We start from the raw sequence: 57,671 nt of genomic DNA, 5'->3' as shown, positions 1-57,671 counted from the left end.
GATTCGGGCGAGTCGCGGTCTTGACTCCCTGACCCTCCCTGATTCCTTCAGCAGTGCCCACCGGTAACCACAAACCAGTCCACACCGGGCAGTTTTTGCCGGGCCCCGACCCTCTCGGTTTTTTCGGACAGTTAAGCTTAGTTCCGGTTGGGAACGATTAACTTCCTAATGAAGTGTTAATCTGTATTTCCTTACCTGACTGTGGCAGCAAGAGTCTTTTTCCGTAAAAAAGGGAGGGCCCAACAGCCCTCCCGCGAATATACCACACCCAAAAATAAGGTTGCTTACTCAGACAACCATTGCATGACCCTTAAATACATCGGGTCTTCTCAAATTCCTTCGAACTAATTCTACGTCAGCTTCATCTTGCGGCAAGCATTGCCTCGCACAAATGCTCGGCAGAAATGGCAGGCTTGCGCCCGTGAACGAGGCAATCTGCCTGTTTGGGGAACAAAGCGGCATTGCCTGAGCACTCGGGCTCCCGCATTTTTTAGCGGTCTCCCGGGCGCCCTGAATGTGTCTCTTGTCCGCCGCCCAAACAGCCCAAATCCGTTCGCCCGTCACGAAAGACACACGGCCATGCCGACAAATCGCATAAATTCAATGACTTGGATTCTATCCTTGGGATTTGCCACCGCATTCCTGGCGTTCGCCTGCCTCGTTCACGGTGAGGGAGTGATTGCCGGGCAGTCCAGGTTGATGGTGTTCGGCACGCACAGTGCCCTGATTTTCAGCATGTTCGCCGCGATTTTTGCGCTTTTGTCCCTTTCCTTTTCCCTGAATTCCGAAATCGGGCGCTCCCTCACGCTTTTCACGGCAGCCGTGAGCGCTGTCCTGCTGGCAAGCGCCTTCCTGATCCAGCAGGGAGGACTTCCCGTGGACACATCAGGCTCTCTCGCCCTTGCCGCCGCCTTCTTGATGGTTCTGCGCGCCTATGGCGTTGCCATCCTGCCGCCTCGCGGCGACCACAGCGGCCTGCGTGAGGCCACTTACTCACTCCTGCTTGCCGTTGCCGGTGCATCGCTCTGGTGGGGTCTTGCAGGCCCGATGCATGCGCCCGCCATCCTTGCGGCAACCCTCCTTCTGTCCTGGCCGCATCTGATCGACGGCATCAATGCCTTCGCCGACAAGGTTTTCCACCAGGCCGCCCTCAATGCCGGCACCCGCGTTCTTGAACCTGGCGCCTTCAGCAAGATCGCGCGCGCACGCGACATTCTGATCGACAAGATGGCGGTCATGTCCGGACCGGATCTGATCGTCACCAACGTCATGGCTTTCAACAATGAACCGCGGACCCTGCTTGCGGTTGCCGCCTCTGCAGAGGCGCAAAGCAGTCACCCGGTGGCACAGGCCCTGCGCCAGCTTGCCGAGCAATGGCACGTGGCCTTGAAACACCCGGACCGCTTCGAACCGGCCCCAGGCCTCGGTGTCGTCGCTCTCCTGGGAGGGCAGACCGTCGTGATCGGCACCACCGACCTCCTGAAGCGGCTCAAGATCGACAGTTTCACCGCAGATGCCATTGCCCGGTCCCTGGAAGCCGACGGCAAGACCGCTCTTCGCGTCGCGGTCGGCGGGCGCGTCGTCGGTGTTCTGGGGCTGGAAGGCACATTGAGACAGGACGCCGGCGTCGCAGGCATGGCCTTGCGCCGGGAGGGCCTCATCCCCTGGCTGTTCAGCGGCGACAGCCCGAAAACCCGCGAGGCCCTAGCCGGCTTGCTTGGCCTGGAACATCTCGATGACCCCGAGCCCGGTGAAACCGCGCAACAGGCTGCGGCCCGGATCTTTCCCGGGGGCGCCCCGCTGATCCTGTCGCTCTCGGAGGACAGGTTGTCGCTCGAACTGCGCGAGGGCCAGGAAGCCGGATCAAGCGACCGCGACCGGCCCGCCCCGATTGCAGTCAGCGACACGGACGATATCGGCGCCTTCCCGGCCCTGAAGGCTCTTGCCATGCGCCGCACGCTCCTGGCCGTGCATGCCCGCCGCCTTCTGACCGGTCTCTGGCTTTTAGCAGGACTGTGCGGCGGTGCTGCCCTGGTGCCCCTTTTTGCAGCTCCCATGCTGTTTGCGGTCTGCCTGGCGATCCTGTGGGCCTTTGCCCGCTTTTCCGTTGCCGATACCTTGAAGTCGATCGACTAGGGGTTTCGCAGGCTTGCAGGACCGGTGGCAATCTCACATGGTGGAACCAATCCCGCTTTACAGTGCCCCGACGCTGGTGTTTATCGGCCCTCAAGAGGTCTGTACGCGATGAGGGACGAGGCGCGATGAGCGACACGAAAACACCAAAACTGCGGTCCGCCGCCTGGTTCAACAACCCGGACAATCCAGGCATGACGGCACTTTATATCGAGCGTTACCTCAATTTCGGCATTACACGGGAAGAGCTGCAATCGGGCAAACCGATCATCGGAATTGCCCAGACCGGTTCCGATCTGTCGCCCTGCAACCGCCATCACCTGGAACTGGCAAAACGCGTGCGCGAGGGCATCCGGGACGCCGGCGGCATTGCCTTCGAGTTTCCGGTTCACCCCATTCAGGAAACCGGCAAACGGCCGACCGCAACCCTCGACCGGAACCTGGCCTATCTTGGCCTTGTCGAACTGCTCTACGGCTATCCAATCGACGGCGTGGTGCTGACAATCGGCTGTGACAAGACCACCCCTGCCTGCCTGATGGCCGCGGCAACCGTCAATATTCCGGCGATCGCCCTGTCCGTCGGGCCGATGCTGAACGGCTGGCACAAGGGCGAACGCACCGGTTCGGGCACAATTGTCTGGAAGGCCCGGCAGATGCTGGCCGCGGGCGAAATCGACTATGAAGGCTTCATGGATCTGGTGGCCTCCTCCGCCCCGTCCGTCGGCTACTGCAACACCATGGGCACCGCAACGACCATGAATTCGCTGGCCGAGGCGCTTGGCATGCAGCTCCCCGGCTCCGCAGCCATTCCGGCGCCCTACCGCGAGCGGGGCGCCATTTCCTATGAGACCGGCAAGCGCATCGTCGACATGGTGCATGAGGACATGAAGCCGTCCGATATCATGACCCGCGAAGCCTTCGAGAACGCCATTGTCGTCAATTCTGCAATCGGCGGCTCAACCAACGCACCGATCCATCTCAATGGCATTGCCCGCCATCTGGGCGTTGACCTGACCAATGACGACTGGCAGGCCATCGGTCTGGACGTGCCGCTTTTGGTGAATCTGCAGCCCGCCGGTGATTATCTTGGCGAAGACTATTTTCATGCCGGTGGCGTACCCGCCGTCATTGCCGAACTGATGCGCCACGGAAAGCTGCCACATCCAGGCGCAGTCACCGCCAATGGCAGATCGATGGCCGAGAATTGCCAAGGCATCACCACGGACTTGCCGGACGTGATCAAGCCGTTTGACGCGCCCATGAAGGAAAGGGCCGGGTTCCTGAACCTGAAGGGCAATCTCTTTGACAGCGCGATCATGAAGACCAGCGTGATCTCCGAGGAATTCCGGGATCGCTATCTCTCCAATCCGGACGACCCGAACGCCTTTGAAGGCCGGGCGATCGTGTTTGAGGGTCCGGAAGACTACCATCACCGGATCGATGATCCGGAGCTGGCCATCGACGAGAGGTGCCTGCTGTTCATCCGCGGCACCGGGCCGATCGGCTATCCGGGCGGTGCGGAAGTGGTGAACATGCAACCGCCGGCCGAACTGATCAAGCGCGGCATCACGGCCCTGCCCTGTATCGGCGACGGCCGCCAGTCGGGAACCTCCGGCTCACCCTCCATCCTGAACGCGTCGCCGGAAGCTGCCGCAATGGGCGGACTGGCGCTGCTGCAAACCGGAGACCGCGTGCGCATCGACCTCAACAAGGGGACAGCCAATATCCTGATCCCTGACGAGGAACTGGCACAGCGCCGCAAGGATCTCGAAGCCGCCGGCGGTTTCAGGATTGTCGACAGCCAGACCCCATGGCAGGAAATCCAGCGCTCGATGATCGGTCAGTTCGACAAGGGCATGGTGCTTGAACCGGCCGTCAAATATCAGGACGTTGCTCACAAGGGCCTGCCGCGGGACAATCACTGATCCTCGACGTGCTTGCGCCTTAACCGGATTGTCAGTGCCGCGAATGCGAAGACTAGGATGAATTTCAGGAGCCCACTCCGAATTCATACTTGACGATTACGTAAACGGCATGCTTCAAGAGGGCAACGAGCGTTCAGGCTCACATCAAATGGGAGAAGACCAAATGTCCTTGGAACAGCTGACAGACGGCGTGCGCGGCAAAGTGGCCGATGGTGGCATCGAAGAAAGCGTCAAGTTCGACCTCGGTGAAACCGGTATCATTTACCTGCAGGGCTCCACTGTTTCCAATGAGGACAGCGACGCCGACTGCACGATCAAGATGTCCGCCGACGATCTCGGCGACCTGCTGTCCGGCGACCTCAACCCGACCGCAGCCTTCATGGGCGGCAAGATGCAGGTGGAAGGTGACATGAGCGTTGCCATGAAACTGGGTAGCATCGTCTAACCCTAAAAGGAAAATCGAATTCGGTCTTGCAGCAAGACCTTGCCTGCTGGTCCTCTAAGGGACCGGCTTTTTTCTAAAAGGGGGTGAACAAGCCCCCTTCAATCCCTGACAAGCCGATCAAGCAATCGTTTCGAATTTTCCTTGGCAGTTTTGTCAATGAAACGGTTTTTCAAAGTTTAGGCCGCACTCTCTCGGCAACTGAGTCTTGTAGAGAGTAGTGATCTTGGTCAGTCAAAACAGTGATCGCGCCGCCAAAGCTGTGCCGGAAGCCGATGTGGCGGAGCAGGACCGCTTTGCCGACAACAAGACCTACCCTCCTCAAGAAGAAACCGGTTATTCGCCATTTGAAGAGGCCGAAAGCCCGTATGACGATGATGGTCCGGAGGTTGGCCCCGGGCGGCGCGCGACGGACCTGCCGGTATCGGCGCCGGCAAAGTCACTGCAACACATGGCGGTCGTCGGGCTTGTCATCGGTCTTGTAGCCGGCTTCTTCCTGGTATCGACCGACGGCATCAATCGGTATTTCGGACTGGGATTGGCGTTTTTTGCAGGTGGTCTCGCCGTCTGGCGGCTCTTCGCCGACGACATGCATCGTGCCATTCAGGCAGTGCAACTGAAGGACGACAAGATCAGGCGCCTGATGGCCCGCTGCGAGGAACTGGAAGACCGCGCCTGGGAACTTGGTGAATCCGACGAACGTCACGCCAGCATCCTCGCGACCCTGGGCGATGTGGTCATCCGCCGGGACCAGGACGGGCTCGTTACCTATGTCAATTCGGCGGCCACAGATGTCTTTGGTGCTGAGCATCACCTTCAGCCGGGCGAACCGATGACCTTGCCGCTGGCTGCCAGCGGGTCGGGAGCGCAGAACGACAAGGTGCCGGAAGCAAACGGACCGAGCGGCATGGGTTTTCAGGACCTCCATCTTGAAACGGCACAAGGCCATCGCTGGTTCTCCCGGATCGACATTCCGGTTCGTGACACGACGACGGATCGCCAACTGGTGCAGACGGTTTTGCGCGACGTCACCGAACGCCGTCTGATCGAAGAGGAATTGCTCGCCGCCCGCCATTCGGCAGAGAGTTCCAACGAGGCAAAGTCCCGGTTCCTGGCCACGGTCAGCCACGAGATCCGGACCCCGCTCAATGGCGTTCTCGGCATGGCAGCGCTATTGCGCGACACCAGGCTCACCAAGGAGCAAAGCGCCTATATCGAGGCGCTGGAGACCTCCGGGGAAACGCTCCTGCTCCTGATTGACGAAGTGCTCGATTTCTCCAAGGTGGAAGCCGGCAAGCTGGACATTCAGGCCTCACCGGTCCGCGTTGGTGCGCTGGTGGAAAGCGTCGTCGAACTGCTGGCCCCCAAGGCACATGCCAAGAAGCTGGAAATCGGCGCCATGCTCGACCCCAGCCTGCCGGAACAGGTCACGCTTGACGCCACCCGTGTCCGCCAGATCCTGTTCAACCTGATCGGCAACGGGGTCAAGTTCACCGACGAAGGCGGCGTTGCAATCGAACTGTCCGGCCGCCCGGCACCGGACGGCGGCAGCTATCTCGATATTGATGTGCGCGACACGGGCATCGGCTTTGACCAGGAAGAAGCCGAACGGCTGTTCCAGGAATTCGAACAGGTGGATCACGGCCCGGCGCGCAAGTTCGGCGGCACGGGTCTCGGCCTGGCAATCGCGCAACGGCTTGCGGGTCTGATGGGCGGCGAGATCTCCGCCAGCCCGTCCGGCGAGGGCGGCGCCCTCTTTCGCGTTTCCCTGCCAATCCCCGAGGCCCTGTCGGAGAACCAGGACCCGCGTCTCGACAAGGTTGCCGGCCGAAAGGTCATCTTTGTCAGCAACAGTCAGATCGAATGCCCGCTGCTGGCGGAACGTCTGCGGCGTCACCAGGCGGATGTCGCCGTGCTGGCACCCGGGAACCCGGAACTTGACGCCCGCCTTGCCACCGCAGACCTCCTGATCGTCGACAACGCCGCCCTGTCCGACAGCGGCGGCTGGCTGGCGACGGTACGGCTGACAGGGTGCCAGGCACCTGCCATCGTCATGATTGCACCACCGGAGCGGGAGCGCCTGGAACACCTGCGCGAAGCCGGCTATGCCGCCTACCTGATCCGCCCGGTTCGCATCGAGACGCTGGCCCAGATCCTGGCGGGTCTTCTCGACGATGCGGGCGAGGACCATGCGTGGGATGTGAGCGCCGAGCCGGTCAGCAACGGCTTTCTGTCCAGCCGGCACAAGATGCCTGCCCGCCCCTTGCGCCTCCTGGTCGCCGAAGACAACGATATCAACCGTCTCCTGAGCGAAGCGATGCTGCGCAAGCTCGGACATGTCCCCGTCATGGTTGTCGACGGCGAAAAGGCCGTGGAAGAGGCTTCCAACGGTTCCTACGATGCCATTCTCATGGACCTGCACATGCCGGGCCTGGATGGCTTCCAGGCCATCCGCCAGATCAGGAGCGACGAAGCGGCGAGTGGCCGGCAACCCGTTCCGGTGCTGATCGTCACTGCAGACGTGATGAAAGATGCCCGCGACAAGGCCGCGGAAGTTGGCGCTGCCGGCTACCTCACCAAGCCACTTTCCGTTGAAGCGATCTCGGACGCCCTCTCTGAAATCGGCCGACAATAACAGCGATTTCTACCTGTGATTTAGATACTCACCAGAAAACACGCTTTGCGATGATCGTAAAAATTCACAAAGCGCGCGGACTGGAGTATCCTGTGGCCAGATAAACTCGGAAACAAACCGGGTGTCATCCAGTTGTCGGAATTGTATGTTCTACGGCAGGGTCAAAGCACAGTTACCTTCGAACGGGTTCTTGTTCCGGCGAAGGTAAAACTGTCGGTGAAACAGCCTTTAACCTGTGAAACCGGCAGCGTGGCCAAAAGGAATACAAGAGGGTGGAATGTCCATAATGCGGCAAGGGTTGTTTTCTCCGCGAAAACTGGTTCGCAAATTCACACCGTCGATGCGTCCGCGCACGGCCATGGCAACCGCGACACGCTCCGATCCTTCTCTCCGTCTGCCGGTCAAGACAGGTGAAACACTCGGCCGCATCGGCTCCCTGGAAGTCCGCATGGCGCGCAACTTCAAGGAAGTCAAAAAGGCGCAACGCCTGCGTTACGAAGTCTTTTACGAGGAAATGTCGGCCATTGCCGATGCTCATACGCTGGCAACCCGCCGCGATGCCGACCCGTTCGACGCCTATTGCGATCATCTCCTGGTCGTCGATCATGCCTCTCTGAAACGCAACAAGCTCGGGCGGCTCAAACCGGAAATTGTCGGCACCTATCGCATTTTGCGACAGGAAATTGCCAATCAGCACGGCGGCTTCTACACCGCTGCCGAATATGACATCCAGTCGCTGATCGACGCCAATCCGGGCAAGCGCTTCATGGAGCTCGGCCGGTCCTGCGTGCTCAAACCCTATCGCAACAAGAAAACCGTCGAACTGCTCTGGCATGGCATCTGGTCCTATGTGCTGCGGCACAAGATCGACGTCATGCTCGGCTGCGCCTCCATTGAAGGCACCAATCCGGATGCGCTTGCCGGCCAGCTGTCCTTCCTGCACCACAACGCAAGAGCGCCCGAAGAGTGGCGCGTGCGCGCGGTCGATGACCGGTACGTTGAGATGAACCGGCTGACTGCCGAGGAGCTCAACGCCAAGGAAGCGCTGCGTGCCCTGCCGCCGCTGGTCAAGGGCTATCTGCGCCTCGGCGCATTCATCGGCGACGGGGCCGTGGTCGATCAGCAGTTCGGCACCACGGATGTCCTGATCATCATGCCGGTCTCCGAACTCAACACACGATACGTCAACTATTACGGCGCCGACGCCAGCCGCTACTCCAGTTAGCCGGATTGACGCGGGCCCGTCGCGGCACAGCCCCCCCGGACAAACGCCGGTCCGGGGTCGGTGTCGTCGCCTCTTGCCCGCGACGCCCTGACATCAAGACCCGGTGTCTCATCGATCCCAGATTTTCGCTGTGTTACATCCGGAAGAACAATCAATCGAATTGCCGGAATCACCACGTGCGAAAAGCCGTCGCTTTTCCCGCAAAGTCCCAAAGCCTTAACGCCCCCTTAAATTGCCGCAATCTAGGATCATCACCGGGGAAACCGGTGTTTGGCCGGCATCAATAAGGGATAGGGATCAATGGCGCCTCGGGCGAAACGCCAGCCGCGTATTGAACCGACATTTGGAGAGAGCGAAAGCAGCCTGCTGAACCTGCGACTGAGCCCGCAGGATCGCGCCGCCGCGCCCTCCGGCAAGTCCACAACCAAATCCAAATCCAGGAAAACCGCCTCCTCGGGAACGCGCAAGAAGGCACCGGCCAAGAAAAGCACAGCCACACGCCGCAAGACCAAGAGCTCGGGCGGCGGCAAGGCCAGAGGCGGCCGCTCCGGCGCCAAAAGGCGCTCCACCAAGCGCAAGAACCGGTTCCAGGCGCCGACATTCTTCGGGCGCCTGCTGAAGCGCGGCCTCTACTGGAGCATGGTGCTCGGCATCTGGGGCACGATCGCGGTGGTCTGCGTGATCGGCTATTACGCGGCCTTCCTGCCGCCAACATCCGAATGGCAGGTGCCGGCCCGGCCACCCAACGTCAAAATCGTTGCCGGCAACGGCGCGCTGATCGCCAATCGCGGCGATACGGGCGGAGAGGCTGTCCGCCTCGAACAATTGCCGCCCTATCTGCCCAACGCGGTGATTGCCATCGAGGATCGCCGGTTCCGCTCGCATTTCGGTGTCGACCCGATCGGCCTGGCCCGCGCGATGTTCACCAACCTGACGTCCGGACGGCTGCAGCAGGGCGGGTCGACCCTGACCCAGCAGCTGGCCAAGAACCTCTTCCTGGAACCGGACCGCACCATCAAGCGCAAGATCCAGGAACTGGTGCTCGCCTTCTGGCTGGAGGCCGAATATTCCAAGGACGAGATCCTCGAGATGTATCTCAACCGGGTCTATCTCGGTTCGGGTGCCTACGGGGTCGATGCCGCAGCCCGGCGCTATTTCGGCAAATCCGCGCGTCTGATGACCATCCCCGAGGCCGCGACGATCGCAGGTCTCCTGAAAGCGCCGTCCCGCTATTCCCCCGCGCGCAACCCGCACCTTGCCGAAGACCGCGCCCAGCTGGTGCTCGCGGCAATGAACGAAGAAGGCTACATCAGCGACGATGAGGCCAAGAACGCACTCGCAGCGCCCGCAAAGGTGGTGCGCCGCTACACAACGGCCAGCGAAAATTATGCCGCGGACTGGGTCATGGATGTGCTGCCGCATTTTGTCGGCTCGATCGAGAAGGACATCATTGTCGACACGACCATCGATCCGAAGATGCAGCAGGCTGCGGAGCGGGCCTTGCGCAGTGCCTTGAAGGACAACAGGCAGACCTTCGGCGTCACCCAGGGTGCGATCGTCACGCTTGATACGGCCGGTGCCGTCAAGGCCCTTGTCGGTGGTGCCGACTATTCCAAGAGCCAGTTCAACCGTGCGGTTTATGCCAAACGTCAACCCGGTTCGTCCTTCAAGCCGTTTGTCTATCTGGCAGCGCTTGAGAACGGCCTCAGCCCGCAGAGCGTGCGGCAGGACCGGCCGGTCAAATACGGCAACTGGTCGCCGAAGAACTACACCAAGGAACATTATGGCCCCGTCACGCTGACGCGGGCGCTGAGCCTGTCACTGAACACGGTTGCAGCACAGCTTGCTCATGAAGTTGGCGCCGGCACTGTGGCGAACACCGCGAAACGGCTCGGCATCAGCTCGGAAATGAAACGGAACCTGTCGCTGTCGCTTGGCACGTCGGAGGTGACGCCAATCGAGATAGCCGGCGCTTACGTGCCGCTCTCCAATGGCGGATATGGCGTCCTGCCGCACATCATCCGCAGGATCCGGACCGTGGATGGCAAAACGCTCTATTCCCGGTCGGGCGACGGCCGCGGCCGGGTGGTGGAGCGGCGCCATGTGGGTGAGATGAACCTGATGATGTCCGAAACGCTGATGACCGGGACCGGTCGCAAGGCGCGGCTGGAAAGCGGCCGGCCCGCCGGTGGCAAGACCGGTACCAGCCAGGATTTCCGCGACGCCTGGTTCATCGGCTACACCGGCAACCTGACCACCGCCGTCTGGTTCGGCAATGACGACAATTCCCCGACAAAGAAGGCAACAGGTGGCGGATTGCCTGCCGAAGTCTGGAAAAACGTCATGGATGCTGCCCACGAAGGTTTGCCGGTGGCGGACCTTCCCGGGGTCCCGAACCTGCCTGCGACAGTGGCGGCGCCGCGCAAACCCGTGCCAACCCAGAGTGTCGGCTCCGGAAGCGAGCCGCTGCCCCCGGCCCCGATCGGCGGAAGCGACTCCACCGGCGAACGCCGTGGTCCGCTCAATCTGCTCCGAAACATCTTCGGCGGCGGATAGGTCTGGCGCACCAGGGTCCTGTCACACAACGACCTGATACCATGGGCATCGACTTCGTTTCAGTCCAACTGGCTCGAACGAACGGTTTGTCATGCGTCCGGAGAGGCGGCCTCTCTAAGCCTCAACACTGGTGACTGTAGGTGAAGACCAGCGTATCCGTCGTGAACCGGCCTGTCGGGCGGCAACGGTTGTAGACCTCGCGTGTGCCGGTGACGGTCACCTGCAACTGGTCACCGCGCACCGGGCCTTCGACATAGTATTCCAGTGGTGATCCCGGGCAGTATTTGGAGAAAACCCGCGCCGTGCCGGAGTACCAGTTGCCGTTCTTCACACCATTGAACAGCAGCGTTCCGGAGCGCACGCCGGCATTGCGCAGGACGCTGCGGGGCCGCTCGTATGAAAGCCAGCGCTGATTGCCCTGGGCCTGAAGGCGCATCAGCGACCCGTTGTGGTTCCAGCAACTGTCGGCCATGGCTGTGCTGGCCGGCAGCACGCTCAGGCCGGCGCTAAAAAATAGGCCGGCGGCGGCCGCCGATAGTCGTTTCAATAAACTCATCAAGCCCTCCCAACTCACGTTGGGAAAGCCAATCACATTTCCAGATTTATGCAATTGCAAATTCGGACAGGATCAGACGGTAAACGCAGCTCACGCCTTATCCAAAGCCATGCAGACGCTGGCCATTCTCCTTCAGCCAGATCCGCGCACGCGGTGTTTGCGGCGCCAGGTCTTCGCACAGGCGCCAGAACCGCGCGGAATGATTCATTTCCCGAAGATGGGCCACTTCATGGGCCGCGACATAATCAAGAATGTCCGGCGGGGCCAGGATCAGACGCCAGGAAAAGGACAACCGGCCGTTTGAGGCACAGGACCCCCAGCGGCTTCTGGTGTCGCGGATGCTGATCCCGGTGATTTTCCCGCCAATGGTCTGTGCGTGCTGCGTGGCCTGCCGGGTAATGTCGGTGCGCGCCTCTTCCTTCAGCCAGGCCGTCACCTTGCGCGGAATGTGATCGTCCGCACCGGGAACCTGCAGGGACGGGAACCCGTCTTCGGTTGCGCCGACTGTGACGAGACCGCGTAGTTTGCCGGTCGGCACGATGACATGGTCCTCGCCGCGGAGCGGCACGATATCGCCGGGAGAAAAGGCGACATGGTCAGGCCGGTCCTGGAGCCGTTCCAACAGCCAGTCGATGTGCTGACGCGCGAAATGTTCAGCGCGTGCCAGGTTACCGCCCCTGGGGACCGTCAGCACGGGGCCGGACCTGTCCGGGGGCAGACGCAGCAGATACCGCTGCGCACGCGGATTGGCCTTGAGACGGATGCGCACGGCACTGTCGCCGGCATCAATCTCGATGTGGTCCGGAAGGGAAGATCTGCGGGCGCGCGAAAACATCAAATGGCGAGTTCCAGGGGCATCTGTCCAAGCGAATCAGTTGCTCCAGTTTACTGACTTTACCAGGCGGGAGCGCGGCCAAATTTCAGGCTGAGGTCCTGTTGGAAACGCTCGCCAGGCGAACGTGAGGTCAACTCAGAATGACGAAAGCGGCGCTTTTCAGGGCGCCGCTCTCGGTCAGGCCGTCCAGGGACGGGTCTGGGAGGAGATTTACAGCGGAGCAGGGTCGCTGCTGCTGCTCCGGCCCCGGTTGGCCATGAAGCGGTCGAACTCTTCCTGGTCGCGTGCACGGCGCAGCTCCCGCAGGAAATCGTCGAAATCGGCACGCATGGTGTCGAGCTTGGCACGCTCTTCTTCCAGGCGCTTCAGTTCACGCTCACGATAATCGTCGAAAGCGACATTGCCCGTGCGCGCATAACCGGTCGTATTTGACATCTGATCGAATGCTCCCTTCAGCGGGCTGCCCCGCCATTGATCACGCGCGTCGCGCGCCATGCTTTCAAAACGGTCGCCCCACAAAATATAGGCAAGCATGGCGAGGCCCAGTGGCCAGAAGGCCACGAAACCCAGCACCATCAGGCCGATAGTGACAGGCGTCCAGGCAGGTTTAATCATGCAACTTTTGGTCGTCGTCATCGTCCTATCCATTTAAGACATCCACGTTTTCCAAGTGGGGATTGGCGGGCCTTCCTTCAAGGATTCGTGATGGAGATCACAGTGAAACGGATGCAAAAAACCCGGCGACACAGGTTGTTCGCCGGGTCTATTCCATTGTTTTCTATGACAAATGAAGCTTCGATCAGTCGAACGGCCCATCAATCACATGTTGTGCGGAATAATTGGCCAGGAGCTTTTCCCGATGCCATTCAGCGGCCATGGGCGCGTTGGCATATTCATGAAAGCAGGGCGTGCCGAGTGTGAAATGCAACAGCTTGGCATCCGGGTTCGGACCGAGTTCGTCCGGCAGCCAGTTCCATTCGATCGGCAATTCGCCGATCAAGTCGTCTTCCAGCCAGGTGAAACGATGCAGCTGCGCCCCGGTGCCGTTCATGACAAAATCGGGCGTCACCACCTTGTTGGCGGGATGGGCACAGTTCCACAGAACAACGCTCGACCAGTTCTTGCGCGGATAGTTCTCGTTCTTGGAACCGAGATACTTGGTGGTCTGCCGGGTCTTGTAGTCGTGGTGGACGCACATGACCGCCTTGCTTTCGTCGCGCAGCGCAAACAGCTTGGCAATGTCGTCCCGGACGATCATGTCGCCGTCCATGAAAAGCGCCCAGCCGTTGTAATTCATCAGGTGCGGGATCAGAAACCGGGTGTAGATGAAGTGGTTGGACCCGTCTGTGTGGGTCTCGTTATAGGTTTTCAGATTGTGCAGCGACAGTGGCGTGATCGCCAGAACGTCGCTCGACTGCCGTGTCAGGCTGTTGGCGCAGACGTGATAGGCAACCGCTTCGCGCGGATCGAAACCGATGAAAATATTGAGCACTACAGAAACCTCCGGCGTCTCTTACTGACCGGACCTTGTATTGCTCCAAATGCGGCAGATCAATAGCAGTGGCCGGAAGGCTCGCAAAAAACCGGACTATTTGAGGCAAGTTATGGGTGCTTCCCTCGAAGCACCCACGATCCATGTGTGCAGATCAGTCGTTCAGCTGACCGTTTCGGACAGTTCGCGAGCCTGCTTGATCCAGTTGTCGCGCGCGATCCGACCGCGGAAATCGAGTTTGCCATCCAGGGCCTCGATCTGGTCTGCGGTCAGGCCGGCAATCTGCCAGTAATGGAAAATCCCGGCCTCGTTGAGTGCGGATTCAAGCTTCGGCCCGACACCGCTGATGGCCTTCAGATCGTCCGCCGCACCGTCCGGTTTTGCCAGAAGGATGCTCTCGAGCGGACTGCCTGCCTTTGCCGCGGGCTTTTCCGGTTTCACCACTGGAGCCGCCGGAGCCGTCTTCCTGGCTTGCGGCTTGGAAACAGGCTTGTTTTTCTGCAGGTCAGGGCGGTTCGAACGGATGAAGTCCATCACACGCGGCGCGATCTCGGACCGCCAGCGCGAGCCGTTGAAAACGCCGTAGTGGCCGACATTCGGTTGCTCGTAATGCGCCTTCATGTCGTCCGGCAGATTGACGCACAGATCATGCGCTGCCCGGGTCTGGCCCCGGCCGGTGATGTCGTCCTTCTCACCTTCCACGGTGAGCAGAGCGGTGCGGGTGATCTTGCTGCAATCGACCAGCCGGCCGTTATGCATCATGGTGCCGTTCGGCAGGGCATGGTCGATGAACACCGTTTCGACGGTCTGCAGATAAAACTCCGCGGTCAGGTCCATGACGGCGAGATATTCGTCATAGAACTCGCGGTGTTTCTCCGCGCTGTCGCCGTCCCCTTCCACCAGATGCTGGAAGAACTCCCGGTGTGCCGTCACATGCCGGTCAAGGTTCATGCTCATGAAGCCCGACAACTGCAGGAAGCCCGGATAAACGTCGCGCATGAAACCGGCATGCGGGAACGGCACCTTCATGATGACGTTCTTGCGGAACCAGTCGATGCCCTTCGAAACGGCAAGATCGTTCACGGCGGTCGGCGCGACCCGCGTGTCAATCGGGCCGCCCATCAGCGTCATGCTGGCCGGGATATAGGGATCGTCGCGATCTTCCATGACGGCAACCGCTGCCAGAACCGGAACGGACGGCTGGCAGACGCCGAGCACATGGGTGTCCGGCCCCAGGAAATGCAGGATCGAGATGATATAATCGATGTAATCGTCGAGATCGAACTTGCCGTCCTGGATCGGTACCATGCGCGCATCGATCCAGTCGGTGATGTAAACATCCGCGTTCGGCATCAGCGCTTCAACGGTGCCGCGCAGCAAGGTCGCATAGTGACCGGACATCGGCGAAACGATCAGGATTTTCGGATCGTTGCGGTGCGAAGTGACGCCGCGCTCAAACCGGATCAGGTCGCAGAACGGCCGGTTCCAGACACAGGTTTCGCGCACCGGCACCCGAACGCCGCTGACCGTGGTTTCCTTCAGGCCGAATTCCGGCTTGCCATACCTGCGGGTGGTCCGTTCCAGAACCTCACAGCTTGCGGCGATGGAACGGCCATAGCTGGTATGAGTCAACGGGTTGAGCGGATTCTGGAAGTAAAGCCGGGTCATGTCTGCCATCGCCCGGAACGGCGCCATGGCAGCGTGATTGAGCTCATAAAGGTGATAGAACGGCAAAGGCGCATCTCCTTTGTTGAACAAGCTGCTGCCAGCCCCCTCGGCAAATTTTGTGAACATTTTTTTGCAGCTCGTTTGTTATTGCACCATCTATTGCATCGCAGCAGGATAGCTAGGCCTGTTGCGGGCCGCAATACTGCTATTTGTTATGTGAAACAGTGCCAAACCACTCGAAATCACACAGAAAGACAGTTTGACAGCAAATCACTGTGCGCCGCACAAGTGCAGATAAGACATTTAAATCAATTTGGTAGCTTTATTTATTGCAGCAAAAGGTGCTGCATCAGGCGGCCAGATCCGCCACGACTGCGTCGAGCACAAAAAAACCGTCCCGCGTCGCCCGAACCCGATTTTCCCCGATCTTTTCCACCATGCCATGCTCCAGAAGCGCTTCCAGGCGGCGTGGATCGATGGATCGGTGGGAAAAACGCTCGTACCGTTTCAGGTCGATGCCCTCGGTGAGCCGCAGGCCCATGAGCAGAAACTCGTCGCCCTGCTCCTCCTCGGTCAGGCCGACATTCTCGATCATGGCGTGCCCATGGCTTTCCACGTTCTTCAGCCAGGTTTCCGGGTGCCGCTCCGTCGCCGTGGCGAGCCGGTTGACGCCGACCGTCAGCCGTCCATGGGCACCGGGGCCGACACCGACATAGTCACCATAGCGCCAATAAACGAGATTATGGCGGCACTCCGCGCCCGGCCGGGCATGGTTGGAAACTTCATAGGCCGGCAGACCCGCGTCGGCCGTGACCTCCTGGGTGAGCTCGTAAAAGGTCGCGCCAAGCTCCTGGTCCGGCATCTTCAGCTTGCCGGCATGATAGAGCGTATAGAACGGCGTGCCTTCCTCGATGGTCAGCTGATAGAGCGACAGGTGATCGGCCGCGAGCGCGATGGCTTCGTTCAATTCGTCGGCCCAGCCTGCAGGCGTCTGACCTGGGCGGGCGTAGATCAGGTCAAACGAAAGACGCGGGAACGTCGCCCGCGCGGTTTCGATCGCCTTTCGCGCCGTCTGGGCGTCATGAAGACGTCCGAGAAGCTTCAGATCGGTGTCGATCAGGGACTGAACGCCAAGCGACACCCGGTTGACACCGGCCGCCCGGTAACCGCGGAACCGTTCCGCCTCGACCGAGGACGGATTTGCTTCCATGGAGATCTCGACATCGGCATCCATCGCCCAGTGGCCGGAGATCGCATCAAGAATACGTTCGACGGTCGCCGGCTCCATGAGCGACGGCGTGCCGCCGCCCAGAAACACCGACTGAACGGTCTTGCCTTTGGTCAGATCCGCAAAATGGGCGAGTTCCCGCTCGAAGGCCGCAGCGAACCGGGCCTGGTCGACGGGCTGATGACGAACGTGGGAATTGAAGTCGCAATAAGGGCATTTGGCCGCACAGAACGGCCAGTGCACATAAATGCCGAACCCGCCTTCGGTTGCCCCTTGCGTCGTCAAATCACTTCCCTTCCAGACAGCCGGCCTTGAACAGCTGAAACGCCCGGGCACGGTGAGACAATGCGGGCAAACCCGGGGTGCCGCCGTGTTTTTCCTCCGAGGTCATTTCAGCGAAGGTGCGGTTATGGCCATCGGGCTGAAACATCGGATCGTAGCCAAAGCCCTGCGTTCCGCGCGGAGGCCAGACAACCTGCCCCTCAACCTCGCCCCGGAAATATTCTTCATGCCCGTCCGGCCAGGCGAGGCACAGGACCGCCACGAAAGAGCCGCGGCGCATGTCGTCCGCGGTGGCTCCGGCCGATTGCAGCTTTTCCTCAATGGTGCGCATGGCCATGGCAAAGTCCTTGTCAGGACCGGCCCAGCGCGCCGAATAGATGCCGGGATCGCCGCCCAGCGCCGCCACGCAGAAGCCGCTGTCATCGGCCAGCGACGGAAAGCCGGACGCCCTGGCCGCCGCCTGTGCCTTCAGCGAGGCATTGGCCTCGAAGGTCAGGCCGGTTTCTTCCGGCTCCGGCAGATCGAGATCGCCAGCGGACACCACGTCGAAGCCGTAAGGCTGCAACAACTCGTTGATCTCGCGGATCTTGCCCTTGTTGTGGCTGGCCACGACAAGTTTTCCCGGCTCCAGCTGGCGATGGCTCATGGGTCGTCTCCGTTAGAGAATGGCCATTTTCTGCAAGTCGACCAGACGGCCGATCCCGGCCTTGGCAAGACCAAGAAGCTGACCGAATTCGTCTTCGGAGAAGGGGGCGCCTTCTGCCGTGCCCTGGATCTCGACAATGCCACCGGAACCGGTCATGACGAAGTTGGCATCGGTTTCCGCGGTGCTGTCTTCGGCATAGTCCAGATCAAGAACCGGATTGCCTTCATAGATGCCGCAGGAAATCGCCGCGATATGGTCTTTCAGCACCTCACCGCTGACCATGTCCCTGGCCTTCATCCATTCAATGCAATCGCGCAGCGCCACCCAGGCGCCGGTGATGGCCGCGGTGCGAGTGCCGCCATCGGCCTGGATGACATCGCAGTCGATGGAGATCTGGGCTTCGCCAAGGGCTTCCAGGTTGACAACGGCGCGCAGGGAGCGGCCGATCAGGCGCTGGATTTCCTGGGTTCGACCGGATTGCTTGCCGGCGCTTGCCTCGCGGCGCATACGATCGCCCGTCGCGCGCGGCAGCATGCCGTATTCGGCCGTGACCCAGCCCCGGTTCTGGCCCCGCAGCCACGGCGGAACACGCTCTTCCAGGCTCGCAGTACACAGAACATGCGTGTCGCCGAACTTGACCAGGCAAGAGCCCTCGGCATGTTTGGAAACACCTCGTTCCAGGGTGACGGCACGCAGTTCGTCGGCGGCGCGTTTGGACGGACGCATTGAAATCCCTTTCGAGCTTTGCGGTTTCGGGAAATCACTGGTTCCCCGACGTATTCGTTGAGGCCTTGTAGACCTCAAGATCCGTCTGCGTAAAGAGCTGGCAACGGGATACTTCACGTCAGCCCCAATTTGCGCCTATATCTTGAGGGAAACACACGTTGATGACCGAATTGGTCCGTCCCTGGAGAACATGCCTTGAGCCTGAGCGACCTCGACAAGAGATCTAGAGAAATCTTCCGTTCGATCGTCGAGACCTACCTGGAGACCGGCGAGCCGGTCGGGTCCCGCAATGTTTCGCGCAATCTCAGCGTTTCGCTGTCGCCCGCATCCGTGCGCAATGTCATGTCGGACCTGGAGCATATGGGCCTCCTGCATGCTCCGCATACCAGCGCCGGCCGGCTGCCGACCGAAATCGGCCTGAGGTTCTTCGTCGATGCGCTTCTGGAAGTGGGCGATCTGACCCAGGAAGAGCGGCAGCAGATCGATGTGCAGGTGAAGGCCTCGCAACGGGCCAATTCGGCTGAACAGGTTCTCACCGAAGCCAGCCAGATGCTGTCAGGCCTTTCCATGGGAGCCGGGGTGGTGCTGACCCACAAGACCGACATGCGGCTCAAACATATCGAATTCGTGCGGATCGAACCGCAAAAGGCGCTGGTGGTGCTGGTCAGCGACGATGGCTCGGTGGAAAACCGGGTGGTCAACCTGCCGCCAAACCTGCCGGCGTCCGCGCTTGTTGAAGCCACCAACTATCTCAACGCCCAGATCCAGGGCAAAACCCTTGCCGAGATCCGCACCGACCTGGAAAAGGTGCGCGATGCGGATCAGGCAGAGCTCGACCTGCTCAGCCAGAAGGTGATCGACGCCGGTCTGGCGCTTTGGGGCGGCGAGGGGGCCAACGATCCCGGCACGCTGATCGTGCGCGGCCGTTCCAACCTTCTGACCGACCTGGAAGCTGCCGAAGATCTGGAGCGCATCCGTCTTCTCTTCGACGACCTTGAAAACAAGAAGGACCTGATCCAGCTGCTCGGCCTTGCGGAAAAGGGAGACGGCGTGAGGATCTTCATTGGATCGGAAAACAATCTCTTTTCGCTGTCCGGTTCGTCGCTGGTGGTGTCCCCTTACCGGGACAGCAACCAGCGCATTGTCGGCGTTCTCGGCGTGATCGGCCCGACACGGCTCAACTATGCAAGGGTGATTCCGATGGTGGACTACACGGCTCGTCTCGTCAGCCGGGTGCTGGGCTGAGCCAGACAAGCAGCCTTTCCAAACAAGAAGCGAACACAGGCAAACAGGACCCAGAATGCTCTCCCCAGCCGAACTGGAACGTTACGCCCGCCACATCGTCATGCAGGAAATTGGTGGTGCCGGACAGCAGAAGCTGAAGAACGCCCGGGTTCTGGTGATTGGCGCCGGTGGTCTCGGCGCACCGGTGCTGCAATATCTGGCCGCGGCAGGTGTCGGCACGCTTGGCGTTGTCGACGATGACACCGTGTCACTTTCCAACCTGCAGCGCCAGGTGATCCACGACACCGATCAGCTCGGCGAACCGAAGGTTGCCAGCGCGGCCGAAGCCATCGCCCGGCTCAATCCGAATGTCACCGTCGAACCGCATCCGACCCGGATCGCCGGTCACAACGCGATGGCGCTGGTGTCGGACTATGATCTGGTGGTTGATGGTTCGGACAATTTCGACACGCGCTACCTTGTTTCCGATGCCTGTTTCTTTGCAAAAAAACCACTGGTGACGGCGGCTGTCGGCCAGTTCGACGGCTCGATCACCACGCTGAAACCCTTTGAGGCAAATGCAGACGGCGCCAAGAATCCGACCTACCGCTGCCTGTTCCCGCGAAAGCCGCGGGACGGCCTGTTGCCGACCTGCGAACAGGCCGGCGTGCTTGGCGCGCTCACCGGGATTATCGGCGCCATGCAGGCGATGGAGGTGATCAAGGAATTCACCGGCACCGGCGAGACCCTGGTCGGCCGCATGATCCTGTTCGACGCCCGCACCTTCCGGATGGAAACCATCCGCTACAAGCGCTCGCCCAAAAATCCGCTGAACGGCGACGCGCCGATGAGCTGGGTGGAGCTTCTGGAAGCGGAGTAGGGGACCGCAAGTCACATCCGGGACGTCCGGCAAAGCTTTGATTTTGTCATCCCGGACGCAGCGCAGCGAAGATCCGGGACCCGGTAACTCGTATTGCCAATATCGAAAACTCAACAACCGCCAAGGCGTACTGGATCCCGGTCTTGCCACGTTGTGCCAAACCGGGATGACAAGGCTGGAACAACAGAGAACGTGTCGAGGGCTCTGTAGAGTCAGATACAGACGGCGTTTGAAAACCCCCGTCTCCCCCTCTGGACATTCGCCGACCCGCACCGCATATCTGGACCAATCGTTCCAATCCCAATGGCACATGACACGTGCCGCCCGCCGGGAGCTGCCTCATGGCTTTGAAAGTTGCGGTCCAGATGGACCATATCTCGACCATCAACATTGCCGGCGACAGTGCCTTTGCGATGATGCTGGAGGCGCAGGCGCGCGGACATCAGCTCTATCACTATACGCCTGACCGTCTGGCCCTGCGCGGCGACGATGTTTTCTGCTGGCTGGAACCGGTCGAGGTACGCGACGAAAAAGGCAATCATTTCACACTTGGCGAGCGCCAGCGCGTCAACATGCGCGAGATGGACGTCGTGCTGATGCGCCAGGACCCGCCGTTCGATCTGTCCTATATTGCCGCGACACATATCCTGGAAAAGATCCACCCGGACACGCTGGTGGTGAACGATCCGGCCGAGGTGCGCAACGCGCCTGAAAAACTGTTTGTCACGGAATTTCCCGACCTGATGCCGGCGACCCTGATCACCAAGGACCGGGCGGAGATCGACCTGTTCCGGGAGGAATATGGCGACATCGTCATGAAACCGCTGTTCGGCCATGGCGGCGCGGCCGTTTTCCGGATTACCCAGGACGATCTCAACTACGGCTCGCTCTATGATTTCTTCGCCGCCACCTTCCGCGAGCCCTGGGTGATCCAGCAGTTCCTGCCGAATGTGAAACACGGCGACAAGCGCATCCTGCTGGTCGATGGTGAATTTGCCGGCGCGGTAAACCGGGTGCCGGCGGCCGGAGATCTCCGCTCCAACATGGTGCGCGGCGGCGCCCCGACCGACAGCGACCTGACAGAACGCGAACGCGAGATCTGTGCCCGTCTCGGTCCGTCGCTGAAGGAAAAAGGCCTCATTCTGGTCGGCATCGATGTCATTGACGGCCTGCTGACAGAAATCAACGTCACCGCCCCGACCGGCATCCGCGCCATCCGCAATCTCGGCGGTCCGGATGTCGCAAAGATGGTTTGGGACGTGCTGGAAGCCAAGAAGAACGGCTGAGCCGACAAACGGCCAAAAAAAACCTCCGCATGGGGGTGCGGAGGTGTAAGAAGTTTGTGCTTAGACAATGCAACAGAGGGCCTCTCGGCAGCCTCTGTCAGTAAAACCCTTGCCCCACAAACTTCTTCCTTAACGGGATGAAAATAAGTTCAAAGAATCTTGCCCAACGTATTGTCGGGCTGGAAAAGCGAAGGTAATTCAATCCGTTACTGAAGCGACAAAACGTGATCTTTTTTACGGGTTGCCGCAAAAAACTGGCTGAAAAGGCTGTTTGACCGTGCGTTTCAGCCGGATGGACACGGCATCGCAGCCAACTCGGGTGTTAGCCGGTCTTGCGCTGGATCACGCGCCGCGCCGCTTGCGCAATCCCTGGAAGGAATGCCTTGCGAGCTTTGGCGTCAAGTTTTCTGCTCTTCAAACGGGTGTGTCCCAGGTCGCGCTGCGCTTGCCTTTGATGACAGCTGAATAAGGCGGAGGCGCCCCGTTTCCGGCGATCCAGTACCCCAAAAAGGATCAAGGCCGCTCCTCCTTTTGGAAAAGCGGCCTTCCAAAGCAACCGGCAAGTGGGATTACTCGGCGGCTTCAGTCTTGAGCACCCCGCGTCGGATCTGATCTTCCTCGATCGATTCAAACAGGGCGCGGAAATTGCCTTCCCCAAAGCCTTCATCGCCCTTGCGCTGAATGAATTCGAAGAAGATCGGACCGATCACGGTCTTGGAGAAAATCTGCAGCAGGATCTTGGTCATGCCGCCATCGATGACGCCTTCGCCATCGATCAGGATGCCGTGACGCTTCATGCGCTCGATCGGCTCGCTGTGGCCGTTGACCCGCTTGTGGGAGCGTTCGTAATAGGTGTCCGGCGGACCGGGCATGAACTTCAGCTCGTTCTCGGCCAGCCTGTCGGTGCTGGCATAGATATCGTCCGTGCCAACGGCGATGTGCTGGATGCCTTCGCCATTGTATTTCTTCAGATATTCCTCGATCTGGCTGGTGTCGTCCTTGGACTCGTTCAGCGGAATGCGGATCTTGCCGCAGGGGCTGGTGATTGCCCGGCTGACCAGGCCCGTGATGCGGCCGTCAATGTCGAAGAAGTGGATCTGCTTGAAGTTGAAGAGGTCCCGGTAGAAATCCCACCACTTGTCCATGTTGCCGCGATAGACGTTGTGGGTCAGGTGGTCGAGATAATAGAAACCGACGCCTTCCGGCTTCGGATCGAATTCCCGCAGCCAGTTGAAATCTTTCGAATAAGCCGACCCCTTTTCGCCATAGGTGTCGACGAAATAGAGCAGCGAACCGCCGATGCCGACAATGGCCGGGACATCCATGGATTTGTCGTCACCTTCATACGGCGTCGCGCCTTTGGCAACCGCATGTTCAAACGCCTTTTGCGCATCCACCACGCGCCAGGCCATGGAGGGTGCGCAAGGTCCGTGCGTGTCAACGAACTTCATGCCGTGGCTGCCGGGTTCGGCATTCAGCACATAGGTGACGTCGCCCTGACGGTAGAGCGTGATGTTCTTGGTCTTGTGTTTGGCAACCGGCACGTAGCCCATCTTGCGAAAGAGTGTGTCCAGCTTCTCCGGCTCCGGATGGGCGAATTCGACAAATTCAAATCCGTCCGTGCCGGCCGGGTTTTCCGGCGTGATTTCGGCAGGCGGTGCGTTATGGGGAAACGGTCCCATGGCTGGTTGTCCTCTCACAAATCCTCATTGCGAACAGGATGCCGGGTTCCGCGCGCAGCATGTGTGCAATTCACGTGTTTTCGCGTATGATGTTGCACGTTGTGTGCATTGAACAGCAGGAACACGCATGCCCATTGCTCTGGACGGTTTCGATGTCAAATTGCTGGCAGCCCTGCAGGACAATGCCGCCCTGACCAATGCCGAGCTTGGCGAGATCATCAGCCTGTCGGCCAGCCAGGTGTCGCGCCGACGCAGCAAGCTGGAAGAGGCCGGCATCATTCGCCGCTACAGGGCAGCCCTCGACCCGGAAGCCCTCGGCCTGACGGTGACCGCCTTTGTCGGCGTGACGCTCGGGGCGCATTCCAAGGAGAATGCGCGTAAGTTCCGCAACATGGTGAAGGCCATGCCGGAGGTCCAGGAAGCCCACACGTTGACCGGTGATCTCGACTACATGCTGAAGATCGTCGTGGCCGATCTGAAGGCGCTGAGCCGTATCATCAATGACGAATTGCTGCCCCAGGAAGCGGTCAACAATGTGCGCTCCTCGATCGCGATGGAAACGCTGAAGGACGACAATCTTTTGCCACTAAGCTAGGGTCAGAAGTGCCTTATCTATTTTAAATCCGAGTCTTCAATGCGTTCTCTCGTTTTGACCGTGGCCGTTGCCGCGCTTTTGTCGTCCATTGCCGGTTTCTGCCTGCATGTGTTTTCCGCTGAATGGCTGCAGCACTGGATCGCGGCCCGGATGGAGGGCCGGGCGATGGTTTCCTCCTGGGATGTCCGTGTCCCGGCGGCGATCAGCGCGATCGAAATCGGCCTCGGCGCGTCTCTCACCTATTGGCTGCTGCGCTGCCGCTTTCCCGCACTCGGCTGGGCACGTGGCGGCCTGTGTCTGGCGGGTCTCATCCTGATGATCAAGGGGAACCTGATCCGCCAGCCTCTGATGAACTCGCTGGTCGGCAACCCGGTTGAAGTCGTGGCAGTTCAGGACGGCATGGTCTGGGTGACCTGGGCCGTCATGGGCTGGATCATCGCAGGTGTCTTTGCGCTGTTCGACAGGCAGAACCGGCAGGACAACTCGCTCAAAGTCCAAGAAGCCTGATCAGATCCGTCCAGACGTCGTCCCGCAATCCGGGCAGTTCCGGTGCCGGGTTGCCGCTGACATCAACAAGGCAGATATCCGAATAGGCCTTTTTGGTGGAAAACAGGCAACCGCTCTCCGGTAGCCCGTCGGCATAATAGACCCTTGTCCCGGCCTCGGTTCTAAGAATCAGGTCGAGCGCGTCACCACCAGCTTGAGGCTTCAGGACAAAGGTCGGATAGAGATCACCCATGGGCAGGCCACGATCCTGCACGATGTGAAGGAAGACACCTTCACGTTCGACGATTGGACTGGTGGGCTTGCGATCAAACGCTTCGCCCGGGACCGCGAGCTGATGGAAATTGCCCGTGGAACTCACATCGGCGGCGGCAAGGGCCGTCAGAAGAGCTTCCTTCAGCGCCGCGTCGTCGATCCTCGTATAACTGTCCGGCGCTTCGCTCACGGAAAATGCGTGTGCCGGCGACGCCGATGAGAAATTGGCGAAAAAGACGACGACCAGTGCGCGGTTCAAGGTGCGGAGACGGGCTTTCGGCATGCGAGCAATGTCTTTCAGACGTGCCAGGGGATTATAAAACTGTCTGCATCTGTATCACATGCTTGCGCCGGTACCAGAAAGTCCCATTTGATAGACAAAGCGAATTCGGCCCGGGCGGGCCACAAGTTTGAGGAGCCAAGAATGTTCGACGCAAAATCCCTGCTGGATCAGTTTCTGGGAAGCCAGGGCGGTGGTCAGCATAACCAGCGCGGCGGTGCGGCCGCACAGCGGGGCGGGTCGGGCGACCTTCTTTCCCAGGGCAAGGATTTTCTGTCGTCCCAGGGTGGCGGCCTGGCCCTTGGTGGCCTTGCCGGCCTGATGCTCGGCTCCAAGTCGGGTCGCAAGATCGGCAAGAAAGCCGTCACCTATGGCGGCCTCGCGCTGGTGGCCGGTCTCGCCTACAAGGCCTATCAGGGCCACAAGGCCAACCAGCAGAATGCGCCGCGTCCGCACTATCCGCAGGACCAGCCGATCCCGCTGGAAGCCCCGCGCGGCACGGCCTTCGATCCAGCGCAGCAGCCGGGCGGCGAAAACCAGTTTGCCATCGCGCTGCTGACCTCCATGATCTCCGCCGCCAAGGCCGACGGTCATATCGACCGGGACGAACAGGATCGCATCTTTGAAAAGATCGACGAGGCCGGGCTCGACAGCGAGGCCAAGGCATTCCTGATGGACGAGCTGCGTGCACCGCTCGATATCGACAAGGTTGTCGCCTTCGCCAGCTGCGAGGAAACGGCGGCTGAACTTTACGCTGCCTCCCGCCTTGCCATCGACCCGGATCACCCGGCGGAAAAGGCCTATCTGCAGATGCTGGCCGCCCGCCTCGGCCTCGATCAGGGCCTTGTCGACGAGATCGAGTTTGCCGTCCGTGAAGCGGAAATGGCGGGTTAAGGAACCGACCTGGCTGAAACCATGCTCCCCACAAGTGGCGCGGGCCGATCAGGCCCGCGGGAAGGCAGTGGATGTCCCGTTGTCATCCCGGTTTGCCGCCAGGCGGTAAGACCCGTGACCCAGTAAACGCAAGCTTTCGCGTACTAATCGAGTCTCCCTGGACTGCTGGTTCAGGTGGGCCTCAGACAGTCTCCGGTTCCGGTCCGACATAGTGTGACGAGGGCCGGATCAGTTTGCCGGTCTGCTGCTGTTCCAGCACATGAGCGCACCAGCCCGGGGTCCGGCCAACTGCAAAGAGCGGTGTGAACAGCGTCCGGTCGATGCCGATCGCGTCCAGCAGCACGGCTGTATAGAACTCCACATTGGTGTCCAGCGGCCTGTCGGGCTTGGCTTCCTTCAGGGCGGACAGCGCGGCCAGTTCAATGTCTTCCGCCAGCCGGATCTTGGGGTTTTCCTCGCCCAGAACCCGCAAGCCGTCCTTCAGTACATCCGCGCGCGGATCACGGGTGCGGTAGATCCGGTGGCCGAAACCCATCAGCCGTTCCTTGCGCGCCAGCGCGCTTTCGATCCAGCCTGCGGCATTTTCCGGTGCGCCGATGGCATCGATCATGTCAAGAACGGGGCCCGGAGCGCCGCCATGCAGGGGGCCGCTCAAAGCGCCCATTGCCCCTAGCACCGCCTGTTTCAGATCCGCCTGGGTCGAGCCGATCACCCGGGCGGTGAAGGTCGACGCATTGAGCCCATGATCCAGAATGGTCACCAGATAGCGGTCCAGCGCGTCAGCGCTTTCCTGCGGCGGCACTGTTCCGGTCAGCATCTTCAGAATGTCGGCAGCCGTTCCCAACGTGGCATCCGGGGCAACTGGCTGATGGCCCGAGGCGATGCGGTGGGACGCAGCCAGGAAAACTGGCAGCGCCCCGGAAATCGCGACAGGCGCCGGCAGCTCATCACCGAGAGGCAATGCCGCCAGACCGAGCTGCATGCGTTCGTAGACCGTTAGCGCGGCGTCGGCTCCCTCAAGCAGCGGCACCACCTTGAAAGCTTGCTGGCGCGCTCGGGCAAAACCCGGCTGAAGGGAAAAGGCCGCGGAGACCCCAAGGTCCTGCCACAGATGCTGCACGGCAGCCTCGAACGGCATCTTTCCCGCGAGGTCCTCGATCAGACGGCCGCGCAGGATCAACACCCCTTCTTCGCCGTCAACGTGGCTGAGACTGGTGTTGGCGGCAACAACCCCTTCCAGACCGGCAATCGGGTCCGGGGTCATCCGGGCGGGACTTGGCGCTTCTGTCATGGGTCTCTCCTTCTGTGTTGGTCCGCGCCAGATAGAAAGAACGAATTGCATTGATCAATGTTGATAAATACAATCAATCCATGAACAAGCCGATCTACCTGTCCGCCCGTGAAGCCGCCGCCGAACTCGGTGTTCAGCCGGCCACGCTCTATGCCTATGTCAGCCGGGGTCTGATTTCCTCCATTGCCGGCCCCGGCAAGAAGCGTCGCTATGATGCCGCCGACGTGCGCCGCCTCAAGGGCCGCAAGGCAGCAGAAGACCACACCGGGTCGAGGCCCCTGACCGGCGATCCGGTTCTGGAAACCGAGCTGACGCTGATTTCCGAGGAAGGGCCGATCTATCGGGGCCGCAGGGCGGTAAAGCTTGCAGAAACATCGACGCTGGAATCGGTTGCGACGCTATTGTGGGCCTCCGAACAGGACCCGTTTGCAGAAGCCGCACCGCTGCCGCCACCGGATCTTCCGGCCGATCTCGGGCCGCTCGACCGGCTGATGATGGCACTTGCCGCCTGGCCGCTCCAGGACCGGGCCGCCTACACCCAGGCCCCGAAACTGTTGCAGACAAAGGGGGCGGCGCTGCTGCGCTATTCGGTTGCCGCGCTGCTCAATGCCGACCCAGTGGATGTGCCCGTGCATACCCAGATCGCCAAGGCATTCGGCGCATCTTCCCCGGCCAAGAACGTGATCCGGGCCGCCCTTGTGCTCTGCGCGGATCACGAACTCAATACCAGCGCCTTCGCCACCCGGTGCGCCGCTTCCACACGCGCGCCGCTTCATGCCGCGCTGATTTCCGGCCTCGGCGCCTTTGCCGGCCCGCGCCATGGCGCTGCGTCCGACCGGGCGACCGCCTGGCTGTCGGAAATCTCGCCGGAAACGGATATCGAAACCGTATTGTCGGACCGTCTCAGCCGCGGCGAGCCGCTGCCCGGTTTCGGCCATTCGATCTATGGCGAGCGGGATCCAAGGGCGGAGTGCCTTTTGGACGTGCTGTGCCGGAGCGAACCGGAGCATGCCTTCGTCAAGCGTCTGCCCGGCCTGATCGGCGTTGCGCGCGATCTCTTCGGCGTCGCGCCGAATGTCGATCTGGCGCTCGCCGCCATCCAGAAGACCTACGGACTGCCGAAGGATGCCGGCAAGATCATCTTCTGTGCGGGCCGGATGACCGGCTGGATTGCCCATGCGCTCGAGCAATACGCGACGCCCGAGCAGATCCGGCCACGGGCGGCCTATGTCGGTGAGCGGCCGCAATAGGGCCCTGCCCTTGCAAAACAGCATCGCAACAGCTACCTGAAAAGGGCGCCACATTCGGCGCCCAATGGAGATTTGATGTCAGAGATTGCGTGATCCGGCTCTTTTTGACCGGAGAGCCTTAAACCCCATGAACCAGGTGCCCTTCCGGGCGCCCGATGACGTGTGTTTAAGTCACGAGACATCCAATGCCACGAAACTATTCGGAATTTTTCCCTTCGGCCAAAACACCGAAGGCACAGGACCGAGCGCCCTCAACCCTTGAATCACTCGGCTGGCAGGCCTTTTTCGCCCAGCAGCTCAGTTCGGAAGAGCTTGCCGGCACGCCCCCGGTGCGGGTCGTTGAAGTTCACCGCAACGCGCTGCACGTGATCGGCGACGACATCGACGACACCATTCCTCCGCGCCTGGAGGCGACGGTCGGCGACTGGCTGCTATTGAACCGCGAACAGCCCTGGACCAGTCGTGTGCTGGAGCGCAAGAGCCTTTTGAAACGGCGTGCGCCGGGCACCGACCGGCAGGTTCAGCTGATTGCCGCCAATATCGAAACGGCCTTTCTGGTTTCCTCCTGCAACCAGGATTTCAACATCGCGCGGCTGGAACGCTATGTCGCGCTGTGTCTTGAAGCAGAGATCGCGCCTGTGATCCTGCTCACCAAATCCGACCTCACCAACGATCCGCAGGACTTTGCCGAGCAGGCGCGGTCGATCTCGGCCGGACTACCAGTTGTCACGCTGGATGCCCGCGGCCAGGAACCGAGGGACAAGCTGGCAGACTGGTGCCGGCCCGGCCAGACCGTTGCCTTTCTCGGGTCTTCCGGGGTGGGCAAATCGACGCTCACCAACGCGCTTGCCGGAACCGAGGAAATCGCAACACAGGCGATCCGCGAGGACGACGCCAAGGGCCGTCACACAACCACCCGCCGGCAACTGCATAGGGTGCCGGGCGGATGCCTGGTACTCGACACACCCGGCATGCGCGAACTGCAGCTCACCGATGCGGCCGCCGGGATCGAGGATCTGTTCTCGGATCTGACGGAGCTGGCGGCAAACTGCCGCTTCAAGGACTGCCGGCACGAAACGGAGCCGGGCTGCGCTGTTCGAACGGCCATCGAAACCGGCCAGTTGGAGGAAACCAGGCTCAACCGCTGGCGGAAACTGAAAGCGGAAGAAGCCTTCAATTCCGCCAGCCTTGCGGAGCGCAGGTCCAAGGACAAGGCTTTCGGCAAGATGGTCCGCGGCATCATGAAGGACAAGAAACAGGAGAAATGGGGCCGGGACTGAGCCTGCGCCAGAAATGTGCCCCCAGATGCCAGCCGCCCCGCGATCTTGCCTGTCGCGGGGTGGTTGCGCTTTAGTTGTCTTCCAACCGCAGCGATCCGATTGACCGGTTCAGCTGCCGGACCCGAAGGAGGGCATATCGCATGACTGAAATCTTCGGACATGTCGTCAATGTCATGCTGCCGGTATTCCTGTGTGTCCTGCTCGGTTACGGCCTTGCCATGGCAAAGGCGCCTTTCGACCGGAAGCTTCTCGGCTCGCTGGTGTCGAATGTGGGTTACCCGGCCCTGATCCTGTCACATCTTGCCAAGGAGCACGTCCAGCTGGACACGTTCCTGACCGTGCTTGCGGCCGCCTGTGCCATGATCGCAGTTTTTGCCGTTCTCGGCTTTGGCGTCCTGAAGCTGCTGCGCCTGCCGATCAAGGCCTATCTGTCACCGATGATGCTGGCCAATGTGGGCAATATCGGTCTGCCGGTTTCAACACTCGCCTTCGGCGCGGAAGGGGCTGCGGTTGCCATCGGCTTCATTGTCGTGGTGCTGGTGGCGATCTTCACCATCGGCCTGGCTCTGCCGATGGGGGAACCCAATTTTGCGGCCCTGGCGCGCCAGCCGGTCATATATGCCGTGGCCCTCGCGCTGGTGATGATGGGCACGGGATTGAAACTGCCCGGACCGGTCGATCAAAGCCTTGGCATTCTGGCAGGACTTGCCATCCCGATCATGCTCCTGACACTTGGCCACAGCCTCGCCACGTTAAAGCTGGGCGGCATCGGCACCGCCGCCATCCTGTCCGTGGCTCATATCGCGATTTCCTGTGTCGCTGCCTTTGCGCTCTCCCGGCTGCTGACGCTCGATCCGAAGATCGAGAGTGTCATTATCCTGCTCTGCTTCATGCCGCCCTCGGTGGCGACCTATCTCGCCGTCTCGCAGCATCGGCCGGATGAAGCCCCCGGTGTCGCGGGCTTCATCTTCGTTTCAACGGTTTTGACGCTTGTCACGCTGCCGGTCGTCTTGACTTACTGGGCGACGGGCTAAGCCAGGACGTCAGAGCCCCGCCTTCAGGAAGGACTGAAAGTCTGTCAGGCCCTCGGGCATGGTTTCGGCCCGGTCGAAGCAGCCGAACGCGCCGCCGAGTTTCATGTCTTCGGCCGCGGCGATGAAAGCGTCGAAGGCAATCTTGGCAAGACCCGCACCGATCGAGACGCGGGCGACACCCATGTCGCCCAGCTCCTTGCGGGTGAGGTGGAAATTCTTGCGGCCTGCGAGGATGTTGATCGGTGCCTCCACAGCCTCCAGCACCTTTGCAATCTGCTCCCGGTTCTTCAACTGCGGCGCGTAAACACAATCGGCACCGGCCGCTGCAAAGGCGTTGAGCCGCTTGATCGTCTCGGCAAGTTCGTGCTCGGAATGCACCGGCCCCTCGCTGCGCGCGGTCAGCACAAAGTCGGCCGCCAGAGCATTCTTGGCATCAACGGCGGCCTTGATCCGTTCCACGGCAAGATCGAGATCATAATAGGGATGCTTGGGATCCTGGCTGTAGTCCTCGATGGAGCAGCCCGCCAGGCCGACCTCGATGGCACCCTTTACCGTCGCCACGACGTCGTCCGGACTGTCGCCAAAGCCGTTTTCCAGGTCCCCGTTTACCGGCAGGCTTGTGGCGCTGATGATTTCGGCGGCATGGGCCAGGGCATCGTCCCGGCCGATCAGCCCCTCGGCATCCCGGACACCCCGGGTCCAGGCATACCCGGCGCTGGAGGTTGCCAGGGCATCGAAACGCAGTCCGTCGAGAATGCGCGCCGTTCCGATGTCGAACGGATTGGGCATCAGAAAGGCACGTCCCTTCTGGTGAAGCGCCTTGAATGCGGCACGGCGGTCGGCAGCAGTTGACATGGTCAGATCTCCCTATAGTAGCAATAGAATAACGAATCGCCCTTAAGTTTAAAGGCCGAAGTCGCTGTGATAATGAGCTCTGTTCTGACACGCGGTAAGAACCAGTTTAGCCGGAAATCAGGCACCGATTGCAAACAGCATCGACCGGTGGAAGCTTCGCCCGCTTGCCAGCACGAACTTGAAACGTGACAGTCGGATCACGAGATCCGGATATTGAACAGCGTCAGGCAAACACTCCGAGGACAGGATGCAAGAGAACAGTTCACCCTTCTCCGAATTCACTGACACGATCGAAACGGTGGCGGAGTTGGAAGCTCATGCGGGCACCGCCCCGGAAAAAGTGCTGGTCAAGGAGATCAGCGCCCTGGATGACCTCTGCCGGTCCTTCATCGCCCGCGCGCCGTTCATGATGATTGCCACCGCCAATCCGGACGGCGTGATCGACGTCAGTCCCAAGGGCGACCCGGCGGGCTTCGTGAGGGTCCTCAGCGACACATTGCTGGCCATTCCCGACCGGCCGGGAAACCGGCGCCTGGACAGCTACCACAATCTGCTGAAAGACCCGCGGATCGGCCTGATTTTCCTGATCCCGGGAAAAGGTGAAACCTTGCGCATCTCCGGAGAAGCAAGGATCGTCAAGGATCCGAAGCTGATGGAAACGATGCCGGTCGATGGCAAACTGCCCGCCATGGCGCTCGTCGTGCACGTCACACGTGCCTTCATGCATTGCCCCAAGGCGATGATCCGGTCGAAGATCTGGCAGCCCGATAGCTGGCAGAACGCCGATGATCTCGGTGACATCGGCGATGCCATGATCAAACACGGCCAGCTGACACAAAGTCCGGAGGCGCTTCTGGAAGAAGCGACCTCCGAGGGATTGCTCAAGCTTTATTGAACCCGCGCGCCCTGACACTAGAGACCCGGCTGGGCCAGTACCGGCAGTCTTCCGGCTTCGTGTTGAGCGCAAGTTTCGGCACGAATTGTTTCACGCATTTCGAAAAGCGTCAGCTCCACGCCGTCCGTGTCACCTTGGCCGCAAAACAGCCGCGACGCGCAAAATGCAGGTGGATGTAGTCGACCTGCGGGTTTTCAAAAAACGTCCTGATCTGATCGTCCACCTCGCGGCCCTCGATCACCTCCGCATCGACAATTTCGTGTGCCCGGTTGAAGGCCCGGACCGACAGCAGACGGCAGGCAATGACCTCCGGCACCGTATCTGCCTCCGGATGGCATTCCTCGGCGCCATCGGCAACGAAGATCGCGTGGCGTGAGCGGTAGGGCGATTCGCCCGACTGATGTTCGAAGTTCATCAGAAAGACGCGCGTGCCTTCGGCAACGTCTTCAAGCGACACCCGGCACGGGAAACCGCCATCAGAATAATGCACCTGGATGTTTTTGGCGGCGAGTTCGGCATCGCTCAGTCCGTAAAGATGCGAAAACTCGGAAGCGGGCAGGGGTTGGATCTGGAACATGTCTGGTCTCCTCAATCTGTCTGAGGAGACCATAGGCAGCAGCACGGACCGTCACGACCCGATTTGCGAGCCGAGGACGGTTTATTTCAGGTTGGCCCGCCGGGACATGCCGACCGAACGTGGTGCAGTCTCCTTGAAGCCGAATTGCTCATAGAGCCGGTTTGCCGGTACGTCAGCGATGAGACTGACATAGGCACTTTGAGGCAGTTCCGTTTCGATGAACTTCGTCAGGGCCGCCATGATCCGCTTTCCGAGCCCCTGCCCCTGATAGTCCGGCAGGACAGCAATGTCCGTTACCTGCAGAAAGAGGCCGCCATCTCCGATCAGCCGGCCCATGCCGATTGGCTTGTCTCCGTCAAACAGCATGACGGCGTGGACACTGTTCTTCAGACCTTTTTCCGCCGCATCCCTTTCGTAACCGCCGAGCCCGGCGCCGCTGCGCAGGGCCAGATACGTGTCTGGGTCCGGGGTTTGCACTTTCAATTCAATCATCATCGTTGTCTCGGATCGCTCGGAAGAAAGGAGGGTTGATGACACAGGCGGCTGCGCACTGAAAAGGTCAATGATCACCGGAGCCGTCCGGAAGCGACCGAAACCACGGCCAGAGCTATTGAAGCCGCGACGGGAAGGGCTTAGGTAAAATTTCCGTGTCAAGAAACATGTCCCCATGCTCAGAACTCTCGCTCTTGCTTTCCTCCTTGTCCTGTCGAGCCTGACACCAATCCGGGCCGATCAGCCGCTCACCGTGTTTGCCGCTGCAAGCATGCGCGAAGCGATGGAAGCCATCGGGGACGCCTACGGTGAAAAAACCGGCACCGCGCCGATCTTCTCGTTCGCCGGAACCGGCACCCTTGCGCGGCAAATCGAGGCGGGCGCGCCGGCAGACGTGTTCGTTTCGGCCGACGCGGACTGGATGGATTACGTTGTCGATGCCGGCGCGGTCAGCGAGGACACGGTTCGCGACATTGCCTCGAATGCCCTTGTTCTGGTCGGCCAGCAAAAAGCCGGTCCACTGACTGCTACTCCGGAAGGCCTTGCGACCTTTCTCGGCGGCCATCGCCTGGCCATGGCCGACCCGGATACGGTACCGGCCGGCCGCTATGGCAGCGAGGCCCTGACCGGCCTGGGTCTCTGGCCGGCGGTTGCCGGATCGCTTGCGCCAATGGAAAATGTGCGCGTTGCACTGGCCTCCGTTGCCCGCGGAGACACGCCGCTCGGTCTTGTCTACGTGACAGATGCCCGGATCGAACCGGGTGTTGCCGTCCTGTTCCGTTTTCCGCCGGACAGCCATCCACCGATCCGCTACCTGGCCGGCCCGACAACCGGCCACGCCAATCCATCGGCCTCTACCTTCACGGCCTTTCTGGAAGGCCCGGAGGCAAAGCAGATCTTGCGCTCTTTCGGCTTTGTGGTCGATAACGACTGACAGGCAAGTCAACATTTGCCTGCGACCGGAACCGACAGACTGAGCAAACGTGGATTTTTTCACCCTTCAGCCAAGTGAATGGCAAGCGCTTCTTTTGACGCTCAAGGTCGCTGCCGCCGCGCTGTGCGTGGCACTGCCACTGGCCGTCCTGATGGCCTACGTGCTGGCCAGGTTCAGCTTTCCCGGCCATGGTCTGCTGAACGCCCTCGTTCATCTGCCCCTGGTTCTGCCCCCCGTCGTCACCGGTTATGTTCTGCTTCTGACGTTTGGCCGCAAGGGCGCCGTTGGTGCTTTCCTGGACAATACGTTCGGGTTCACCTTCGCCTTCAACTGGACCGGTGCGGCGCTTGCGGCCGGTGTCATGGCCTTTCCCTTGATGGTGCGGCCGATCCGGATCTCCTTCGAAGCAGTTGATCCGAAGCTGGAGGAAGCGGCGAAATCGCTCGGCGCCCATCGGCTGATCGCGTTTGTCACCGTCACGCTGCCACTTGCCCTGCCAGGTATTCTCGGCGGTGCCATCCTCGGCTTTGCCAAGGCGATGGGCGAATTCGGTGCCACCATCACTTTCGTGTCCAACATCCCGGGGGAAACCCGCACATTGGCACTGGCGCTTTATACGGCGACCCAGACCCCGAGCGGTGACCTTGCGGCCTTCCGTCTGACCCTGATTGCTGTCTTCGTTGCCTTCGCAGCGCTGATCGCGTCCGAACTGCTGGTTCGCCGGCTGCGAAACCGCATGGGGGCCGGCCATGCTTGACGTCGACATCAAGGGCCAGGTCGGCCGGATGCCTCTGCAGGCATCGTTCCAGAGCTCCGGAGGCGTGACGTCTCTGTTCGGCCAGTCCGGTGCCGGCAAGACCTCGCTGACCAACATGATTGCCGGACTGAACACTCCCCTGAGCGGCCGGATTGCGGTCAACGGCACCGTTTTGTTCGACGCGGAGAAGAACATCAATCTGCCGGTGCAGGCGCGCCGGATCGGCCATGTCTTTCAGGATGCCCGCCTGTTTCCGCATTTGAGCGTGAAAGCCAACATGACCTACGCCCGGTGGGCCGGTCGAAGAAGCTCCACGCGCGATTTTCAGGAAGTTACCGACCTGCTCGGTCTCGGCCAGCTGCTGCGGCGCATGCCGCGCACGCTGTCAGGCGGCGAGCGGCAACGTGTCGCCATCGGGCGAGCGCTGCTGTCCGACCCCAGGCTTCTGATCATGGATGAACCGCTGGCCAATCTGGACCAGGCGCGGCGCAACGACATCCTGCCCTATCTCGACCGGCTGTGTGTGGAAGCCGGCATTCCGATCCTTTATGTCAGCCACTCCATTGAAGAAGTTGCGCGGCTTTCCAACACGCTGGTGATCCTGTCGGACGGACAGACACCGGCCTTTGGTCCGGTCGCCGACATGCTGGCGAGAACGGATCTCGGCAAGGCAACCGGCCGGCACGAAGCAGGCGCTCTGCTGGAAGGCGTTGTTGCATTGGTCGATCCAGACTGGGGCCTGACCCATGTCGATATCGGTGGCGCCGTCCTCCAGATTCCGGATATGGCGGCGGATGTCGGCGATGCAGTCCGATTGCGCATCCGCGCAAGGGATGTCGCTCTCGCCCTCTATCCGCCGGAAGGCCTGTCGATCCGAAACGCGTTTGACGCAACCATCACCAGCATATCAAGCGAAACCGGCCCCTATGCTGAACTTCTGTGTTCCGTGCAGGGTCAGACATTGCGGGCACGCATCACCCGGGCGTCGGTCGCCGAACTCGATCTGCACAAGGGCCGAAACGTCACGGTGCTGATCAAGAGTGTCGCGATCGACCGGCGCCAGCGCGCCCCGGCACGCACAGACGTTTCCCGCAAAGAGCTGTAAACGCTGGTGCGGGTTCACGGATGCCTTGGCATCGGTATACTGGCGCCATGATACGCAAACCCCTGCGTCAGACCTGGCGCAAGCTCAAAATCGGCATCGGTGCGTCGCTCCTGCTTGCGACCCTGCTGATCCTTTGGCTGACGGGTTTTGGCAGTCTCAGGATCACGCTGGCGGAGCTGGAAACTGGCGCACGTGCCAATCTGGCCGTGCAGACCGCCGTGCTGGAACGCCTGCTCGACAAGTTCCGACTGCTGTCGCCCCTGTTGGCGCGCGGTCCGGATATCAGCGATCTTCTGAACGAAGGCCGGCCGCCCCAGGACCCGGGCATCACGGCCATAGCCGCCGGCATGTCGGGCGCGGAGGAAATCTGGCTGATGGATGCAGCCGGCAATGTCGTCGTTTCCAGCCAGGCCGGTGTTCCCGCTGGATCGATCGGTGGCGCCGACCAGATCCGGCAGGCATTCGACCTCGCCCTCCAGGGTCAGCTTGGCCGGCAGTTGCTGCCCGGGACCCCGGTCCGTGCCTCGAACTACGTCTTCGCCTCGCCCCTCAGGCAGGGGAACGAGATTACCGGCGTTCTGGCTGTCCGCGTCAGCCTGGATGACGTCGAACAGGCCTGGGCGCTCAGCAAGGACACGATTTTTGCACTCGACACATCCGGCCGGGTTGTCGTCTCCAACGTGCCCGAATGGCGGGGCAAACTGGTGTCCGAGCTCAACCTCGGGCGTGATATCGCCGACCTGTCGCTGTTCGAAGGTGTTGAACTGCTCCTGCCTGCGGCGCCGACAGGCGACCATCACATGCAGCTGAAGGAAGATGTCGCTGTTCTTGGTTGGCAGGTGCGGTCCCTGGTCGACATCACCGATGCACGCCAGAGATCGGGCTGGGCGATGCTCGTTGCCCTGCTGGTCTGCGTGATCATGGCCGGAGGCCTGGCCATCCTGATTGCGCGGCGCGCCGAATTTGTGCGCCAGGAGCGGCGCACGCGCGCGGCCGCACTGCGACTGGAACGCCGGGTTCAGAGCCGCACCTCCGATCTCAGGAAGGCCAACACCCATCTGGAACGCGAGGTCCGGGAGCGCGAACAGGCCGAGGCCAACCTGCGCCTGACCCAGGCCGAACTGGTGCAGGCCGCCAAGCTGGCAACACTGGGGCGCATGTCGGCCGCGCTCAGCCATGAATACAACCAGCCCCTCGCAGCCATCCGCTCGGATGCGGAAATCGCCGGCATGCTGATCGAGCGCGGGCGCGCGGGCGAAGCCAAAACCAATCTCGGCCGCATCGAGGGCATGGTCACCCGCATGGCCGAGATCGCCAAGACGCTGAAGGGCTTCACCCGCAAGTCGGGCACCGACATCAAGCCGGTGTCACTGCGCCAGGTGATCGACGAGGCAACGCTCCTGCTGCAGCCGCAGATCAAGCAGAAGAAAGTGGATCTGTCGCTGGACCTGCCCGACGCCGACATTATCGTCAAAGGCGGGCGCATCCGCCTGGAGCAGGTGGTCATCAACCTCCTGTCGAATGCCGTCGATGCTGTCAGCGGCAGTCCGCTGCCACATGTGACACTGACGTTGAAACGCGACAACCAGGAAGCCGTGCTGACCGTCAGCGACAACGGCCCCGGCATTGATGCTGATGTCTTGCCCCAGATCTTCGATCCCTTCTTTACCACCAAGGATGTCGGCGCTGGACTCGGACTGGGCTTGTCGATTGCCTATAAAATCGTCCATGACTTTTCCGGCTCGCTGAAAGCGACCAACCTCGATGAAGGCGGCGCGCGGTTCACCATGCGCCTGCCCATTGCCGACGAAACCGCCCTGGCAGCCGAATAGAAAGGCCCTCATGGATCACGCAACCGTCCTTTTGATAGACGACGAGGAGGATCTGCGCGGATCCCTGAGCCAGGGACTGGAGCTTTCCGGCCAGGACGTTTTTGCAACAGGTGCGCCGGAAGACGCCCTGGAAAAGGTCAACCGGGATTTCTACGGCGTGCTGGTGACCGACATCCGCATGCCGGGCACAGACGGTTTCCAGGTGATGAAAAAGGCCTTCGAGATCGATCCGGCCCTGCCGGTGGTGCTGATCACCGGCCATGGCGACGTACCACTGGCGGTCGAGGCCATGCGGGCCGGTGCCTATGACTTTCTGGAAAAACCGTTTTCCGTTTCCCATCTGGCCTCCGTCGTGGAACGCGCTCTCGACAAGCGCCGGCTGGTTCTGGAAAACCGCAAGCTGCGCGAGGAACTGGCAGACCGGACCGGCCTGGAAAGCCGTCTCGTCGGGCGGACACCGGCCATGGACCTGCTTCGCCGCAATGTCACGGCGCTAGCGACAACCGACGCCGATGTCCTGATCCTCGGCGAGACCGGCTCCGGCAAGGAAGTCGTTGCCAGGGCCCTGCATGATGAAGGCCCGCGCGCCGACAAGCCGTTTGTGGCGCTCAATTGCGGCGCATTGCCTGCCGAAATCATCGAATCGGAGCTGTTCGGGCACGAAAAAGGCGCCTTCACCGGCGCCAGCGGCCAGCGCATCGGCAAACTGGAACACGCCCATGGCGGCACAGTGTTTCTGGACGAAATCGAATCCATGCCCCTGGAACTGCAGGTCAAGCTGCTGCGTGTGATCGAGACCCGGACCATCGAGCGGCTCGGATCCAACAAGGCCATCGAACTGGACGTGCGGTTTATCGCAGCAACCAAGGATGACCTTGAGGCGGCCGGCAAGGAAGGGCGGTTCCGCCTCGATCTCTTCTACAGGCTGAACGTCGTCAACGTCTCCATACCGCCCCTTCGGGACCGGCTGCAGGATATCCCGCTCCTGTTCCGGCATCTGGCCGTTGAAGCCCGTGCGCGCTACCGGCGCGAGATCCCCGATATCGGTGAAGACTACCTGGCCGGCCTGATGGCCCGCGACTGGCCCGGCAATGTGCGCGAATTGCGCAATGTCGCCGACCGTTTCGTGCTTGGCGTGGAAGAGGTCACAGAGCCAACGGGAGATGCGGGCAGCACGCTCTTCGAACGGGTCGCCGCCTATGAACGGGCCCTGATCGCTGCGGAACTGAAGCGCAATGACGGCGCCATCAAACCGACCTACGAGACCCTCGGCCTCTCCCGCAAGGCGCTCTATGAAAAGATGCGCAAATACGGTCTCGGCAAGGAAGAGGCCCTACCGGCCTGATGAGGCCCTTTCCAGCCTTCACAAAGGTCTCAGTTGTCCTCCCGCAACAAGCGGAATGACAAACGGTGAGAAAAAAATCTTACCCTCATGTCACAGACGAAAGCCTTCGCTCGTCATCCCTGTGTCCCCATATTGCAACCAAGGACGGAAGACACACATGACAACTTCAACGGCCATCAATCACTACCAGAACGTCCCGGACATCGTGAAATGCTTCGTTGCCGCGAGCGGTGCGATCGGCAAGGCGGAACTGGAGCCGAAATTGCGGCACCTGATCGATCTGCGCGCCTCGCAGATCAACCAGTGCGCCTATTGCGTCAAGATGCATACCGAGGAAGCGCTGACCGATGGCGAGACCCAGGAGCGGCTGCAGCGCGTTGTGGTCTGGCGGCATGTCGATGATTTCACGCCGGCGGAAAAGGCCGCCTTCGCCTGGACCGAGGCGCTGACCAGCCTTGACCCCAAAACGGACTACGAGTGGCTCAGGTCCGATCTGCGCAATCACTTCAGCGATGCCGAGATCAGTGCGATCACGGCCGCCGTTGCCATGATCAACCTGTGGAACCGGGTCCAGGTGTCCAACCACTGACGGAAGGCAGCCTTCATGATGACAGGTCCGGACAGCGATCCATTCGAAACCATGCGCCCGCGCCTTCTGGGGCTGGCCTACCGCATGCTCGGCTCCATGGCGGATGCCGAGGATGCGGTCCAGGACACGTTTCTGAAATGGCAGGGCACGGAAAAAGCCTCGATAGCCAATCGGGAAGCCTTTCTGACAACGGTTTGCACCAATTGCTGTCTGGACGCGCTCAAGGCGGCGCACCGGAAACGGGTCGACTATGTCGGCCCGTGGATCCCCGAACCGCTCCAGGTCGATGCCGGGTCAGACCCCGAAATCGACCTGGAGCGGGCCCAGTCGCTGACAACGGCCTTTTTGCTGTTGCTGGAACGGCTCAGCCCGAAGGAACGCGCGGCCTACGTGCTGCGGGAAGTGTTCGGCAAACCCTATGAGGATGTCGCACAGGCGCTGGACCTCAGCGAAACCGCCTGCCGCCAGCTGGTGTCACGGGCCGGCAGGCACATCCAGAACCCTGCGACGCGCTTCGTGCCGACACCCGATCACCAGCAGCAGATGCTGTCGGCCTTCCTGAACGCGGTGGAAAGCGGCTCGACGGACCAGCTCAGTGGCTTGCTGTCGGAAACGGTGCAGTTCCACTCCGACGGCGGCGGCAAGGTGGCGGCCCTCGGCCGTGTGCTCGAGGGGCGCGACGAGGTCGCCAAATATGTGGCCCAGATTATCCGCCGCCTGTGGGGCGGTGCCCCGGTCCTGCCCTGTTTTATCAACGGGCTGCGCGGGCTGGTCGTCCTGGAGGACATGCGCGTGGTGACCGCCCTGACCTTCGGTTATGACGAGGACGGCCGGATCGACCGCATCCTTGTTGTCCGCAACCCCGACAAGCTCAGGCAACTGGCAAGACCCGTGCGCCACGATCCGGAAAGCGGTGCCCTCTGGCAATAGTCCGCGCGGATCGCCCTCGATGACCTGCGATGTGTCGGTTTCGACACATCGCCTGTCCACCATGTGTCAGACTCCACCCATTTCCTAAGGGGTCCTCCCAAGACGCGCGCAAAGTCATACTTTGTTAACCTGCAGAAACCGGCGCTTTTCAAGAAGCAGGCGGCACTTGGCACGCGGATTGCCAATGATGTGCCGACCAGCCACCGCGCTGTCCGGCCAACCCGGCCGTCAATTCGAAATGTCTGGGAGGACATCAGATGAAAAAGTTTGTACTTGCCGCTGCAGCTGCGGCTTCCTTTGCCTTTGCCCCGTCCGCATATGCAGATGACTGCGGCGACGGTGAAGTCATCATCAAGTTCAGCCACGTGGTTGCAGCCCAAGGTCACCCGAAAGGGGAAATGGCCACCGCACTGGCGAACCGCATCAACACGGAAATGGACGGCAAGGCCTGCATGCAGGTGTTCCCGTCTTCGCAGCTGTTCGACGACAACAAGGTGATGGAAGCTCTGCTGCTCGGCGACGTCCAGCTCGCAGCACCGTCTCTGTCCAAGTTCGAATCCTACACGCTGAAATACCGCGTCTTCGACCTGCCGTTCCTGTTCACCAACATGGATGCGGTCACCACCTTCACCAAGGGTGAAAAGGGTCAGGAACTGCTGGGCGCCATGTCCGATTACGGCTTTGTCGGCCTCGGCTATGTCTTCAACGGCCTGAAGCAGTTCTCCGCCAACAAGCCGCTGCTGGTGCCGAGCGACGCTGCCGGCCTGAAGTTCCGCGTGCAGACCTCCGACGTGGCCGTGGCCATGATCGAAGCCATGGGCGCCAACGCCCAGAAACTGGCCTTCAAGGAAGTCTATGGCGCGCTGCAGACCGGTGTTGTGGATGGACAGGAAAACACCTGGTCCAACATCTACACCCAGAAGTTCTTCGAAGTGCAGGACGGCACCACTGAAACCAACCACCAGCTGCTGACCTACCTGGCCGTGACCTCCCAGGAATGGCTCGACAGCCTGGATGGCGACGTGCGTGACCAGTTCCTGACGATCTTCAACGAAGTCACCGACGAGTACAACGCCCGTTCGACCGACATCAACGAAGCCAACAAGCAGAAGATCATCGAAGCTGGTGGTGAAGTCCGCACTCTGACGCCGGAACAGCGTAACGAGTGGGTTGAAACCATGAAGCCGGTCTGGGACAAGTTCCGCGACGACATCGGCCAGGACGTGATCGACGCTGCAGTCGCCTCCAACAAGGCCAGCTGATCCCACTCCCGACATACACAACATGGAAGAAGGCCTCATGGCCTTCTTCCTCATACCATGAACAAGCTCGTTCAAGAGCGCTTCACTATGGGGGGACCATGGGTTCGGAGTTCCTGGCCTACTATTGGCCACTCTTGCTCACCGCCGTTTTCTTCTGCCTCTACGTCGTACTGGACAGGGTGTCGCCAAAGACCATCGCGTCGCTGGATGAGAACATCATCGCCATCATTCTGGCCCTGATGACACTCGTCACCTTTTCCCAGGTCGTCGCCCGCTACGGTTTCAACTCCGGCTGGGGGGCAGCATTGGAATTCACCCGCGTGCTGTTTGCCTGGCTGATCCTGTTCGGCATGAGCTACGGCATCAAGATCGGTGCCCATCTCGGCGTTGACGCAGTCATCAAGCTTCTGCCCGCACCCATGTACCGTCTGGCCGCGCTGCTCGGCGCGGGGCTGACGCTGCTTTATGCCGTGCTGCTGTTCGATGCCACCTGGTTCGGCGGCATGCTCGCGCTGGAAAACAAGGGCTCGACCGGCGGTGCCTATGCCTATTTCGCCAAGTTCTACAAGGTGCCGATCGGCATGGAGGACCTGAAATGGCCGGGCTTCATCCAGGAGTGGTTCGGCGTCAAGGAACGCGTGCCGCGCTGGATGCCCTACATCATCCTGCCCATCGGCCTTGCGCTTCTGGCCTATCGTGCCCTTCAGGGGTTCCTCCTCATCCTGACCGGCAAGAAGGAAGCCATCATCGCCGCCCACGAGGCGGAGGAGCTGGTTGCCGAGAACAAAGACGTCTTGAAGGACTAAGGCCCGATGGAAACCGCATTTCTGTTTATCTTCGTCTTCGGCTTTCTGTTCCTCGGGGTCCCGATTGCCGTTTCGCTTGGCCTTTCGGCCGTCCTCTATATCGCGCTGTTCAGCCATGATTCCATGAGCTCCGTGGCGGTGCAGCTGTTCAACGCCTCGCAGAACTTCACACTGTTGGCGATCCCGTTCTTCATCCTGGCTTCGAGCTTCATGTCGACCGGCGGCGTTGCCCGGCGCATCATCCGCTTCTCGATCGACGCCGTTGGCTGGATCCGCGGGGGTCTCGCCATTGCCGCGGTGTTCGCTTGCATGCTGTTTGCGGCCCTGTCCGGCTCTTCGCCCGCCACCGTGGTTGCCATCGGTACCATTGCCATCGCCGGCATGCGCCATGCGGGCTACACCAAGGAATTCGCAGCCGGTGTCATCGCCAATGCGGGCACGCTCGGCATCCTGATCCCGCCCTCCATCGTGATGGTGGTCTATGCCGCGGCAACAAACGTCTCCGTCGGCCGCATGTTCTTTGCAGGGGTCATCCCCGGCATCATTGCCGGCCTGATGCTCATGACCGCGATCTACATCATGGCGCGCGTCAAGAAGCTGCCGGCGCAGCCCTGGGCCGGATGGAAGGAACTCTGGAGCTCGGTCTCGCAGGCAGCCGTCGGACTGTTCCTGATGGTCATCATCCTGGGCGGCATCTATGGCGGTGTCTTCACGCCGACGGAAGCTGCAGCCGTTGCCGCCGTCTATGCCGGTCTGATCGCGCTGTTTGTCTATCGCGACATGGGCCCGCTTTCAGGCGTCGGCTGGGTCAGCGAAACGGACGGCGAGCTGGGTCTTGCCGGCTTCAAGACCATCACCTATGCGATCATCGCCATGTTCGTCTGGTCGGCCCTTGCCTATGCCTTCACCAGCCGGACCGCATTCTTCGGGATCGACAGCGCCGCCATTCTGCTGGCCGCCCTGATCGGGTATCCGCTGCTGCGCCACGGCATTTCGCCCGCCGCCCTGCCGGCCACCTATGCGGTTGGCGGCAAGGTCTGGGGCCGAAATCTTGGTTTGATCGGCTGGAATTTCTTCCCGGCGCTGTTCCACAGGGACACCAAGAAGGTGCTGTCTGATTCCGGCAAGACCACGATCATGCTGATGTTCATCATCGTCAACGCGCTGCTCTTTGCACACACGCTGACGGCGGAACAGATCCCGCAGGTGATCACCGACTGGATGGTTGAAGCCGGCTTCAACTGGTTCACCTTCCTGATCGCGGTCAACATCATCCTGCTGATCGGCGGCCAGTTCATGGAGCCGTCCGGGCTGCTCCTGATCGTTGCTCCGGTGGTGTTCCCGATCGGCATCGAGCTCGGCGTCGATCCGATCCATCTGGGCATCCTGATGGTGGTGAACATGGAAATCGGCATGATCACGCCGCCGATCGGGCTGAACCTGTTCGTGACCTCGGGGATCACGGGCATGAGCCTGGTCCAGGTGGTCAAGGCCGCCGCACCCTTCGTTCTGGTGCTGCTCCTGTTCCTGATCCTGGTGACCTATGTGCCGGCCCTGTCGACCTTCCTGCCCTATTACTTCATGGGGCCGGAGATCATAACCCAATAAAAGACGTTACCTACCAGCACCTTGCGGCGGCTCCCCGGAGCCGCCGTTTCTTTTGGTCCGAGGTTCCCGGAGCAATTGCGAAGTTTCAGGTGCCGGCCGCCGACAAGTTCGCAGGAGGCTACCCCGGAGCGGAACAGCAGCGCAGCCCCCGGCCTGACGACAGGACGTGATCAACAAAAAGCCCGGCACGGCGGCCGGGCTTTTTCAGTTCTATGCGGGCTGTCTGCCTTAGCGCACGTCCAGAAACCCGATGATCTTGCGAACGTCCCTCAGGACCGGTTCGGCGATCTCGGACGCCTTTTCGGCGCCGACCTTCAGCACCGCATCGATCTCGGTCTTGTCCTGCTGCAACCGGCGCATCTCGTCGGTCATCGGCGAGAGCTTTTCAACGGCCAGGTCAGACAGCGCCGGCTTGAAAGCCGAGAACTGCTGACCGCCGAAGTCCTTCAGGACATCGGCCTTGCTGGCGCCGCTGAGGGCGGCATAGATCCCGACCAGGTTGTCCGCTTCCGGACGGCCGTCCAGACCGTCGGTCTCGCTCGGCAGGGCATCCGGATCGGTCTTCGCCTTCTTGATCTTCTTGGCGATGGTCTCGGCATCGTCGGTCAGATTGATGCGCGACAGGTCCGACGGATCGGACTTGGACATCTTCTTGGTGCCGTCGCGCAGCGACATGATCCGGGTGGCCGGGCCGGCAATCATCGGCTCGGTCATCGGGAAATAGAGATATTCCGGCAGCTCAGGAGACGGTGTCGGGTTCGGAACGCCGATGCCCAGTTCCTTGATGCGGTCGGCAAAGTCGTTGTTGAACTTGGCCGCGATGTCGCGCGTCAGTTCCAGATGCTGCTTCTGGTCATCACCGACCGGAACATGCGTGCCGCGATAGGCGAGAATGTCGGCCGCCATCAGGTTCGGATAGGCGAACAGGCCAACGGAGGCGTTTTCCTTGTTCTTGCCGGCCTTTTCCTTGAACTGGGTCATGCGGTTGAGCCAGCCCATGCGCGCGACACAGTTGAAGATCCAGGCCAGTTCCGCATGCTCGCGCACCTGGGACTGGTTGAAGATGATCGACTTCTTGGGATCGATGCCGGCCGCCATATAGGCTGCGGTCACTTCCCGCGTGGCGTTGGCAAGCTCATGCGGGTCCGGAAAGCCGGCGGTGATGGCGTGGCTGTCGACGACGCAGAAGATGGTCGGCATCTGGTCCTGCAACGGCACCCAGCGCGAGACCGCGCCCAGATAGTTGCCAAGATGGAGGTTGCCGGTCGGCTGGACGCCGGAGAAGACACGGGGCTGGAACTCCGCCATTTTCAATCCCTTTATTGGTGCGGCCGGTTGGAAGGGCGCTGTGAATCTTTGGGCGCGCCGGGTTTAAGCCCGCACCCGGCCCGATGCAAGCGGGAAACGGCGGAGATTTGCGTTTCATTTTCAGGTGTTGCGCCGCGTCAACGCTTTCGCCATGCGCAAGAGATCGGAGCCGCCGCTCAACTGGGTGAATACGGCAAAGGTCACCATGCCTATAAGAACCAGCCCCAGAAGACTGATCACCCGCACAGACAGCCAGGCATCACTCAGATAGGGCGCCAGATAGAGCGCCGCGAAATGGACGCTGACGCCCATCAGGAGGCTCGCCAGGAAGACCAGGACGAGCCGGCGAAGCAGGCCGAAATCAGGCGCAAAATGACCGCGCCGCCACAGGACGATGATCAGGAGCGCAGTATTCACCCAACCGGCAACCGTTGTGGCGAGCGCAATGCCGACATGTTTCAGCACCGGGAAGAGCAGAATGGACAGGCCGACATTGACCACCATGCCGACAATGGCGAACTGCATCGGTGTCTTGGTGTCCTCGCGGGCGAAATAACCGGGTGAAAACACCTTGTTGAGCACGAAGGCCGGCAGGCCGAAGGAAAACGCCATCAGCGCAGCGGCGGTCCCTTCCACGGCGGCGGCATCGAAGCGCACCCGCTGGAACAGCACCGAGACGATCTCGTGCGGGATAACGGCAAGGGCCACAGCCGCCGGCAGGGTCAAGACCAGCGAGAATTCCAGCGCCCGGTTGAGACTGTGCTGATAGGCCTCCGTTTCGCCTGCCCGAAGCTGACGCGTGAGGCTGGGAAGCAGAACCACACCGATGGCGATGCCGATCACGCCCAGCGGCAACTGGTACAGCCGATCGGCAAAATAAAGCAGCGCATTGGCACCTTCCTGCATGGACGCGATGATCTGGCCGACCGCAATGTTGATCTGGGTGACACCACCTGCAATCACGCCCGGGATGCCGAGCACCAGCAGCCGCCTGGCCGATTTGGTGTAGCGCGGCCGATAGACCGGAATGCGGAAACCGAGACGCTTCAGGTCGATGATCACCACCAGAAGCTGGACAACGCCCCCGATGGTCACGCCGACGGCAAGAATGATGCCGAGCGACCTGTCCGTTTCCACGCCGCCGATCAGGACACCGCCCAGCACCAGACTCATCACAACGTTGAGCATCACCGGCGCGAAGGCCGCTGCCGCGAACCGGTGATAGGTGTTCAGGATGCCGCCGACAAAGGCCAGCAGGGACATGAAGATCAGATAGGGAAAGGCGATCCGCGACATCAGGACGGTGAGATCGTATTTCGCCGGATCCTCGACATAGCCAGGTGCCAGCATCCAGACCACAAAGGGCATGAAGATCTGGGCGAGTGCCGTCAGCGCCAGGAGGCAGAACAGAAGCGCGGCTCCGATCTCTCCGGCAAAGCGCCGGGCGCCGTCATCGCCCTGTTCTTCAACGGCCCTGCCAAACAGCGGAATGAAGGCGGAATTGAACGCGCCTTCCGCAAAAAGGCGCCGGAACAGATTGGGCAGACGGAAGGCAACAACAAAGGCGTCGGCAACGGGGCCGGCGCCGACGGCTGCGGCCAGCAACACATCCCGGACGAAGCCGAGCAGGCGGCTGAGCAATGTCGCGCCGCCAACGGTTGCAAAGTTGCGCACAAGGCTCATGCGGTCGGGATTCCAAGGTCGATCTGGGTCATCAGGAGGCCTGGCGCTGGACTTTACGCGTGGCAGGGGCGGCGGGATCGAGCTCGACATGGCCTTCGACCGCATCGGACAGGCGTTCCCGGATGATTTCCTGACGGCCGATATTGGCAATTTTCTGGCCGGTCAGGTCGGTCACATAAAAAACGTCGACCACCTTTTCCCCGAAGGTCGAGATATGGGCGGAGCCGATGTTGAGATTGAGCGTCGCAATCGACCGGGTCAGGTCATAGAGCAGTCCCGGCCGGTCGAGACCTGAAATCTCCAGAACCGTGTAGTCGTCGGACAGGGCGTTGTTGACCAGAACTTCGGTCGCGACCTTGAAGGCCTTCATGCGGCCCTTCACGGCGCTTTTCTTGGCGACCGGTTCCGGCAGCTTCTCGTCGCCGCGCAAGGTGGTCTCGATCAGTCGGGCAATCCGGTCACCACGCCGCTGTTCATCCATATCGTCCGGCAGTTCCCGGCCGATGAAAATCGTGTCGAGTGCAAAACCGTCTGTCGTCGTGTCGATCTGCGCGTCGACAATATTGGCGCCGGTCGTGTAGCAGGCGCCGGCAATGATCGAGAGCAGCCGCGGATGGTCCGGTGCCATCAAGGTCAGCTCCGTGACGCCTTCAAAGGCGCGCGGGGTGACCTGGTGAGCCAGGTATTTCTTTTCGGCGTCCGCGGCATGCAGCAATTCGGCATGGGCCAGCAACCGGTCCGGTTCCGTGCGCAGCCAATAGGCCGGGTAATGGCGCTTGAGATAGGCGTTGCGGTCCTTCTGCTTCCAGTGGCCGAGCTTTTGGGCAAGTTCTGCCTTGGCCTTGTCGATTGCCTGGCTGTGGGAGAGCTTGGAATGCCCGCCGGACAGATGCGGTTCGGTGGCATAAAAGAGCGTGCGCAGCAGCTGGCCTTTCCAGCCGTTGAAAACCCCGGGCCCGACCGCCCGGATGTCGGCCACCGTCAGGATCAGAAGCAGTTTCAACCGTTCCAGGGACTGAACCGTGTTGGCGAAATCCGTAATGGTTTTCCGGTCCGTCAGATCGCGTGACTGGGCAATGGTGCTCATGTCCAGGTGGCGTTCGATCAGCCAGGCAACCGTCTCCGTTTCCGCATCGTTCAGCCCGAAACGCGGACACAGCTTGCGGGCAACCCGGGCACCGGCAATCGAGTGGTCTTCCGGCCGGCCCTTGGCAATGTCGTGCAGGAACATGGCGACATAAAGCACCTTGCGGTTCTGCAGCGTCAGGATCAGGTCGGTCGCAAGCGGGTGGTCATCGCCTGAATTGCCCCGCTCGATCTCCGCCAGCACGCCGATCGAGCGGATCAGATGCTCGTCGACCGTGTAGTGGTGATACATGTTGAACTGCATCATCGCCACGACCTTGCCGAACTCCGGCACGAACCGGCCCAGAAGCCCGGTTTCGTTCATCTTGCGCAGCACCTTCTCCGGCGTGTTCCGGGACGTGAGAATCGACAGAAACAGGCGATTGGCTTCCGGATCGGCGCGCAGGTCGGCATCCACCAGCTTCAGCGAGTGACGCATCAGCCGGGTCAGGTTCGGGTGCAGGTTGTAGTCGTTCTTGTCGGCGATCTGGAAGACGCGCAGCAGATTGGTGGGGTCGGTCTCGAACACCGTGTCTGAAACCGCGTTGAGGCGGTTGTTTTCCACCACGAAACCCGACGCGCCCTCAACCGGTTTGGCAGTCGCCGAGAGACGGCCGCTGCGCAGGCGGCGCATCATGCCGCTCAGGCCCTTGCCGCGCGGTTCCTTGACGTGTTCTTCCTCCAGCGCGGCGCAGATGATGCGGGTGAGATCACCGACATCCTTGGCCACGAGAAAGTAGTGTTTCATGAAGCGCTCGACATCCTTCATGCCCGGATGCTGGGTGTAGCCGAGCCGGATCGCGATCTCGCGCTGGACCTCGAAGGACAGGCGCTCTTCCGGCCGCCCGGTCAGGAAATGCAGGTGACAGCGTGCCGCCCAGAGAAAGTCTTCCGATTTCTTGAAGCGGGCATATTCGGACCGCGTCAGAACCCCCTTCTTGACCAGCTCGCCCTGACGTTCGACGCGATAATGATATTTCGCGATCCAGAACAGCGTGTTGAGGTCACGCAGCCCGCCCTTGCCTTCCTTGATGTTCGGCTCGACCAGATAGCGCGACATGCCCTGGCGCTGATGGCGCTCATCCCGCTCCAGAAGTTTGGCGGCAATGAATTCCGAACTGGTGCCTTCCACCACTTCCTTGTCGAAGCGCTGCACCAGTTCCTCATAAAGGGGCTCGTCACCCCAGATGAAGCGGGCCTCGAGGATCGACGTGCGAATGGTCATGTCCGCCCGGGAGAGCCGCAGGCATTCGTCGATGTTGCGGGTAGCATGACCGACCTTGAAGCCCAGATCCCAGAGCATGTAGAGGATATACTCCACGACCTGCTCGCCCCAGGGGGTCTGCTTGTAGGGCAGTACAAACAGAAGATCGATGTCCGACCCCGGCCCCAGAGTGCCACGGCCGTAGCCGCCCACCGCGGCAATGGCCATGCGCTCTGCAGCCGACGGGTTGGTGATCCGGTAGACATGACGCAGGGCGAAATCGTAGATCACGCGGATCAGTTCGTCCTGGACATAGGAAAGGCGTGCGGCGCAAACCAGTCCGCGGCCATCCTCATCCAGCTTTGCCCGAACCTTGTCCCGGGTGGACTTGACCTCTTTTTTCAGCTCCGCAAGGACAGCCGACCGGACTTTCATATCCGACCCGTCGCCGTCATTTGCCGCGGTCAGGGCGGACAAACGTTGTCTCAGGTCATCTGAATCGATCAGTCCGGCGAGGTCTTCCTGGGCGAGTTTCATGCTGGTCAAGAGTTCCGTTCATGGAGCGCAGTCTTGGAGCAAGGTTATATAGGGTTCGCGGTTGAAGGACAGGTAAATCCTTTGCATCCCTGACGGCGGGTTCTGAACTGTCCGCGAAGAATGGCCGTTTCTTTTCGTCATGCCATGGCGCGACCATGGCATCCATGCCGTGCCGTCTCAACAGGTTCAGCTAACGCTACCGGCAAGGCAATGGCATGGATTGCCGGATCAAGCCCGGCAATGACGAACGGAACGGTTGGAGCGTGCTGTTCGCGGTACCAATGGTTGGAAACAGCTGGTATTCAAACATCATCCTTCACGGCCGCCACCCGCAGCTGGTGCAGGAGGGTGGCAAGGGACTCCTCGGACAGGCCGCCGATTTTCAATGCCAGCTGATTGGCCAGTTCCGTTGCCTTGGGATCCATGCCGGCCGTATCGATCACGACGCGCGGATCCGACAGCTCCGCCAGGCGCTGGATTTCCTCTGCCTCGTCCCAGATGACGTTGAAATAGGCGATGATCCGCTGCACCAGGAACCAGGTCGGCTTGCCGCGCTTGCCGTGTTCCAGCGCCGACAGATAGGCACTCGAGACGGACAATGCTGCCGCCATTTCCTTCAGCGACACATTGCGTTTTGCCCTCAGTTCCCGGATTTTTGCGCCAAGCGGTGTCACGGTCCTACCTTCTTTTGCGTATGCGGACATAAAGGGCGCCACCGCCGCCGTGGCTCGGATGGGCCTCCTCATAGCCCAGCACCACGGAACGCATGTCGGGCATCGCCAGCCACTGCGGAACCATTCTGCGCAAAACACCGCGTTCGTCCATATAGGCACGGGTTTCCCCACCACCTTTGCCGGTGATGACCAGCACAATCTGATGGCGCCGCGTCTGGGCACGATACAGAAACGCCCTCAGCCGCTCATGCGCCTGGTGCTGGGTGAGACCGTGGAGATCGATACGGGCATCTATCGCCTTGACGCCGCGCACGACCTTGCGGCGGTAACGGTGCTCCAGCTGATGCAGCGGCAAGGGGGCCTTGGGCGGTCTGGTGGCCGGCGGCGCCTTGATCGCGGTTGCCGTCTTCGGTTTTCCGACGGGCTTTTCGGCTGTTTCCTCGACAGCCTGCGCAAGCTGCTGTTCCAGGTCTTTTGCCCGCTCGGCATCGAGCGGGGTCAGCGTACGGGCCACCTTGCCCCAAAGGTCCCGATCCTCCGGCGATAGCGCCCCCTTTTTCCCCCGCCGCGCCATATCAGTCCGTCACCACGTCATCCGTTGGCAAAAGCGCATTCGGCACCAGCAAGGTAAAATCGGCAGCGTGACGGATATCACCTGCATAGGTGCCCGCCGCCTCACCTGATCCGACAAAGACATCGCCGCGTGCCGGGCCACGGATTGCGGAGCCGGTGTCGTCGGCGACCATCAGCCGCCCGAAAGTGGTGCCATTGGCAGGATCGGGCAGATCAGAACCGACAAAGACAAGGGCGCCGTAGGGAATGTGGCCTGGATCGACGGCAAGGCTGCGTCCCGCCGTCAGAGGCAGACCGGCCGCGCCGACAGGTCCGTCCCCGGCATCGATATCCGTGACTTCCCTGAAGAAGATGTAGGAGCGGTTTTCCCTGAAAAGCGCATCCCTCTTGTCCGGGTTTTCCTTCAGCCAGGCCCTGGTGCCGGCCATGGTGAACTCGTCCGGTGTGCCTTCGCCGCGTTTGACCAGAAGCCGTGCGATGCTTGTATAGGGATGCCCCGTTTTGCCGGCATAGCCGACCCGCATGACGCTGCCATCGGTCAGCCGCAGGCGAACAGATCCCTGGACATGGACAAAAAAGGCATCGATCGGGTCAGCGAGCCAGACCAGTTCGAGATTTTCTTCGTCCAGGGCCCCATCCATGATGGCGCCACGGTCCGGCATCTCGGACAGGATCCCTTCGATCATACGTCCGTGACTGAGCTCGTCGGGCCAATTGTCTGGCCTGTTCGCAGCCGTCACCGGCACCAGACCGTCCGGTTTCTGGAGGAGCGGCGTGGCATATTGCGATGTCTTTTTGCGGGAGGCCGCAAGTTCCGGCTCAAAATAGCCGGTGATGAAACCTGGCTGCACAATCCTGAAAGGCGTGAATCGCGCTTCGAAGAACAGGCGCGCCGCAGCCGGCGATCCCAGTGACGTTCCTGCGGCTTCCTTGCACAGCTGATCCAGGTGGTCCGTGCGAAACTGCGGAAATGCCGAGCTCTTTCGGAGAGCCTCCGGCCGGTCGCAGAACCGCATCAGGCTTTTCAGCGCTGCCAGATGGTCGTCTGACCGCCAGCCGTCAAGGTCCTTGAACGCACGCTTTTCCAGATGCTCCGGGATCGTCAGGCCTGTTGCCATGGCAGGAGCGGCTCCTGAAAAGAAAAGCGGCGCGGTGATGACCGCGCCCTTCAGCATGGCGGCAAGAAGGCCGGCGGTGCCAGGCCGCTTGAACCTTCTCATCCGTACCATTCTTATTCTGCAGATTCGGTCGCGACCAGCTTCCAGTTCGGATCGCGCGAATCGGTGTCGCGCGCAAAGGTCCAGATGTCGACGACTTCCGTGACCTTGGCCGGATCGCCGTCAACGATTTCGCCGCCGCTGTCGCGGGTCGCGGAAATCAGCTGGCTGTGGATCTTGACCGTCACCTGGGCCGTGGACCCCTTGAGGGCAGCCTCGACGATCTCCGCCTTGTCGATGCCGACAAAGGTGGATTCAATCGTCTCGCCACGTTTTTCACGGTCATCGATGGCAGCCACAAAGCCTTCATAGACATCACTGGAGAGCAGGTTCTTGAGCGCCTTCTTGTCGCCGTCGGCAAAGGCCATGACGATCATCTCGTAGGCGGCGCGGGCCCCTTCCAGGAACGGTTCCGGCTCAAAACTGCGGTCGACGGACAGGATCTGCTTCAGCGCGCTGTTGAGCGCGGACCCTGCGGGCGCCACCTTGTCGATGACAATCTCTCCGCTTTGCACGCCGTTTTCGACGGGCTCATGATCCTGAGCCCCCTGGTTGGGAAGCGGAATCACATTGTCCTGGCCATTGGCAGCGTTGCTGTCATTGGGCTGTTCAGGTTTCGAATAGGGGTCGAACGGAGGACGTTCATTGCCCGTGCGCTTGCCCAACACAGACCGCAGTCTGAAAAGAATGAAGACCGCAAGTCCCATCAGGAGGAGGTTCAACGGGTCAAAAATCTCGTTCATTGTAACTTCCGGCTACCCTTCCGAGCCAAGTGAGCGGCGACAAGCCTCTCATTCGATTGGCGCTGGCAATTTTTCAATGTCTGTCAGCTTCCTATTTAGGGGGTTCTTGAACCAGCATCCAGACCCTGAAGCAAGACTGAATCTTTGCCAACCCTGTCTTTCCAAACGCAGCAGCTCGCATTTTTGTGACTGAATGTCTACCTTAGGTCATGAGTTGACAGCTTATCAGACCCTGGAGGTCCCGTGGGACTTTATATTATCGCCGCCATTCTTCTACTGCCCTTGATCGAAATTGCGGTGTTTATCTGGATCGGAGGGCTGATCGGCGTCCTGCCGACCATCCTCCTGACAGTGGTTACCGCCGTGGCAGGCACGATCATGTTGCGCCAGCAGGGGCTGTCGCTGCTGATGCGCATGCAACAGGAACTTGATGCCGGTCGGTCGCCCGGCAACGAGGTGATGCAGGGCGCCATGATCGTTCTGGCCAGCATTTTCCTGCTGATTCCGGGATTTGTCACAGACGCTATCGGCCTGCTCCTGTTCATTCCCCCGGTGCGGGAAGCCCTGGCGCGCTTCATCATTTCGAAGTCCAATGTGGTGATCGTGGATGGCGGCCAGGGCGTGCGGCGGCCCAAGGAAGGCGTCGTCGATCTGGATGCGGAGGACTGGTCCGAGAAAAGGGATCCTGCCTCCGAAGGCAGCGGTCCAGCACAACTCAGCCCCTGGCAGGACGGATCCGACAACGCCAAAAGCTGACCGGAGCGACGAAGGTCACCAAATCGTGACCTCGGCTGTATGCGTAAATTTTACCAGTTGAGGTTAGGTCTGCTGCTCGTTCTATGAAAAAATCCGGTCTGAGACCGGCGAGAAGGCAGCAGACAATGAATGCACAGCGCGTCGATTGGGTGGACACCGCCAAGGGCATCTGCATCATCTTTGTCGTGATGATGCATTCGGTCCTGGGCGTCGAAGCCGCCGCCGGGGAAACCGGCTGGATGCACGCCGTGGTCGCCTTTGCCGCGCCCTTCCGGATGCCGGATTTCTTTCTGATCTCGGGTCTCTTCCTCGCCAACGTCATTCAGCGCGACTGGAAACTCTATCTTGACCGCAAGGTCGTGCACTTTGCCTATTTCTACGTGCTCTGGATGACCATCCAGTTCGCGGTCAAGGCCCCGGTCTTTGCCGGCGAAATGGGCGCCATGGGGGCGCTGGAGTTCTATTTCCTCAGCTTCATCCAGCCCTTTGGCACCCTGTGGTTCATCTACATGCTGCCGATCTTCTTTCTTGTCTGCAAGATCGCCCATGACCGGGGTGTGCCCTGGCAGCTGATGCTGGCCATCGCTGCACTTCTGCAGCTGGCACCGATCCATACCGGCTGGCTGCTGGTCGACGAATTCGCCTCGCGCTTCGTCTATTTCTACGCGGGCTATATCTTTGCGCCACAGATCTTCCGTCTGGCTGACTGGGCCCGCGAACGTATCTCCGTCAGCCTTCTTTATCTCCTGGGCTGGGGTGTCGTGAATGGCGGCCTGGTCTATCTCGGCTGGGCAGGTTTGCCCGGGGTCGCGCTTGCCCTCGGTGCGGCCGGGGCCGGGGCCATCATCCTGACCAGTGCGCTGATCGTCAAAGGGGGCCAGCTCGATTTTCTGCGTCATTTCGGCGAGAATTCGATCGTCATCTATCTCGCCTTCTTCTTCCCGATGGCCGTCAGCCGGATCATCCTGTTGAAGCTCGGCATCCTCGATATCGGCACAGCCTCGTTGATCGTCACGATTGTCGCCTCCGTCAGCCCGATGATCCTCTACTGGCTGATCGTCAAAACCAATCTCGGCTGGTTCCTGTTCAGACGGCCGCAATGGGCCTATCTCAGCGGCACATTCGGCAAGAAGCGGCAGGCCCAGGCAGCAGAGTGAACACGCGGTCCTGAATTTTTGTCATTAGGACTTTTCACCGGAACCGGCTGCGGGCATGATCCGCGCCATGTCGACGCAAGATTCCTCCCCCGCCCTCACTGCTGACGACCACCTGATCCTGGTCGACGGTTCCACCTTTATCTTCCGCGCCTACCACGCGCTGCCGCCGCTGACGCGCAAGCCGGACGGGCTGCCGGTGGGGGCCGTCTCCGGCTTCTGCAACATGCTGTGGAAGCTGCTTCAGGAAGGGCTGACCCCGGAAGAGGGCGACGAGCCGACACATTTTGCGGTGATCTTCGATCATTCCGCCAAGACCTTCCGAAATGACATCTACCCCGAATACAAGGCGCACCGTCCGGACCCGCCCGAAGATCTGGTGCCGCAATTCGGCCTGATCCGGGAAGCGACGCGTGCCTTTTCCGTGCATTGCATCGAACAGGCCGGCTTTGAAGCCGACGACCTGATCGCGACCTATGCGCGCCAGGCGGCAGAGCAGGGCGCCCGCGTCACCATCGTCTCCGGCGACAAGGACCTGATGCAGCTGATCGGGCCCAAGGTCGGCATGATCGACACGATGAAGAACAAGATTTTCGGTGAGCCCGAAGTCTTTGAAAAATTCGGCGTCGGGCCGGACAAGGTCATTGAGGTCCAGTCGCTGGCCGGCGACAGCGTGGACAACGTGCCCGGCGTGCCCGGCATCGGTCTGAAGACCGCCGCGCTTCTGATCAACGAATTCGGCGACCTGGAAACACTGCTCGATCAGGCAGAGACCATCAAGCAGAAGAAGCGCCGGGAAAACCTGATCGAATTTGCCGACCAGGCCCGCGTTTCCAAGGAACTGGTGACGCTGAAACAGGACGTCCCGGTGGAGGTCCCGGTCGGCGACCTGTCTGTCACGGAAATGGATGGACCGAAAGCGGTCGGTTTTCTGAAGGCCATGGGCTTCAGCACGCTCACCAAACGTATTGCCGAGGAGACCGGTGCTGATCTCGCCGCGGTCGAGGCAACGGACTTCCAGGTGCCCGGCTGGGATGTGCCCGACCACAAGGGCCGCCTGATGGAACGCGCGCCGAGCAGCACTGCGCCGGCCTCCCCGGGTGGGTCTGGTGAGGCTGGAGACAGTCCGGACGGCATGATGGTGCCGCAGACAGTTGCCGATGCCCGCGCGGAGAGCATCCGGGCGATCCCGGTCGATTCCAGCGCCTATGAAACCGTAACCAGCCTCGAGCGCCTTCAGGAATGGTGCGACGCAGCCTTCGAGAAGGGCTATGTCGCCTTCGACACGGAAACCACGTCACTCGACGCCATGCAGGCCGACCTCGTTGGCCTGTCGCTCTCCACCGAGCCCGGCAAGGCCTGTTATGTGCCGCTTGCCCATGTCGATGGAGAAGGCGACCTCCTGGGCGGCGGCGGTCTGGTGGAAGGCCAGCTGCCATTGAAAGACGCGCTGGATGTGCTGAAGCCGATGCTGGAGGACCGCGCGGTCCTGAAAATCGCGCAGAACCTCAAATATGACTGGCTGGTGATGACCCGCTACGGCATCGATATCAGCCCGTTCGACGACACGATGCTGCTGTCCTACACGGTCGACGCTGGCAAGGGCGGCAACGGCATGGACGAATTGTCCGAACGCTGGCTCGACCACAAGCCGATCCCGTTCAAGGAGGTTTGCGGCTCCGGCAAGTCGATGATCACCTTCGACAAGGTGGCCATCGACAAGGCCACCGCCTATGCCGCCGAGGATGCCGACGTCACCCTGCGCCTGTGGTTGATCCTGAAGCCGCGGTTGGCGAGCGACCGGATGGCAACTGTCTATGAAACCCTGGAACGGCCGATGGTGCCGGTGCTGGCGCGCATGGAAAAGCGTGGCATTTCCGTCGACCGGCAGATGCTGTCGCGGCTT

At 60.9% G+C, this 57,671-nt stretch carries 50 protein-coding genes (1 of these 50 cut by a window edge); 29 read left to right on the top strand and 21 right to left on the bottom strand.

Annotated features, from left to right (window positions below):
• Positions 1–621 precede the first annotated feature (621 nt).
• The 6 genes from CHH27_RS20205 to CHH27_RS20180 all read left to right on the top strand — a co-directional run bounded on the left by CHH27_RS20205 (position 622) and on the right by CHH27_RS20180 (position 10,916).
• Entirely contained in the window at positions 622–2,136 is a 1,515-nt protein-coding gene (locus tag CHH27_RS20205; RefSeq protein WP_208988303.1) for an HAD family hydrolase, read from the top strand.
• A gap of 125 nt (positions 2,137–2,261) precedes the next feature.
• Positions 2,262–4,058, top strand: coding sequence for an IlvD/Edd family dehydratase (locus CHH27_RS20200; protein ID WP_094073189.1), 1,797 nt, complete (start codon positions 2,262–2,264; stop codon positions 4,056–4,058).
• A gap of 163 nt (positions 4,059–4,221) precedes the next feature.
• A complete protein-coding gene (locus CHH27_RS20195) occupies positions 4,222–4,503 on the top strand; it encodes an SCP2 sterol-binding domain-containing protein (RefSeq protein WP_094074893.1) in 282 nt (93 codons plus the stop codon).
• A 223-nt stretch (positions 4,504–4,726) separates the two neighbouring features.
• Complete coding sequence (locus CHH27_RS20190) at positions 4,727–7,135, top strand: PAS domain-containing hybrid sensor histidine kinase/response regulator (protein ID WP_094074892.1); 2,409 nt, start codon at positions 4,727–4,729, stop codon at positions 7,133–7,135.
• 286 nt (positions 7,136–7,421) lie between these two features.
• A complete protein-coding gene (locus CHH27_RS20185; RefSeq protein ID WP_094073188.1) occupies positions 7,422–8,360 on the top strand; it encodes a GNAT family N-acetyltransferase in 939 nt (312 codons plus the stop codon).
• A gap of 300 nt (positions 8,361–8,660) precedes the next feature.
• Entirely contained in the window at positions 8,661–10,916 is a 2,256-nt protein-coding gene (locus tag CHH27_RS20180; protein WP_094073187.1) for a transglycosylase domain-containing protein, read from the top strand.
• 121 nt (positions 10,917–11,037) lie between these two features.
• Here CHH27_RS20180 and CHH27_RS20175 read toward each other — a convergent pair whose 3' ends face one another.
• From CHH27_RS20175 to rph, 8 genes are all read right to left on the bottom strand, one after another.
• Entirely contained in the window at positions 11,038–11,472 is a 435-nt protein-coding gene (locus tag CHH27_RS20175) for a hypothetical protein (protein ID WP_094073186.1), read from the bottom strand.
• Between the two features lie 97 nt (positions 11,473–11,569).
• A complete protein-coding gene (locus CHH27_RS20170) occupies positions 11,570–12,307 on the bottom strand; it encodes a M48 family metallopeptidase (RefSeq protein WP_094073185.1) in 738 nt (245 codons plus the stop codon).
• Positions 12,308–12,517: 210 nt separating this feature from the next.
• Positions 12,518–12,943: a DUF2852 domain-containing protein gene (locus tag CHH27_RS20165; RefSeq protein ID WP_208988302.1), complete on the bottom strand. Its 426-nt coding sequence runs from the start codon at positions 12,941–12,943 to the stop codon at positions 12,518–12,520.
• Between the two features lie 163 nt (positions 12,944–13,106).
• Entirely contained in the window at positions 13,107–13,799 is a 693-nt protein-coding gene (locus CHH27_RS20160; protein WP_094073183.1) for a glycosyltransferase, read from the bottom strand.
• A 162-nt stretch (positions 13,800–13,961) separates the two neighbouring features.
• Positions 13,962–15,494, bottom strand: a complete 1,533-nt coding sequence (gene phaZ / locus CHH27_RS20155; protein ID WP_247646313.1) for a polyhydroxyalkanoate depolymerase — start codon at positions 15,492–15,494, stop codon at positions 13,962–13,964.
• Between the two features lie 322 nt (positions 15,495–15,816).
• Positions 15,817–16,980, bottom strand: a complete 1,164-nt coding sequence (gene hemW / locus CHH27_RS20150; protein WP_094073181.1) for a radical SAM family heme chaperone HemW — start codon at positions 16,978–16,980, stop codon at positions 15,817–15,819.
• 1 nt (position 16,981) lies between these two features.
• Positions 16,982–17,623, bottom strand: a complete 642-nt coding sequence (rdgB, locus tag CHH27_RS20145; protein ID WP_094073180.1) for an RdgB/HAM1 family non-canonical purine NTP pyrophosphatase — start codon at positions 17,621–17,623, stop codon at positions 16,982–16,984.
• 12 nt (positions 17,624–17,635) lie between these two features.
• The gene (gene rph / locus CHH27_RS20140) at positions 17,636–18,349 is read right to left on the bottom strand and encodes a ribonuclease PH (protein WP_094073179.1); all 714 of its coding nucleotides are present in this window, start codon (positions 18,347–18,349) and stop codon (positions 17,636–17,638) included.
• A 195-nt stretch (positions 18,350–18,544) separates the two neighbouring features.
• On the opposite strand from rph, the gene hrcA reads away from it, so the two are divergent.
• The 3 genes from hrcA (at position 18,545) to gshB (ending at position 21,739) form a co-directional block, all read left to right on the top strand.
• Positions 18,545–19,594, top strand: coding sequence for a heat-inducible transcriptional repressor HrcA (hrcA, locus tag CHH27_RS20135; RefSeq protein ID WP_094073178.1), 1,050 nt, complete (start codon positions 18,545–18,547; stop codon positions 19,592–19,594).
• Between the two features lie 55 nt (positions 19,595–19,649).
• Positions 19,650–20,453: a molybdopterin-synthase adenylyltransferase MoeB gene (locus tag CHH27_RS20130; RefSeq protein ID WP_094073177.1), complete on the top strand. Its 804-nt coding sequence runs from the start codon at positions 19,650–19,652 to the stop codon at positions 20,451–20,453.
• A 341-nt stretch (positions 20,454–20,794) separates the two neighbouring features.
• On the top strand, positions 20,795–21,739 hold the full coding sequence (gshB, locus tag CHH27_RS20125) for a glutathione synthase (protein ID WP_094073176.1): 945 nt from the start codon (positions 20,795–20,797) through the stop codon (positions 21,737–21,739).
• A 569-nt stretch (positions 21,740–22,308) separates the two neighbouring features.
• Here gshB and hppD read toward each other — a convergent pair.
• Positions 22,309–23,421 (bottom strand): 4-hydroxyphenylpyruvate dioxygenase, encoded by a 1,113-nt coding sequence (hppD, locus tag CHH27_RS20115; protein ID WP_094073174.1) that lies wholly within the window; start codon positions 23,419–23,421, stop codon positions 22,309–22,311.
• Positions 23,422–23,548: 127 nt separating this feature from the next.
• Between hppD and CHH27_RS20110 the strand changes: the two genes are divergently transcribed.
• Together CHH27_RS20110 and CHH27_RS20105 are read left to right on the top strand one after the other, a co-directional pair.
• The gene (locus CHH27_RS20110; protein WP_094073173.1) at positions 23,549–24,016 is read left to right on the top strand and encodes an Lrp/AsnC family transcriptional regulator; all 468 of its coding nucleotides are present in this window, start codon (positions 23,549–23,551) and stop codon (positions 24,014–24,016) included.
• 39 nt (positions 24,017–24,055) lie between these two features.
• Entirely contained in the window at positions 24,056–24,523 is a 468-nt protein-coding gene (locus tag CHH27_RS20105) for a hypothetical protein (protein ID WP_094073172.1), read from the top strand.
• On the opposite strand, the gene CHH27_RS20100 is transcribed toward CHH27_RS20105, so the two are convergent.
• Positions 24,504–25,058 (bottom strand): hypothetical protein, encoded by a 555-nt coding sequence (locus CHH27_RS20100; protein ID WP_094073171.1) that lies wholly within the window; start codon positions 25,056–25,058, stop codon positions 24,504–24,506. The two genes, CHH27_RS20105 and CHH27_RS20100, sit on opposite strands and share 20 nt — an antisense overlap.
• Positions 25,059–25,199: 141 nt before the next feature.
• On the opposite strand from CHH27_RS20100, the gene CHH27_RS20095 reads away from it, so the two are divergent.
• A complete protein-coding gene (locus tag CHH27_RS20095) occupies positions 25,200–25,949 on the top strand; it encodes a tellurite resistance TerB family protein (protein ID WP_094073170.1) in 750 nt (249 codons plus the stop codon).
• A gap of 181 nt (positions 25,950–26,130) precedes the next feature.
• On the opposite strand, the gene CHH27_RS20090 is transcribed toward CHH27_RS20095, so the two are convergent.
• Positions 26,131–27,240, bottom strand: a complete 1,110-nt coding sequence (locus CHH27_RS20090) for a citrate synthase/methylcitrate synthase (protein WP_094073169.1) — start codon at positions 27,238–27,240, stop codon at positions 26,131–26,133.
• A gap of 50 nt (positions 27,241–27,290) precedes the next feature.
• On the opposite strand from CHH27_RS20090, the gene CHH27_RS20085 reads away from it, so the two are divergent.
• The 3 genes from CHH27_RS20085 to CHH27_RS20075 all read left to right on the top strand — a co-directional run bounded on the left by CHH27_RS20085 (position 27,291) and on the right by CHH27_RS20075 (position 30,804).
• The gene (locus CHH27_RS20085; protein ID WP_208988301.1) at positions 27,291–28,490 is read left to right on the top strand and encodes a citrate/2-methylcitrate synthase; all 1,200 of its coding nucleotides are present in this window, start codon (positions 27,291–27,293) and stop codon (positions 28,488–28,490) included.
• A gap of 185 nt (positions 28,491–28,675) precedes the next feature.
• Positions 28,676–29,770, top strand: a complete 1,095-nt coding sequence (gene rsgA, locus CHH27_RS20080) for a ribosome small subunit-dependent GTPase A (RefSeq protein WP_094073167.1) — start codon at positions 28,676–28,678, stop codon at positions 29,768–29,770.
• A 140-nt stretch (positions 29,771–29,910) separates the two neighbouring features.
• Positions 29,911–30,804, top strand: coding sequence for an AEC family transporter (locus CHH27_RS20075; RefSeq protein ID WP_208988300.1), 894 nt, complete (start codon positions 29,911–29,913; stop codon positions 30,802–30,804).
• A 9-nt stretch (positions 30,805–30,813) separates the two neighbouring features.
• On the opposite strand, the gene CHH27_RS20070 is transcribed toward CHH27_RS20075, so the two are convergent.
• Positions 30,814–31,659, bottom strand: a complete 846-nt coding sequence (locus tag CHH27_RS20070; protein WP_094073166.1) for an oxaloacetate decarboxylase — start codon at positions 31,657–31,659, stop codon at positions 30,814–30,816.
• Between the two features lie 247 nt (positions 31,660–31,906).
• Here CHH27_RS20070 and CHH27_RS20065 point away from each other — a divergent pair, with 247 nt between their 5' ends.
• Positions 31,907–32,554, top strand: coding sequence for an MSMEG_1061 family FMN-dependent PPOX-type flavoprotein (locus tag CHH27_RS20065; protein WP_094073165.1), 648 nt, complete (start codon positions 31,907–31,909; stop codon positions 32,552–32,554).
• A gap of 109 nt (positions 32,555–32,663) precedes the next feature.
• On the opposite strand, the gene CHH27_RS20060 is transcribed toward CHH27_RS20065, so the two are convergent.
• The gene (locus CHH27_RS20060; protein WP_094073164.1) at positions 32,664–33,131 is read right to left on the bottom strand and encodes a DUF1203 domain-containing protein; all 468 of its coding nucleotides are present in this window, start codon (positions 33,129–33,131) and stop codon (positions 32,664–32,666) included.
• 81 nt (positions 33,132–33,212) lie between these two features.
• Positions 33,213–33,626, bottom strand: a complete 414-nt coding sequence (locus CHH27_RS20055) for a GNAT family N-acetyltransferase (protein ID WP_094074890.1) — start codon at positions 33,624–33,626, stop codon at positions 33,213–33,215.
• A gap of 172 nt (positions 33,627–33,798) precedes the next feature.
• Here CHH27_RS20055 and modA point away from each other — a divergent pair, with 172 nt between their 5' ends.
• From modA to CHH27_RS20005, 10 genes are all read left to right on the top strand, one after another.
• Positions 33,799–34,557, top strand: coding sequence for a molybdate ABC transporter substrate-binding protein (gene modA / locus CHH27_RS20050; RefSeq protein ID WP_094073163.1), 759 nt, complete (start codon positions 33,799–33,801; stop codon positions 34,555–34,557).
• Positions 34,558–34,606: 49 nt separating this feature from the next.
• Positions 34,607–35,314, top strand: a complete 708-nt coding sequence (gene modB, locus CHH27_RS20045; protein WP_094073162.1) for a molybdate ABC transporter permease subunit — start codon at positions 34,607–34,609, stop codon at positions 35,312–35,314.
• Positions 35,307–36,419 carry a molybdenum ABC transporter ATP-binding protein gene (gene modC, locus CHH27_RS20040; RefSeq protein WP_094073161.1) on the top strand — a complete coding sequence of 371 codons (1,113 nt, stop codon included), beginning with the start codon at positions 35,307–35,309 and terminating at the stop codon, positions 36,417–36,419. Before modB ends, modC begins: the two co-directional genes overlap by 8 nt.
• Before the next feature lie 47 nt (positions 36,420–36,466).
• Complete coding sequence (locus CHH27_RS20035) at positions 36,467–38,251, top strand: ATP-binding protein (protein ID WP_094073160.1); 1,785 nt, start codon at positions 36,467–36,469, stop codon at positions 38,249–38,251.
• Positions 38,252–38,261: 10 nt separating this feature from the next.
• Positions 38,262–39,596: a sigma-54 dependent transcriptional regulator gene (locus CHH27_RS20030; protein ID WP_094073159.1), complete on the top strand. Its 1,335-nt coding sequence runs from the start codon at positions 38,262–38,264 to the stop codon at positions 39,594–39,596.
• Positions 39,597–39,753: 157 nt separating this feature from the next.
• The gene (locus CHH27_RS20025; RefSeq protein ID WP_094073158.1) at positions 39,754–40,185 is read left to right on the top strand and encodes a carboxymuconolactone decarboxylase family protein; all 432 of its coding nucleotides are present in this window, start codon (positions 39,754–39,756) and stop codon (positions 40,183–40,185) included.
• A 15-nt stretch (positions 40,186–40,200) separates the two neighbouring features.
• Positions 40,201–41,115: an RNA polymerase sigma factor SigJ gene (gene sigJ / locus CHH27_RS20020; protein ID WP_198338259.1), complete on the top strand. Its 915-nt coding sequence runs from the start codon at positions 40,201–40,203 to the stop codon at positions 41,113–41,115.
• Between the two features lie 257 nt (positions 41,116–41,372).
• Positions 41,373–42,377, top strand: a complete 1,005-nt coding sequence (locus CHH27_RS20015; protein WP_094073157.1) for a DctP family TRAP transporter solute-binding subunit — start codon at positions 41,373–41,375, stop codon at positions 42,375–42,377.
• A 98-nt stretch (positions 42,378–42,475) separates the two neighbouring features.
• The gene (locus CHH27_RS20010) at positions 42,476–43,183 is read left to right on the top strand and encodes a TRAP transporter small permease (protein WP_094073156.1); all 708 of its coding nucleotides are present in this window, start codon (positions 42,476–42,478) and stop codon (positions 43,181–43,183) included.
• Positions 43,184–43,189: 6 nt separating this feature from the next.
• A complete protein-coding gene (locus CHH27_RS20005) occupies positions 43,190–44,791 on the top strand; it encodes a TRAP transporter large permease (protein ID WP_094073155.1) in 1,602 nt (533 codons plus the stop codon).
• Positions 44,792–45,019: 228 nt separating this feature from the next.
• On the opposite strand, the gene trpS is transcribed toward CHH27_RS20005, so the two are convergent.
• The 7 genes from trpS to CHH27_RS19970 all read right to left on the bottom strand — a co-directional run bounded on the left by trpS (position 45,020) and on the right by CHH27_RS19970 (position 53,855).
• On the bottom strand, positions 45,020–46,099 hold the full coding sequence (gene trpS, locus CHH27_RS20000) for a tryptophan--tRNA ligase (protein ID WP_094073154.1): 1,080 nt from the start codon (positions 46,097–46,099) through the stop codon (positions 45,020–45,022).
• Between the two features lie 120 nt (positions 46,100–46,219).
• On the bottom strand, positions 46,220–47,782 hold the full coding sequence (murJ, locus tag CHH27_RS19995; protein ID WP_094073153.1) for a murein biosynthesis integral membrane protein MurJ: 1,563 nt from the start codon (positions 47,780–47,782) through the stop codon (positions 46,220–46,222).
• Between the two features lie 31 nt (positions 47,783–47,813).
• Complete coding sequence (locus tag CHH27_RS19990) at positions 47,814–50,648, bottom strand: [protein-PII] uridylyltransferase (RefSeq protein ID WP_094074888.1); 2,835 nt, start codon at positions 50,646–50,648, stop codon at positions 47,814–47,816.
• Positions 50,649–50,950: 302 nt separating this feature from the next.
• Entirely contained in the window at positions 50,951–51,322 is a 372-nt protein-coding gene (locus CHH27_RS19985) for a helix-turn-helix domain-containing protein (RefSeq protein ID WP_094073152.1), read from the bottom strand.
• A 4-nt stretch (positions 51,323–51,326) separates the two neighbouring features.
• On the bottom strand, positions 51,327–51,896 hold the full coding sequence (locus tag CHH27_RS19980) for a Smr/MutS family protein (protein WP_094073151.1): 570 nt from the start codon (positions 51,894–51,896) through the stop codon (positions 51,327–51,329).
• 1 nt (position 51,897) lies between these two features.
• Entirely contained in the window at positions 51,898–53,124 is a 1,227-nt protein-coding gene (locus CHH27_RS19975) for a murein transglycosylase A (RefSeq protein ID WP_247646136.1), read from the bottom strand.
• A gap of 2 nt (positions 53,125–53,126) precedes the next feature.
• Positions 53,127–53,855, bottom strand: coding sequence for a Tim44/TimA family putative adaptor protein (locus tag CHH27_RS19970; RefSeq protein ID WP_094073150.1), 729 nt, complete (start codon positions 53,853–53,855; stop codon positions 53,127–53,129).
• 243 nt (positions 53,856–54,098) lie between these two features.
• Between CHH27_RS19970 and CHH27_RS19965 the strand changes: the two genes are divergently transcribed.
• From CHH27_RS19965 to polA, 3 genes are all read left to right on the top strand, one after another.
• The gene (locus CHH27_RS19965; protein ID WP_094073149.1) at positions 54,099–54,611 is read left to right on the top strand and encodes an FxsA family protein; all 513 of its coding nucleotides are present in this window, start codon (positions 54,099–54,101) and stop codon (positions 54,609–54,611) included.
• A 125-nt stretch (positions 54,612–54,736) separates the two neighbouring features.
• Positions 54,737–55,768: an acyltransferase family protein gene (locus CHH27_RS19960; RefSeq protein ID WP_094074886.1), complete on the top strand. Its 1,032-nt coding sequence runs from the start codon at positions 54,737–54,739 to the stop codon at positions 55,766–55,768.
• 55 nt (positions 55,769–55,823) lie between these two features.
• Positions 55,824–57,671 carry the 5' portion of a DNA polymerase I gene (gene polA / locus CHH27_RS19955; protein WP_094073148.1) on the top strand. The gene runs 1,137 nt beyond the window's last position, so the window shows 1,848 of its 2,985 coding nt (coding positions 1–1,848); its start codon is at positions 55,824–55,826; the stop codon falls past the right edge of the window.

This window comes from Labrenzia sp. VG12 (genome assembly GCF_002237595.1).
Taxonomy (GTDB): domain Bacteria; phylum Pseudomonadota; class Alphaproteobacteria; order Rhizobiales; family Stappiaceae; genus Roseibium.
This window is presented reverse-complemented; position numbering and strand designations above follow the sequence as displayed.

Excerpts from the sequence above, each read along its gene's own strand:
- phaZ (WP_247646313.1), bottom strand. The coding sequence starts at position 15,494 with ATGGCGCCGTTCCGGGCGATGGCAGACATGACCCGGCTTTACTTCCAG.
- CHH27_RS20095 (WP_094073170.1), top strand. The coding sequence starts at position 25,200 with ATGTTCGACGCAAAATCCCTGCTGGATCAGTTTCTGGGAAGCCAGGGC.
- trpS (WP_094073154.1), bottom strand. The coding sequence starts at position 46,099 with ATGGCGGAGTTCCAGCCCCGTGTCTTCTCCGGCGTCCAGCCGACCGGC.
- CHH27_RS20100 (WP_094073171.1), bottom strand. The coding sequence starts at position 25,058 with ATGCCGAAAGCCCGTCTCCGCACCTTGAACCGCGCACTGGTCGTCGTC.
- CHH27_RS20130 (WP_094073177.1), top strand. The coding sequence starts at position 19,650 with ATGCTCTCCCCAGCCGAACTGGAACGTTACGCCCGCCACATCGTCATG.
- CHH27_RS20170 (WP_094073185.1), bottom strand. The coding sequence starts at position 12,307 with ATGTTTTCGCGCGCCCGCAGATCTTCCCTTCCGGACCACATCGAGATT.
- CHH27_RS20195 (WP_094074893.1), top strand. The coding sequence starts at position 4,222 with ATGTCCTTGGAACAGCTGACAGACGGCGTGCGCGGCAAAGTGGCCGAT.
- CHH27_RS19980 (WP_094073151.1), bottom strand. The coding sequence starts at position 51,896 with ATGGCGCGGCGGGGGAAAAAGGGGGCGCTATCGCCGGAGGATCGGGAC.
- rdgB (WP_094073180.1), bottom strand. The coding sequence starts at position 17,623 with ATGAGCCATCGCCAGCTGGAGCCGGGAAAACTTGTCGTGGCCAGCCAC.
- CHH27_RS20065 (WP_094073165.1), top strand. The coding sequence starts at position 31,907 with ATGCAAGAGAACAGTTCACCCTTCTCCGAATTCACTGACACGATCGAA.
- murJ (WP_094073153.1), bottom strand. The coding sequence starts at position 47,782 with ATGAGCCTTGTGCGCAACTTTGCAACCGTTGGCGGCGCGACATTGCTC.
- modA (WP_094073163.1), top strand. The coding sequence starts at position 33,799 with ATGCTCAGAACTCTCGCTCTTGCTTTCCTCCTTGTCCTGTCGAGCCTG.
- CHH27_RS20180 (WP_094073187.1), top strand. The coding sequence starts at position 8,661 with ATGGCGCCTCGGGCGAAACGCCAGCCGCGTATTGAACCGACATTTGGA.
- CHH27_RS20200 (WP_094073189.1), top strand. The coding sequence starts at position 2,262 with ATGAGCGACACGAAAACACCAAAACTGCGGTCCGCCGCCTGGTTCAAC.
- CHH27_RS20060 (WP_094073164.1), bottom strand. The coding sequence starts at position 33,131 with ATGTTCCAGATCCAACCCCTGCCCGCTTCCGAGTTTTCGCATCTTTAC.
- gshB (WP_094073176.1), top strand. The coding sequence starts at position 20,795 with ATGGCTTTGAAAGTTGCGGTCCAGATGGACCATATCTCGACCATCAAC.
- CHH27_RS20185 (WP_094073188.1), top strand. The coding sequence starts at position 7,422 with ATGCGGCAAGGGTTGTTTTCTCCGCGAAAACTGGTTCGCAAATTCACA.
- CHH27_RS19960 (WP_094074886.1), top strand. The coding sequence starts at position 54,737 with ATGAATGCACAGCGCGTCGATTGGGTGGACACCGCCAAGGGCATCTGC.
- CHH27_RS20175 (WP_094073186.1), bottom strand. The coding sequence starts at position 11,472 with ATGAGTTTATTGAAACGACTATCGGCGGCCGCCGCCGGCCTATTTTTT.
- CHH27_RS19990 (WP_094074888.1), bottom strand. The coding sequence starts at position 50,648 with ATGAAACTCGCCCAGGAAGACCTCGCCGGACTGATCGATTCAGATGAC.
- CHH27_RS20025 (WP_094073158.1), top strand. The coding sequence starts at position 39,754 with ATGACAACTTCAACGGCCATCAATCACTACCAGAACGTCCCGGACATC.
- CHH27_RS20010 (WP_094073156.1), top strand. The coding sequence starts at position 42,476 with ATGGGTTCGGAGTTCCTGGCCTACTATTGGCCACTCTTGCTCACCGCC.
- modC (WP_094073161.1), top strand. The coding sequence starts at position 35,307 with ATGCTTGACGTCGACATCAAGGGCCAGGTCGGCCGGATGCCTCTGCAG.
- CHH27_RS20075 (WP_208988300.1), top strand. The coding sequence starts at position 29,911 with ATGACTGAAATCTTCGGACATGTCGTCAATGTCATGCTGCCGGTATTC.
- rsgA (WP_094073167.1), top strand. The coding sequence starts at position 28,676 with ATGCCACGAAACTATTCGGAATTTTTCCCTTCGGCCAAAACACCGAAG.
- CHH27_RS19975 (WP_247646136.1), bottom strand. The coding sequence starts at position 53,124 with ATGGTACGGATGAGAAGGTTCAAGCGGCCTGGCACCGCCGGCCTTCTT.
- CHH27_RS20105 (WP_094073172.1), top strand. The coding sequence starts at position 24,056 with ATGCGTTCTCTCGTTTTGACCGTGGCCGTTGCCGCGCTTTTGTCGTCC.
- CHH27_RS19970 (WP_094073150.1), bottom strand. The coding sequence starts at position 53,855 with ATGAACGAGATTTTTGACCCGTTGAACCTCCTCCTGATGGGACTTGCG.
- CHH27_RS20110 (WP_094073173.1), top strand. The coding sequence starts at position 23,549 with ATGCCCATTGCTCTGGACGGTTTCGATGTCAAATTGCTGGCAGCCCTG.
- CHH27_RS20165 (WP_208988302.1), bottom strand. The coding sequence starts at position 12,943 with ATGACGACGACCAAAAGTTGCATGATTAAACCTGCCTGGACGCCTGTC.
- CHH27_RS20070 (WP_094073166.1), bottom strand. The coding sequence starts at position 31,659 with ATGTCAACTGCTGCCGACCGCCGTGCCGCATTCAAGGCGCTTCACCAG.
- CHH27_RS20055 (WP_094074890.1), bottom strand. The coding sequence starts at position 33,626 with ATGATGATTGAATTGAAAGTGCAAACCCCGGACCCAGACACGTATCTG.
- sigJ (WP_198338259.1), top strand. The coding sequence starts at position 40,201 with ATGATGACAGGTCCGGACAGCGATCCATTCGAAACCATGCGCCCGCGC.
- CHH27_RS20090 (WP_094073169.1), bottom strand. The coding sequence starts at position 27,240 with ATGACAGAAGCGCCAAGTCCCGCCCGGATGACCCCGGACCCGATTGCC.
- CHH27_RS20030 (WP_094073159.1), top strand. The coding sequence starts at position 38,262 with ATGGATCACGCAACCGTCCTTTTGATAGACGACGAGGAGGATCTGCGC.
- CHH27_RS20035 (WP_094073160.1), top strand. The coding sequence starts at position 36,467 with ATGATACGCAAACCCCTGCGTCAGACCTGGCGCAAGCTCAAAATCGGC.
- rph (WP_094073179.1), bottom strand. The coding sequence starts at position 18,349 with ATGCGTCCGTCCAAACGCGCCGCCGACGAACTGCGTGCCGTCACCCTG.
- hppD (WP_094073174.1), bottom strand. The coding sequence starts at position 23,421 with ATGGGACCGTTTCCCCATAACGCACCGCCTGCCGAAATCACGCCGGAA.
- CHH27_RS20015 (WP_094073157.1), top strand. The coding sequence starts at position 41,373 with ATGAAAAAGTTTGTACTTGCCGCTGCAGCTGCGGCTTCCTTTGCCTTT.
- CHH27_RS20005 (WP_094073155.1), top strand. The coding sequence starts at position 43,190 with ATGGAAACCGCATTTCTGTTTATCTTCGTCTTCGGCTTTCTGTTCCTC.